Below are 56194 nucleotides of genomic sequence, written 5' to 3'. Positions count from 1 at the left end.
GGTGAAGACGCGCGGCATCGACTCCTCGGGGATGCCGCTTCCTTCGTCGCTCACGGTGACCGCGGTTCCTTCCACGATGCGGGGAGGGGTGCCCGCTTCCGGGCGCCCGTTCGTCGAACGGCCCTGTCAGGCCAGGCTGGTGAGCACCGCCGGGTCGTACGGGACGGTCCGGGAGAGGTCGCCGCGCAGCGCCCTGGCGGCCCAGTCCGGATTGGCGAGCAGGGTGCGGCCGACGGCGACGAGGTCGAACTCGTCGCGCTTGAGGCGGGCCAGCAGTTCGTCGATGCCGGTCACGCCGGCCCGGCTGGTGTAGCCCTGGGCGAACTCGCCCTCGCCGTACTGCTGGTCCAGGCCGACCGAGCCGACCGTCACGGCGGCCTTGCCGGTGAGCTTGCGCGCCCAGCCGGCCAGGTTGAGGTCGCTGCCGTCGAACTCGGGCTGCCAGTAGCGCCGGGTGGAGCCGTGGAACGCGTCGACCCCGGCGTCGGCCAGCGGGGTCAGCAGCTGCTCCAGCTCGGCCGGGCTCTGCGCGATGCGGGCCCCGTAGTTGCCGACCTTCCACTGGGAGAACCGGAAGAAGACCGGGAAGCCCGGGCTGACGACCGCGCGGACGGCCCGCACGATCTCGGCGCCGAAGCGGGCGCGGGAGGCCGGGTCGCCGCCGTAGCGGTCGGTGCGCCGGTTGGTGCCGCTCCACAGGAAGTCGTCGATCAGGTAGCCGTGCGCGCCGTGCAGTTCGACGCCGTCGAACCCGAGCCGCTCGGCGGTCGCCGCGGCCTCGGCGAAGGCGGCCACCGTGTCGTCGACGTCCCGCTGGGTCATGGCCCGCCCGGCCGGGGCGCCGTCCAGGCCGATCCCGGACGGGCCTTCGGCGGGCGGCTCCGTCCCGGTGCGCACGACCCCGGTGTGCCACAGCTGCGGGATGATCCGGCCGCCGGCCTCGTGCACCCGCCGCACCACGCGGGCCCAGCCGGCCAGCGCCTGTTCGCCGTGGAAGTGGGGCACGTGGTCGTACGCGCGGGCGGCGGCGCGGTCGACGTAGGTGCCCTCGGTGATGATCAGTCCGACCTGGTGGGCCGCCCGGCGGGCGTAGTACTCGGCCACCTCCTCACCCGGCACGCCGCCGGGGGACTGCATCCTGGTCATCGGGGCCATCACGATGCGGTTGGGGACCGTCAGATCACCCACGACGAACGGCTCGTCCAAGCTGGACATGCTTTCTCCCGAGTTCTCGGCACTCATGGTGTGAACATTCCGTGTGCGCCTTCTCCGCCGCTCCGGCGAATCGCCGCCGGGCCGTGCGGAAAATGGTGTGGTCGGCCGCACATAGGTAACACACGATTATCGGCCCTGTTGATCGCGGCGTCCAGCGGGTGCTCTTGTCCGTGCTGCATTGCCTCAGGCGATCCACGGCATCGACACAATCATGTTGACCGTGTCCGGGAGATCACGGATAGTGGTGCAGGTGGTTCCGCGTCGCCTTCTGGGTCGCAACTGGAGAATTGATTCCCTTGCCGACCAGTGCCGCGGAAAGGAATTTCCCAGGAACGAAAGGTGGCGGAACCCAGGGTGAGCGAGAGTCGCCTTACCGCGCAGATTTCCCACGACTTGGACGGCAAACGGGCCGTGGTCACCGGCGGCAGCCGGGGCATCGGCGCCGCGATCGTGCAGCACCTGCTCGACGCCGGCGCCACCGTCGTCACCTCCGCCCGCAACCCCACCGAACACACCCCGTCCGCGGCCAAGTTCATCCAGGCCGACCTCAGCTCGCCGGCCGGGGTGCGGGCGTTCGCCGACGCCGCGCTGGACTCCCTCGGCGGGGTGGACATCGTGGTCAACAACGCGGGCGGCTGCCGGGCCTTCCAGACCGCGCTGGAAATCGAGAACGACTGGCAGTACACGGTCGACATCAATTTCCTGGCCGCCGTCCGGCTCAATGCCGCACTCGTGCCGGCCATGCGCGCGGCCGGCGGCGGGGTGATCGTGCACCTCTCCTCCATCGCGACCATTTCCTCCTACCCGATGATCCTGCACTACGCCGCCGCGAAATCCGCGCTGGAGGTGTACAGCAGGGGCCTCGCGGTCGAGTTGGCGCCGGACGGAATCCGGGTCGTCGCGATCTCCCCGGGAAACGTGATGACTCCCGGGGCGGATGAGGCGCGCGAGAAGATCGTCGACTATCTCGGCATGGAATCGGAGGGGGACTGGGCCGACGAGGTCCCGCTCGGGCGGATCGGCCAGACCGAGGACATCGCCGAGGCGGTCGGCTTCCTGGTCTCCCGGCGCGCCTCGTGGATCACCGGCAGCAACCTCGTCATCGACGGCGGCAAGAGCGCGTCCCTGTGACCGCCCGCCAGGACTGGAAGGACTGACACGATGACCGCGACAGAAGAAGGGCCGCGGGCCTATCCGTTCGGTCCGGCCGAGCAGCTCGACGTGGACCCGAAGCTGGCCGAGGCCTGCGGCGAGCAGCCGGTGCTGCGGGTGAGCCTGCCCTACGGCGGCGACGCCTGGCTGGTCACCCGCCACGCCGACGTCAGGACGGTGCTGGCCGACCCCCGGTTCAGCCGGGCCGCCGCCGCGGGCGAGGACGTGCCCCGCATCGTCTCGGCCGGCCTGCCCCGCACCTCGATGCTGAGCATGGACCCGCCGGAGCACAGCCGGCTGCGGCGCAGGGTCGCCAACCCCTTCACCGTGCGCCGGGTCGAGGCGATGCGCCCGCGCGCCCAGCAGATCGTCGACGGCCTGCTCGACACCATGATCGCCACGGGCTCGCCCGCCGACCTGACCCAGATGCTCACCTGGCCGCTGCCGATCACGATGATCTGCGAACTGCTCGGCGTGCCCGTCGAGGACCGCGACCGGTTCAACGCCTGGGTGGACGGCCTGCTGATGCTCTCCGACCCGGCCCGCTCCGCACGGGACCGCGGGCACCTCAACGAGTACCTCGCCGGGCTGGTCGCCGAGCGCCGCGTCGAGCCCACCAGCGACCTGCTCGGCGAACTGGTCGCCGTGGAGGACGAGGAGAACCGGCTCACCGAGGAGGAGTTGGTCAGCCTCGGGGTCAGCCTGCTGTCCGCCGGCCAGGAGGCCACCGCCAACCAGATCGGCAACTTCGTCTACACGCTGCTGACCAGGCCCGAGCTGTGGCACGAGCTCGTCGCCGATCCCGGCCTGATCCCCGACGCGGTCGAGGAACTCTCCCGGATCATCCCGATCAGCGCCACCGCCGGCTTCACCCGGATCGCCACCGAGGACGTCGAACTGGGCGGGCAGACCGTCCGGGCCGGCGACGCGGTGGTCACCGAGTTCTCCCTGGCCAACCGGGACCCGGAGGTGTTCGACCGCCCCGAGGAGATCGACTTCCGCCGGAAGAACATCCCGCACGTCACCTTCGGACACGGCATCCACCACTGCCTCGGCGCGGCCCTGGCCAGGATGGAACTGCGCGTCGTGCTGGACACCCTGGTGCGCCGCCTGCCCGGCCTGCACCTCGCCGTGCCGGCCGACCAGGTGACCTGGCGGACGGAACGGCTCATCCGCGGAGCGGACGCGCTGCCGGTCGCCTGGTGAGACGCCGCCGGCCGGAGCGACCGCCTGACGTCAGGGAGTCGGCGGTCGCTCCGGCCGGGCCCCAGCTCGCACTTCGACATCACCCGGACACTACGGGAGGACTCAGCATGGCCGAACCACCGGAGGCGATCACCGCGGCCGTGCGTGATCCGGGCAAGGGACTCGCCGAGGTCATGGCGGCCATCATGGAGGGCTACGCCGACCGGCCCGCCCTCGGCGAACGCGCGCGGGAGCCCGTGACCGGGCGCTTGCTGCCCGGCTTCGAGACCGTCAGCTACCGCGAACTGTGGGCCCGGGTACGCGCCGTCGCCACCGAGTGGCACCACCACCCGGACCACCCGCTGAGCGCCGGCGACCGGCTCTGCATCCTGGGCTTCACCAGCACCGACTACGCCACGCTCGATCTCGCCTGCCTCCACGCGGGCGTGGTGGTCGTGCCGTTGCAGTCCAGCGCGCCGCTGTCCCAGCTGGCGCCGATCGTCGCGGAGACCGAGCCGCGCGCCCTCGCGGCGAGCATCGAGCGGCTGGACACCGCCGTCGAAGCCGTCCTCGGGGCGCCCTCGATCCGGCGCGTGATCGTGTTCGACTACCGCCCCGACATCGCCGAGCAGCGCGACGCCTTCGAATCCGCCCGGCGGCGCCTGGCCGGGGCCGGCCGCCCGGTGGCCGTCGACCCGCTGGCCGCCGTGGTCGAGGCCGGAGCCGGACTGCCGCCCGCGCCCCTGTTCGTCGCAGACCCGGGTGACGACCCGTTGGCGCTGCTCATCTACACCTCCGGCAGCACCGGCACCCCGAAGGGGGCCGTCTACCCCCAGCGGCTGGTCCGCACCGCGTGGAACGGCTTCAGCTACGGCGCGGAGGACGCACCCCCGGTCAGCGTCCACTACATGCCGCAGAGTCACCTCGCCGGCCACTGGGCGCTGATGGGCTCGCTCTCCCGGGGCGGCGTCGGCCACTTCACCGCCAGGAGCGACCTTTCCACCCTGCTCGACGACATCGCGCTGGTCCGCCCCACCGAGCTGACCATGGTCCCGCGCATCTGCGACCTGCTCTTCCAGCGGTACCGCAGCGAACTGGACCGGCGCTCCGGCGAACCCGGCGACGTCGACACGGCGGTCAAGACCGACCTGCGGGAGAACGTCCTGGGCGGGCGCGTCACCAAGGCCTTCTGCGGCACCGCCCCGCTCTCCGCCGAGGTGGCGGCCTTCGTCGAGTCCTGCCTGGGCTTCCACCTGTACACCGGCTACGGCTCCACCGAGGCCGGCGGGGTGCTGCTCGACTCGGTGGTGCAGCGCCCGCCGGTGATCGACTACAAGCTGGTCGACGTCCCGGAACTCGGCTACTTCCGGACCGACTCGCCGCACCCGCGCGGGGAACTGCTGCTCAAGACCGCCACCGCCATCCCCGGCTACTACAAGCGGCCCGAACTCACCGCCGAGATCTTCGACGCGGACGGCTACTACCGGACCGGCGACATCATGGCCGAGACCGGGCCGGACCGGCTGGTCTACGTCGGCCGCACCAAGGACGTCCTGAAGCTCTCCCAGGGCGAGTTCGTGGCCGTCTCCCGCCTGGAGACCGCCTTCGTCGCCAGCCCGCTGATCCGGCAGATCTTCGTGTACGGCAACAGCGAGCGCGCCTACCCGCTCGCCGTGGTCGTCCCCGCCCCGGAGGCGCTGGCCAGGGCCGGCGGGGACGCCGAGTCGCTCAAACCGCTGCTCATCGAGTCGCTGCAGCGGATCGCCAAGGAGGCCGAGCTCAACTCCTACGAGATCCCGCGCGACGTCCTGATCGAGACCGAACCCTTCAGCGCCGCGAACGGCCTGCTCGCCGACAGCCACAAACCGCTGCGCCCCCGGCTCCGGGAGCGCTACGGCGAGGCCCTGGAACGGCTCTACGCCGAACTCGCCGACGGGCAGGAGCGCCGGCTGCGCGAGCTGCGCCGGGCCGGGCCGGACCGGCCGGTGCTGGAGACGGTCGGCCGGGCCGCCCAGGCGCTGCTGGGCTGCGCGGGCGCCGAGCTGAGCGCCGACGCGCACTTCACCGACCTGGGCGGGGACTCGCTGTCCGCGCTGTCCTTCGCCGCCCTCATGACGGAGATCTTCCGGGTCGAGGTCCCGGTCGGGGTGGTGATCAGCCCGGCCAACGACCTGGCACGGGTTGCGGGTTACATCGAGGAGCGGCGCCGCTCCGGCGCCGCGCGGCCCACCGTCGCCTCCGTCCACGGCGAGCGCGCCGTCGAGGCCCGGGCCGGCGACCTCACCCTGGACAGGTTCCTCGACGCGGCGACGCTCGCCGCCGCCCCGACGCTGCCTCGCCCCGACGGCGCCGTCCGCACCGTGCTGCTCACCGGGGCCACCGGCTTCCTCGGCCGCTTCCTGTGCCTGGAGTGGCTGGAACGGCTGGCGCCCGCGGGCGGCAGGCTGGTCTGCGTGGTCCGTGGCGCCGACGCGGCCGTCGCGGCGAAGCGGCTGGAGGCCGCCTTCGACAGCGGTGACGCCGAACTGCTCCGGCGGTACCGGGAGTTGGCCGACGGGACGTTGGAGGTGCTGACGGGCGACATCGGCGAGCAGCGGCTGGGCCTGGCCGAGGACACCTGGCAGCGGCTGGCCGACACCGTGGACCTGATCGTCCACCCGGCCGCCCTGGTCAACCACGTGCTGCCCTACGACCAGCTGTTCGGGCCCAACGTCGTCGGCACGGCCGAACTGATCCGGCTGGCGCTCACCACCCGGCTCAAGCCCGTCACCTACGTGTCCACCGTCGCCGTGGTGGCCGGCGCCGCGGCCCTCGACGAGGACGGGGACATCCGCGTCACCAGCCCGGTGCGCCACCTCGGCCGGGGCTCCGGCGGCGGCGCCGCGCACGGATCCGAGCACGAGTACGGGCACGACGACGCGTACGGGTACGACGGGTACGCGCACGGGTACGCGACCAGCAAATGGGCCGGCGAGGTGCTGCTCCGCGAGGCCCACGACCTGTGCGGACTGCCGGTCGTCACCCTGCGCTCGGACATGATCCTCGCGCACGGCAGGTACCGGGGGCAGCTGAACGTGCCCGACGTGTTCACCCGCCTGCTGCTCAGCCTGCTCGCCACCGGCATCGCTCCGGGCTCCTTCTACCGGGGCGGCGGGCGCGCCCACTACGACGGCCTGCCGGTCGACTTCACCGCCGAGGCCGTCACCGCGCTGGGCGCGCGGGCCACCGAGGGCTACCGGACCTTCAACGCGCTGAACCCGCACGACGACGGCGTCTGCCTGGACACCTTCGTCGACTGGCTCATCGAGGCCGGCCACCCGATCCGGCGGATCGACGACTACGACGACTGGCTCGCCCGGATCACCACCGCGCTGCGTGCCCTCCCGGAGAAGCAGCGCCAGCACTCGCTGCTGCCCCTGCTGCGCGCCTTCGCGCGGCCCGGGGAAGGCGTCCCCGGGTCGGCGATCCCCGCCGCCGGGTTCCGGTCCGCCGTGCGGGCCGCCAAGGTCGGCGCCGACCAGGACATCCCGCACCTGTCGGCGGCCCTCGTCCGCAAGTACGTCACCGACCTGCGCCACCTCGGCCTGCTTCCCCACTGACCGCAGCACCGCACCACCATCCCCGCATTCGACCCGACGGACACAGGAGTTCGGCATGGCACAGAGCATCGGCGAGACGGTCATCTCGGGTCTGCGGCTGCTGGAGGCGAACGACTTCGCCGGCTTCCGGGCGCTGTGCACCGAGAAGGCCACCGTGTGGCAGAACGACGGCAAGGACGAGCAGGCGATCGACGAGCGGCTCGTGCACTTCAAGGCCTTCGCCGCCGGTGTCGAGTCGCTGCGGTTCGAGGTCCTCCGCCAGTTCGAGAAGCCGGACGAGGTGCTCCAGCAGCACGTCATCCACCTGCTGTCGGCCGAGGGGGTCGTCCAGGAGGTCCCGACCGTCGTCTACTTCCGGTTCGAGGGCGGCCTGATCGACCGGATCGAGGAGTGCCTCTACACCGTGCCGAAGGCCGGCACGGCCTGACCGCCCGCCTTCCTGAACCCGAACCGTCAGGCGGGCGCTGCGGCGCGGGAGTCCCGGAGGCTGCGGCGGGCGGCGGCGGTGACGAGCAGGACCCAGAGCAGGCTGAGGGCGCCCAGGGCGTAGACGCCGCCGTGCAGGAAGGCGAGGTCCAGGTCGGTGCCGGCCGGCGGGGCCCAGCCGTCGGGGTCGACGAGGACGGTGGTGGTGGTGTCGGCGGAGGACGACCCGGAGCAGCCCGAGCCCTGGAACTCGGGGTGCGGCAGCGGCTTCCCGTCCGCGCGGCGGATCGCGCAGGACCAGCTGGTCCGGCCGCTGCGGTCCTTCGAGCTGTGGGCCTCGGTGACGACGACCTCGGTCCGCTCCCCGCGGTGCGCGAGCACCTCCGCCCGGATGGTGGTGGGTGGCAGGGCCAGCAGCAGGACCCCCAGCAGGACGCCGGGCCAGAGCACCCAGCCGGCGGCCCGGACCACCATCAGCCCGCCCAGCGAGGTGATGAGCACCAGCACGGCGAGGATCGTGAACAGGGCGGAGTAGTCCGGGTCCACGGCGAGCGCCATCAGGCCGACGAGCAGCAGCGGGGCGAGCACCGCGACCAGGCCCGCCGCCCGGCGGATGGTGCGGGGCGCGAGCGGGTTGTCCTTCCGGGGTCTCCGCTTGGCGGTCTTCGGCCGCTGGGCGGCGGCCGCCGCGCTCAGTGGTCTCTTCTGCTTCTTCCTGCCCTGTGCCATGTGGCCCCCGTTCGGTGCTGCGTCGGACTGCTCGCGACAGTCTGACCTGCGGTGCGGAGGTGCGGAAGACCGGGGCCGCAAGCCGTCACGGCCGGCCGGGTCGGGCCGGTCAGACCCGCCCGAGTCCGGCCTGCTCCAGGTCGAGGTCGCGCTGGAGGCGGCGCAGGGTGGTGTCGCTGATGAGGTGTTCCGCGTAGAGGCGGTGCAGCCGGGCGTTCTGCACGGTGATGACCTCGTGCCGGAGTTGACGGTAGGCGGCGTCGGCGGTGGTGCCGTCGGGGGTCTCGGGGGTGCGGTCGAGGCGGGCGGCGAGGCCGCGCCGGACCCGGTCGATCGCGGTGTCGGGCATGACCTCCAGCGCCGCGAGGTGGTCGACGTGGTCGAGGGCGGCGCGGTTGAGGGCGTCGCGGGCGTCGTCCTCCTCGCGGGCGGTGTGCTCGGGCTCCAGGGCGAGCCCGGAACGGTGGACCACGGCGGCGAGGGTCAGGCCCTGCACGACCAGGGTGAGGACGACCACCGCCGTGGTCAGCACCAGGACGAGCGGGCGCCCGGGTATCCGGTCGCCGTCCGCGGTGAGCAGCGGGATGGACAGGGCCGCCGCCAGCGGCATGACGCCCCGGGTGCCGGCCCAGGTGACGACCCCGGCGACCCGCCAGGACAGCCGGCCGCGGGCGGGCTTGACCCCGCGGGTCAGCGGCAGCGTCCACAGCACCCGGACGGCGATCAGCACGGCCGCCAGCGCGAGCGCCTGGAGCGGCCACCAGCCGGTTCCGGCCGGCAGGTCGCGGACCAGGGCGGGCAGTTGCAGGCCGACGATGCTGAACACGACGCTCTCCAGCAGGAACACCACCACCGCGGAGACGGCGTGCAGCTGGAGCCGGATGCGGGCGTCGGTGAGGCGGTGGCCGGAGCGGCCGAGCAGGACGCCGGCGACCACGACCGAGGTCACCCCGGAGGTGTGCGCGGACTCCGCGAGCACGTACGCCGCGTACGGGGTGACCAGGGCTATCACGGTCTCCAGGACGGGGTCGGCGGTGCGGCGCCGGATCAGCCACACCAGGCCGGCCACGGCGGCGCCGACCAGGCTGCCGCCCCCGCCGAGCAGCAGGAGCTCGCCGCCCGCCGCAGGCAGGTCCACCGTGCCGCCCACGGCCACGGCGACGCCGACGGCGACCTTGAACAGCACCAGCGAGGTGGCGTCGTTGAACAGGCTCTCGGCCTGCACCAGCACCTGGACGCGCCCCGGCAGCGCCAGCCGGCGGCCGAGCGCGGTGACGGCCACCGGGTCGGTGCTGGACAGGACGGCCCCCAGCACGAACGCCATCGCGGGCGGGAGCCCGGCGACGGCGACGGCGACGAAGCCCACGGCGGCGGCGGAGGCGAAGACCAGGCCGAAGGAGAGGATCGTCACCGGGCGCCACACCGTGCGCAGATCGCGCAACGACAGCTCCTCGGCGGAGGAGTAGAGCAGGGGTGGGAGCACCACCAGGGCGATGGCCTGCGGCGGTACGTGCAGCGCGGGCACACCCGGGACCATCGCGACCGCGAGGCCGACCAGGACCAGCAGGGAGGGCGCGGGCACCCGCAACCGCCGGGCGAAGGTGGCCACGCTCGTGGCCAGAACCACCAGAACCAGAACGATCCCCACGGCGTGCATCTGCGGAAACGACCCATCACGACGATCGGGGTCGCCGCCGCCCGAGCGCTGCGGTCGTCCCCCGAGCCGACCAGACTTCCCGGCACACCGTCAATCATCTTATCGGGTCGTTTGCGCGGGACGGCAGGGTGCCCGGCAGGTCGTGCCCCTCAGCGGCGCCCGAGCAGCCTCGCCAGGAAGCCGCCGCTCTTGCGCTTCGTCCGGTCGCAGGCGCAGCGGCCGGACTCGGGCACCCCGGCGAGTACCTGGTCGACGTGCATGCCGCACCCCGCGTAGCTTGCCTTGCCGCACGTCCGGCAGGTGGTTCGTCGACACATCGCGCTGCTCCTCACGTCGCACCCCCGGATGGGGTGTCTGTCCTGGCCTGTCCTGGCCCGTCCTCCAAATATACCCCACTGGGTATTTTGAAGAGTGTGAGGACAGGCCGGTGCCACGGACCTGCCGTGCCCGGCCGGACAGCCCCGGCCGGGCACGGCAGGCATTCCTGGTGGTGCGCCGTACGGTCAGACGGCCTGCAGATAGAACAGGTCCGGTCGGCTGTCCTGGACGATCTGGTAGCCCAGGCCGTCGCTGTGGTTCTGGGCGGCGACCCATTTGCCGGAGTTCAGGTTCTGGAGGGCGAAGCGGTTGCCGCCCGGAACCTTCGCCATCCAGAACGCCTGGTTCTCGGGGACGATGTCGCCGCAGCCGACCGTGATGATCCAGTTGCCGTCGTCCTTTCCCCAGCGGTCGACGACCATGCACCAGCCGCGCCAGCTGTCGCGGAAGTACACCAGCTCGCGGCCGTCGGAGGCGTGCTTGCGGCAGACCTGCCACTTCTGGTTCGACTCGTCACCCCAGAAGTACTGGATGACCGAGCCGTGGTTCCCGGGGGAGAGCGCGACGGTCAGCGGCCGGTCGGCCCCGGCGGTGTTGATGCGGTAGAGGCCGGGGTCGCAGGGGTAGTCGCTCTCCGGGTCCGCAGCGAGTGCGGTGGCCGACGCGGGGGCGGCCAGGGCGGCGGGGGAGGCGGTGAACAGCAGGGCGCCGACGGCGGCCGCCGTGCCGAGGACGTTCAGCGGGCGGCGGGCGCGGTAGCGCGGACGGTGCGGGTGGGGCATCGTGGACTCGCTTTCGCAGCAGGTGGGTCGGGCCGTTTCCGTGATCCTGGGCATCAGCAGACGAGTCGCGCCCGGGCGGCCGCGCGCAGGGTGCCGGCCGGCTCCGGGTAGGCACAGGAGACGGTCCCCTGCTCCGGGACGTCGAAGGTGGTGAAGGTGCCGGGGCCGTTCGGGCTGGTGTTGATCCAGTAGCCCGTGTTCCCGCTGCGGGCGCAGATGTAGCGGACCCACTCGCCGGTGACCTTCCGGGTGCCGCGGTAGAGGCCGTAGTAGCCGGGGCTGTTGAAGTTCACGGTGTCGGTGACGGTGGTGGTGCGGGTGGTCGCCTTGGTGCTGGCCACCGAGAATCCGACCTTGACGCTCACCTTGGCGAAGATCGCCTTGAATTCGGCGCTCACCTCGGTGCTGGTGTTGATCGTGGTGCTCACCGAGTCGACCTCGCTGAGGGTCTTGGTGTAACTGCCGGTGGTGCCGGGGGTGATGGCGACCGCGAGGAAGTCGGTGACGGTCGGTTCGACCCGGGCCGAGGCGATGTCCTCCCACAGGTAGTCGCGGGCGGGGTCGCAGGTGGCGGTCGGCGGTGTGGTGTCGGCGTGTGCGGGCGCGGCGCCGAGGCCGAGTCCGGTCACCGCGACCAGTGCGGCGACTCCTGAGGTGAAGGCGGTGCGCCTGGTGCGCGAGCTCATGAGGGTGCTCCTCCGCTGGACGATGAAGGCACTGCGATGCACGTCACGTCATGTGCATGACGTGAATCCCCCGTGGGGAAATCTTCACGTTCGCGGCGGGGCCCCGGCCATCCCAGATTCCTGGGGGCGTGCGGCGGGCGCGCGCCAGGGGCGCGGGGCCACGGGTCAGCAGCGCCCCCCGCCGAGCATGATCCGCGCGATCAGTTCCTGTCGGCTGCCCACCCCGGTCTTGGTGAACACCGACTTCAGGTGGTCCTGCACCGTGTACGGCGTCATCGCGAGCAGCCGGGCCACGTCCCGGGTGTCGCTGCCGCGCACCAGCAGCAGCGCCACCTCCTGTTCGCGGGCGGTCAGCCCGTACGCGGCCAGGTAGAGCGGCATCACCTCGGCCGGCGAGGCGGGCGTGGCCACCACCGTCACCTCGTCCGCCGCCGCGTCGCCGCGCAGCGCCGATCCGTGCAGCAGGTACCAGCGATCGTCCCGGGAGCGGACCCGTACCGGCGTCTGCGGCGCGGCCAGCCCGTGCGCCGCCCGGCGGGCGTGCTCGGCGGCCATCGCCACGGAGGTCGGGATGCTGAGCGAGGTGGGGGTGGGGTCGGCCAGCCGGTCGAGCAGGTCCTCGGCCGGGCCGGACATCGCCCGCAGCCGGTTGCGCCGGTCGAGCAGCAGGACCGCAGGCCCCGCGTCCTCCTGGTCCGGCGCGCCGGCCGGAACGTGGCACGCCCGCAGCGCGTTGCCCAGGTGGCGGGCGGCGGCGCCGGCGAGCTCGCGCTGGCGTCCCAGGTAGGGGCCGCGGTCCGGGGCCCGCATGAACGCCGCGCACCCCCACATCCCGCCCGTCGCGTCGAACACCGCCCGCAGTTCGTCCCCGAACCCGGCCGGTGCTATCTGCTCCCGGAACCGCACGCTCTCCTGCGGGCGCCCCTTGGTCGCCCGGCTCAGCGTCTCCGCCTGCGCCCCGCTGTGCCGGATCTTCGGGAAGGTCGCCAGGTCGTCCTCCCAGACCTCCAGCCTGACGGCGTGCTCGTACGCCGTCAGGCTGAGGTCCTCGCTCTGCACCGAGTTCACCAGCCCGGTCGCCGGATCCGCCGTGTGCCAGCACACCGCGTCGAACTCCAGGACCGGGCGCAGCAGTTCGTCCGCCCGCCGGAACACGTCCGGCGCCGTCAACCCCTCCCCGGCGAGCTCCCGCATCCCCTCGATCGCCGACCGCGCCGCCACCCCACGAGCCCCACGTAATCCCATGGCGGGAAGCTAACACGCTGTTCGTACCCCCACCCACGCGCCGATCGGCGGGGTCCGCCTCCTCCTCGCGGTGGGCCGACGGCCCCCGGCGTCATCCTGACGTCCCGTCATGCCGACCGGGGGCGGCGTGCGTCGGGGGCTCAGCCGGGCAGCGAGTCCATGAAGGAGCTGACCGAGAAGACGGCCTTGCCGGGGCCGGCCGGGCCGTAGCCGGGCGGGGAGGAGAGGCCGAACTCCTCGAGGGTGGCGCGGTAGGCCCGGAGCAGGCGGATGTGGTACTCCAGCGGGGCGCCCTGGGGGTTGGCCTTGCCGAGCGGAGTGGTGGGTTCGGGGCACCAGGTGGTGAAGCGGGGCACCACGCCGTGGGACATGAAGAAGCGCAGGCCCTCCCGGGTGGAGGCGATGGCCTCGTCGACGGTGGTGAAGCCGAAGGGCTGCGCCATCTCGACCCCGGCGACGAAGTTGGGGATCACGTTCTCCGGGCCGAACACCTCGGTGGAGTCGAGGATGCGCCGGTGCCACTCGTCGCGGCCGACGTAGCGCTCCTTGCCGGGGCAGTACAGCTCGAACAGGCGCTTGTCCCAGACCTCGAAGTTGGGGTGGTAGATCCGCACGCCGTAGTCGTGGAAGCGCTGGACGTCCTCGCGCGGCAGGGCCTGGGCGACGACCTTGCCGATCCAGCGCCCGGGGAAGCGCTCCTCGATGGCCTTGGCGTACTGGCCGTAGAAGTCGGCCTCGTCCCGGCCGCCGACCTGCGAGGTGATGGCGCCGCCGGTGAGGGTGTACGCCTGGGAGGCGCGGGCGGTGTCGTGGCGGTCGATGAGCTCCAGTGCCTCCAGCACCTCCTCGACCGGCTTGACCCCGGTGTAGGGGCGGCCGGCGGCCTTGTGCTGGCGCCAGTTGTGGTTGATGTCGCAGTACTGGCACTCCTCCTTGGCGCCGAAGTACTGGCAGACCCGGAAGACCGTCAGGTAGATCAGGTAGCCCCACTGGATGGTCGGGGCGACCTCCATCACCGACTTCCCGTTGGCCAGGGTGTGTCGGTAGTAGTCGGGCATCGGAGGCAGGCCCACGTCGGCGATCCGCGCGCCGTCGAGGTACAGGCCGAGCGTGCCGTCCTCCCCGGCGCCGACCCGGTACGGCGAGTCCGGGTTGACCCGCACCGACACCACGGTGCGGCGCAGCCCGTACGGGCCGCCGGTGAGCACGACCTCCTCCGGCGGGCGGTTGAGCGCGGCCGCGCCGAGTTCGGGCAGGGTGCGGTGGTCGAAGGAGAAGATGAAGTACGACTTCGGCTTGACCTCGCCGCTCCCGTCGGCGCCGGTGCTGCCGCTGAGGGCGGACTCGTCGAAGGCCATGCCGCCGCGCAGCAGGTCCTCCTTGATCACGGCCTCCCGGGGCACGTCGGGGAAACGCTCCATGAGGTCCTCGACCAGTGCGGTGCGGCTGCGGCCCTGGGTCTCCATGTGCTGGTACGTCCTTCCTGGCCCCGTTCCGTCACGGGGTCGTGGCCATTCTTCTCCCCCTTACGCCGGCGGGCGCGGCGGACCGATGCATGAGGAGGTGGCGTTTCAAACGCCATACGGGCCCACGTTCACCTGATCGGGTGTAGAAGATCGTTCGGAGCGTTTCCGAACCGGTCCCCGCGCCTACGGTTGTGAACCGAGCGAGACGGGGGGCGCGTTCGAAGACCGCCCGCGCCGTCGGCCAGGTGACGAAGCGTCATGTCTCGCGATCCTTCATCAGAGTCAGAGGAGGCTCCATGCCCCTGTGCACCAGAGCGGGGACACCCTTCGAGCGCACTGCCGCCGCGGCGGTGGGGTCGTGAGCTCCTCGGCGATGGAGCGGATCCTGCGCGGGCCGAGCGGCCTGGGCACCGCGGGCCTGAACCTGGCGCAGAGTCCCCCCGCCCCGAGCGCGCCCGCACCCAACACCTCCGTGCCCGGCGTCCCCACGTCCGACAGCCCCTCGCCGGGCGGTTCCAAGCCGGGTGGTTCCAAGCCGCAGCCCGGCGACGCCATCCCGGGCCTCTACCACCACCCGGTGGCCGAGCCCGACCCGGTGCGGGTGGAGGAGCTGAGCCTCAGGATCAAGGCCTGGGCGCTGGACGAGGTCGAGCTGTACCCGCCGGACTGGGAGAAGCAGTTCGACGGCTTCTCGACCGGCCGCTACATGGTGGCCTGCCACCCGGACGCGCCCGGCGTCGACCACCTGATGCTCGCCGCCCGCCTGATGGTCGCCGAGAACGCGGTCGACGACTACTACTGCGAGGAGCACGGCGGCTCGCCGGTCGGCCTCGGCGGGCGCCTGCTGCTGGCGCACACCGCGCTCGACCCGCTGCACACCACCCCGGAGTACCACCCGGAGTGGGAGGCCTCGCTGCACGAGGACGCGCCCCGCCGGGCGTACCGCTCCGCGATGGAGTACTTCACCCGGGCCTCCACGCCCTCCCAGGCGGACCGGTTCCGGCACGACATGGCCCGGCTGCACCTCGGGTACCTCGCCGAGGCGTCGTGGGCCGAGACCGAGCACGTCCCGCAGGTGTGGGAGTACCTGGCGATGCGCCAGTTCAACAACTTCCGCCCCTGCCCGACGATCACGGACACCGTCGGCGGCTACGAGCTGCCGGCCGAACTGCACGCGCTACCCGCCATGCAGCGCGTGATCGCCCTGGCCGGCAACGCGACCACCATCGTCAACGACCTGTACTCGTACACCAAGGAGCTGTCCATCCCCGGACTGCACCTGAACCTGCCCGTGGTGATCGCCGAACGCGAGGACTGCTCGCACCGGGACGGCTACCTCAAGGCGGTCGAGGTCCACAACGACCTGATGCACGCCTTCGAGGCCGAGGCGGCCGCGCTGGCCGCGGCCTGCCCCGTCCCGACCCTCGTACGGTTCCTGCGCGGTGTGTCCGCGTGGGTCGACGGCAACCACTTCTGGCACCAGACCAACTCCTTCCGCTACACCCTGCCCGACTTCTGGTAACCACCGTTTCCGGCAGCCGTCCCCCTTCCGTTGATCACCCGCTAGGAGCTGACGCATGTCCCTGACCGACGACATCACCACCCCCGCCGACAACGCCGCCATCCCCGGGCCGGCGACCCCCTACCAGGGCGACATCGCACGTTACTGGGACCACGAGGCACGGCCGGTCAACCTTCGCCTCGGCGACGTGGACGGCCTCTACCACCACCACTACGGCATCGGCGACGTCGACCAGGCCGCCATCGGCGACCCGGCCGACAGCGAGCGCGAGAAGAAGGTGATCACCGAGCTGCACCGCCTGGAGTCCGCGCAGGCCGAGCTGCTCCTCGACCACCTGGGCGCGGTTCCGGCCGACGCCACCCTGGTGGACGCCGGCTGCGGCCGCGGCGGCTCGATGGTGATGGCCCACCAGCGCTTCGGCTGCCGGGTCCAGGGCGTCACGCTCTCCGCCAAGCAGGCCGAGTTCGGCAACAACCGGGCCCACGAGCTGGGCATCGGCGACTTCGTCCGCTCGCAGGTCTGCAACATGCTCGACATGCCGTTCGAGACCGGCCAGGTGGCGGGCTCGTGGAACAACGAGTCCAGCATGTACGTCGACCTGCACGACCTGTTCGCCGAGCACTCCCGGATCCTCGCCGTCGGCGGCCGGTACGTGACCGTCACCGGCTGCTGGAACCCCGCCTACGGGCAGCCGTCCAAGTGGGTCTCGCAGATCAACGCGCACTTCGAGTGCAACATCCACTCCCGCCGGGAGTACCTGCGGGCCATGGTTGACAACCGGCTGGTGCCGCAGGCCGTCATCGACCTGACCCCCGCCACCCTGCCCTACTGGGAGCTGCGCGCCACCTCCTCGCTGGTCACCGGCATCGAGGAGGCGTTCATCAACTCCTACAAGGACGGCTCCTTCCAGTACGTCCTGATCGCGGCCGACCGGGTCTGACAGGGTCTGACAGGTCTGACGGTCCGAGTGTGACGGTGGCCTCCCCACGGGTGCGGGGAGGCCACCGTCTTTCGGCTACCGCCGGGTGAAGGTGAGGTGGGTGACGCCGCTCGGGCTGGTCACCGCCTCGGTGCGGAAGCGCTGTTCCAGGCCTTCGAGCCCGTCCCAGAGCCGCTCGCCGCGGCCGAGGACGATCGGCACCACCACCACGTGCAGGTGGTCGATCAGGTCCGCCTCCAGGAAGGCCCGGACGGTGCTCGGGCCGCCGCCGATCCGGACGTCCTTCCCGTCGGCCGCCGCCTTGGCTTGGCGCAGTGCCTCCTCGGGCGTGGCGTCGAGGAAGTGGAAGGTCGTCCCGCCCGCCATCTCCAGCGTGGGGCGCGGGTGGTGGGTGAGGACGAAGACCGGGGTGTGGAACACCGGGTCCGGCCCCCACCAGCCCTTCCACTCGTGGTCCTGCCACGGGCCGCGCTGCGGGCCGAACTTGTTGCGCCCCATGATCTCCGCACCGATGCCGTCGCTCCAGGTGCGGGCCATCGCGTCGTCGACGCCGGTGTCGCCGCCGGTGTCGCCCTCCCGGCCGTGCATCCGCCGGAAGGTCCGGGTCTGGAAGAACCAGCCGTGCAGCCGGTCGCCGGCGTGGCCGAACGGCGAGTCGAGGCTCTGCCCCTCGCCCGTTCCGTAGCCGTCGAGCGAGATCGAGAAGTTGTGGACGCGGACCAGGGACACGGGAGTTCCTCCGGTGCTCGGTGCTCGGTGCTCAGGCGCGGACCGGGCCGCGCCTGCTGGACGGCCCACGCTAACCCGGGCGGGAGCGGTACAGCCGTCACGCTATTGTCGTGTTTTCTTCACCCGGAGCTCGCCCTGGTGGGCGATGCTTCGTCCGACCGTCCGGGAGGGGCGGCCGGAGGCACATCCGCACTTGGGGGGACAGTACCTGTGACCGTACGCCGCACCGCCGCCGCCATCCTGGCGGCCGGCCTGCTCGCCGCCGCCGCGGCCCTGATTCCGACGACCGCCGACGCGGCGCAGGACGCGGCCGCGAGCGGCCCGGGGGACCTGCCGTTCGGCTCGGCCACCACCGTCGGCCTGCACAACACCTACGACCCGGCCGCCTACCCGTACCTCGCCCAGGGGCTCGACACCGGCACCGGGATGATCGAGCTGGACATCTGGACGGACATCGTCACCAAGGAGTGGAAGGTCAGCCACTCCAACCCGCTCGGCAACTCCAACAACTGCACCGCCGCCAGCACCCCGGCGCAGCTCTACAGCGGCGGCGCCAACAAGAACCTGGAGAACTGCCTCGACGACGTCCGGGTCTGGCTCGGCGCCCACCCGGGCGCCGGCCCGCTGGTGGTCAAGCTGGAGCTCAAGGCGGGCTTCTCGGCCAACCTCGGCATGGGGCCGACGGAACTGGACGCGCTGATCGCCGCCCACCTGGGCCCGGCCGCGCTGCGCCCGGCCGACCTGCTCGCCAAGCCGGGCGGCGGCTCGTACGCCAGTGTCGACGAGGCGGTGCGGGCCGGCAACTGGCCGAGCCGCGCGGCGCTGGCCGGAAAGGTCCTGCTGTACGCGATCCCGGGGACGGTCGAGGAGAGCAACCCCTTCGACACCCTGCACACCGACGTCGAGTACGGCCGCCACCTGCGCGACCTCGCCGCCGCCGGCCGGATCGGCGACGCCCAGCTGTTCCCCGCCGTGCACGGCGCCAAGACCGGCGACCCGCGCGCCGCGTACACGGGCGCGGACGCCGGGATCCGGCCCTGGTTCGTGGTCTTCGACGGCGACGCCGCCAGCTACCTCAACGGCGTCGACACCGCGTGGTACGACCGCTCGCACTACCTGCTGGTCATGACGGACGCGCACAACGTGGCGCCCGCCATCAGCGCCACCGACCCGACGCCGGACCAGGCCCGCGCCCGCACCGAGCAGCTGGCCCGGGCGCACGCCAGCATCGTCTCCAGCGACTGGCGCAAGCTGCCGGCCGTCCAGTCCCTGGCCCTGCCCCGGGGCTGACGCCGAGACGCCGGACGCGCCACCGGGGCGGTGAACGCCCCGGTGGCGCAGGCGTGTCCGGCCTCGCCTCGGCTCGGCTCGGCTCGGCTCGGCTTCGCGCAGGGCGGGCCCGGAGCGGCTGCTGTCCATGCCAAGTCCGCTGTGGGTACGTCGAGTTGACCCGAGATGAAGAGTTGGATCAGGGCTTTCGGCGGGCCGGGGCGGTCGCCATGCTGGTTGTCATGACCCGAACTCTACGCGCGTGGAAGTCCCGCGCCGCCGCCGTCACCGCCGTTGCCCTGATGACCCTCGCGCCCGTCGCGGTCGCCACCGAGGCACACGCCGCGGTGAGCGGCTCGGTGTGCCTGTCCGCCCTGCCGTCGCAGGCGCGCACCACGCTCAACCTGATCGCCTCCGGCGGGCCGTTCCCGTACAGCCAGGACGGCGTGGTGTTCCAGAACAAGGAGCGCGTGCTGCCGAGCCAGTCCTCCGGCTACTACCACGAGTACACCGTGGTGACGCCCGGCTCGCCGACCCGCGGCACCCGCCGGATCGTCACCGGCCAGCGCACCCGCGAGGACTACTACACCGGCGACCACTACGTGACCTTCCGCCTGATCAACTTCGGCTGCTGACCCGCTGTTCACGCTCCCGGGCTCCCGGGCTCCCGGCGCAACCGGGGCCCCGGGAGTGCCGCGCCACCGCCGCGCCGCACCCCGGTGAGCGCCCTGCCCGAGGGCCGTGCGGCCGCGCGCGGTAGCGTCGCCGTACTGTCCGAGGAGCCCCGCGCGGGCTCCGTCTCCTGGGAGGTCCCCGTGCCGCAGATCCTGGTCGACCACTCCGCCGGCCTCGACCTCGACCAGGCGGGCTTCGCCGAGGAGGTCCACCGGCTGATCGCCGAGGTGATCGACACCACCGTGGCGGACTGCAAGACGCTGTTCCGCCCGGCCGGGTGCCACCTGGTCGGCGACGGGGCGGCCGGGCGCGCGGTGGTGCTGGTGGAGGTCAAGATCCTGGCCGGCCGCAGCACCGCGCAGCGTGCCGAGCTGACGGCCCGGGTGCTCGCCGCGCTGGAGGCCCGCCTCGACGTGCCCGCCGCGATCGGCGTGGAGGTCACCGAACTGGACCGCGAGACCTACCGCTTCGTCCACCACCCCGGCCGGTAACACCACCCCGGCCGGTAGCGCCGGGCCGCCGGGGGCGGCGGACCTCGCCGCGTCCGATACCGCGCCACCTCGATCGGTGCCATGCTGAGGCCATGACAGATCGGACCGGAACCACCCCGCCGCGCGAGGAGCCGCAAGCCGGCCGGCGGCGACGGGAGTTGGCCGCCGCCACGGTGGGCTCGGTGGTCGAGTCCTTCGACTGGAACATCTACGCCGTCCTCGCCCCGTACTTCGCGGCGGACCTCTTCGGGCACGGCAAGGGCGGGGTCAGTGGCCTGCTCGGGGCGTACGCGACCTTCGCGGTCGGGTTCGTCGCCCGGCCGGTCGGCTCGTACCTGATCGGGCGGCTCAGCGACACCCGGGGGCGGCGCTTCGCCCTGACCCTCGGCATGTCCGTGATCGCCGCCGCCAGCCTCGGCATCGCCGTGCTGCCGGACCAGCGGACGATCGGCGCCTGGGCGGCGGTCCTGGCCGTCGCCGCGCGGGTGGTGCAGGGGCTGGCCTTCGGTGGGGAGGCGCCCAGCGTCGCCGCGTACGTGACCGAGACGGCCCCGCCCCGGCACCGCTTCGCGTTCAGCTCGGTCTCCTACGGCGGGATCATCGTCGGCTCGCTGCTCTCCTACGGGGTGCTCGCGCTGCTGCTGCACACCCTCGGCAAGTCCGGTGTGACCGACGGCGGTTGGCGCTGGGCCTTCGTGGTCGCGGCGCTGCTCGGGCTGGCCGCCGTCTGGGTGCGCCGAGCGGCCCCGGAGAGCGCGGAGTTCCGCCGAGCCCGGGCGGAGTCGACGGGCGCCCGCCCGCCGTTCCTGCGGGTGCTGCGCGAGCACCGCTGGGCGGTGCTCACCGTCTTCCTCAACACCCTGGGCGGGACGGTCGGTTACTACTTCGCCCTGGTCTACCTGCCGCAGTACGCCGCCGCCTACGGGGTGGTCGACCGGGAGGAGGCGACCTCCTTCATGACCGTGGTGCTCGCGGTGGTGCTGGCCACCATGCTGCTCAGCGGCGCCGCCGCCGACCGCTTCGGCCTGCTGCCGGTGGCCCGGGCCGGGTTCGCGCTGCCGGTGCTGCTGGTCCCGGTGCTGCTGATCGGGCTGCGGCAGGGCTGGCTGCCGTTCCAGGTCGTCGCCGTGCTGCTGGGGATGCTGGTGGCGACGGTGCTCGGGACGCTCAACGTCTTTACCGGCCTGCTGTTCCCGACGGAGGTCCGCGCCCTCGGCCTGGGCGTGGTCAACGCGGCCACCATCGCCGTGTTCGGCGGCTCCTTCCCGCTGCTCGCCGAGTGGCTGCACGACCACCACCGCCTCGGCCTGATCCCCGGCTACGTCACCCTCTGCACGCTGGGCCCGGCGCTCGGCCTCGTCACCGCCCTGCGGGTGCCGTCCTTCGCTGCCGCCGTGGGGGCTCCGGCCATCAAGGCGCGCGGCGGGCGGGTGTCGTCCCGAAGTGGCTGACGTTCGATCATGTCCTGTGGTTGAGTGGGACGGGAACGAACGTGCGGAAGGGCAAGACATGGAGAACAGCGGTCCGGACGGCTGGCTGACCGGGGTCCGGTTCGAGGAGGCGCCGCAGGTGGACCTGCGCACCGACCGCGCGCACCCGGCCCGGGTCTACGACTACCTGCTCGGCGGCAAGACCAACTTCCCGGTGGACCGCGAGGTCGGCGACCGCATCCTCGGGGAGTGGCCCGGCTCGCGCACCGCCACCGTCGCGGCCCGCGCGGTGATGCACCGGATGGTCCGCCGGCTGGTCGAGGTGCACGGCGTCCGCCAGTTCCTGGACGTCGGCACCGGCATCCCCACCACGCCCAACCTGCACGAGGTCGTCCAGGCCGTCGACCCGTCCTGCCGGGTGGTGTACGTCGACAACGACCCGATCGTGCTCGCCCACTCGCGCGCGCTGCTCACCAGCACCCCCGAGGGCCGCACCGCCTACGTCGAGGGCGACCTGCGCGAGCCGGGGAGGTTCCTGGCCGATCCCGCGGTGGCCGCCACCCTGGACCTCGACCGGCCGATCGCGCTGACGCTGATCAACATCGTGCACTTCCTCTCCGACGAGGCCGCGCACCCGCCGGTCCGCAAGCTGGTCGACGCCCTGCCCTCCGGCAGCTTCCTCGCGCTGACCGCCGGCACCGCCGACTCGATTCCCGACCTGGTCGCGATCGGCTCCCGCCGCTACTCGGAGGCCGGCATCGAGAACCACCTGCGCCCCCGCGCGGGCGTCGAGCGCTTCTTCACCGGGCTGGAACTGGACGACCCGGGCGTGGTGCTGATCAACCGCTGGCACCCGGAGCTGGGCGAGGGCCCGGTGCTCGGCGACCACGAGGTGGCGGCCTACGCGGGGCTGGGCCGCAGGCCGTAACGGTTTCTCCGCTCTACGGCGCCAGGGCGAGTTTTGCCGCGCCCGCGTCCCGGCTGAGCACCACCGAGCGGATGTGCTCCAGGGCGCGGGCGTAGTCGGCGCGGCCGGGGTCGCGGCGGACGGCCTCGCGCAGGCCGAGCACCCGGTAGGGCGGCCCGAGGTCGGTGATCTGCGGGACGAACTCGGCCCGGCCCACCGTCCAGCGCAGCCCCGGCCCGGCGGGCGGGGGGACGGTGAAGCGGGCGAGGGAGCTCCAGTTGCCGCGCGGATCCTCGGCGCCGTCGTAGGTGAACATGTGCCCGGCGAACTGGTCGCCGAGGCCGTAGACCGTCCAGGTGTCGCCGATCTTCTCGTAGGCCTGCGGGATGTGGGCGCGGGTGCCGAGGATCAGGTCGATGTCGGGCTGTCCGGGAGCCGGTTCGACGGCCGGCTCGCGGGCGAGGGTGAGCTGCTGCTCGTCGCCCGCAGGTCACCCGGGAGGCGCGTCACCCCCTGTACGCGGACACCCCGAGTGTGGTGACATAGCCATGTCAATTTCGGGGCCGCGCTCGAAGTGCCAAGTCGCTCGGACCGCCAACGAGCTCGGAACGTCACCGCGCTCGGAACATCACCGCGCTCGGAGCGCCAACGCGCCGGCCCCGGCTCCGTGGACGATCGAAGGGGAAGCCCATGCTGCTCCGTGTACTGGCCACGACCGGAATCGCCGCAACCCTGTTCGCCTCGCCGACCCTCGGTTCCGGCGTGCTCCCGACGCCGCCGGATCGGATCGTCATCGACGTCGCGACCGTCAACGGCTCCGGCTGCCCGGCGGGGACGGCCGCCGTGGCCGTCTCCCCGGACAACACCGCCTTCACCGTGACCTACAGCAGCTACCTCGCCCAGGTGGGGGTCGGCTCGAAGCCGACCGACTTCCGGAAGAACTGTCAGCTCAACCTGCGGGTGCACGTCCCCCAGGGCTTCACCTACGCGATCGCCTCCGCCGACTACCGCGGCTTCGCCCACCTGGAGAAGGGTGCGACCGGCACCCAGCAGGCCGGCTACTACTTCCAGGGCGACCCCGCGACCGTCCAGCTGAGCCACCACTTCAGCGGCCCCAAGGACGACAACTGGCAGGCGACCGACACCGTCGACGTCGCCGCCCTGGTCTTCGCCCCCTGCGGCGAGGAGCGCAACTTCAACATCAACACCGAACTGCGGGTCGGCGCCGGCAGCTCGGACCCGAACAGCACCACCAGCTTCATGACCATGGACTCGACGGACGGCAGCATCAACACCGTCTACCACCTCGCCTGGAAGCAGTGCCCCTGATCTCCGGCGCTTGACCCCCGGGCCCTGTGCCCGACTCCCTGTGCCCGACTCCCTGCGCCCGGCCCCGGCGGAGCCCCCGACCCCTGCCGGGGCCGACGCATGCCCTCCGTCGTACCGGTGGTGACCGTCCGTCATATCGATCGTTTCCGCATGCACATGTCTGTACAGTGCTCCGGGTCGACACCCCCACTCGGCAGGCGGAGCTCCATGACGATCGCACGCAGGTCCATCCTCAAGGGCACATCCGCGGCCGGCGCCGCGCTGGTCGCGGGCGGTGCGGCCGCCCAGCCGGCCGCGGCGGCGAACCCGGAGGCAAGCCCGGACGCGGGCCGGGAGGCGGGGCCCGCCGCGAGCCCGCTGCTGCGGTCCACCCCGCACCGGACCGGGGCGCCCAGCGTGAGCGGGCTGCACCTGCAGTTCGGCACGGACCCGTCCGCCGACATGACGGTCTCCTGGATCACCCCGCAGTCCGTGCGCCGCCCGCAGGTCCGGCTCGGCTCACCGGACGGCGGCCTCGGCCGTGTCGTCGAGGCGCAGACCCGCACCTACCGGGACGCCCTCGGCAAGGAGGAGGTGTACGTCCACCACGCCCGCCTCACCGGCCTGCGCCCCGCCACCACCTACCTCTACACCGCCGGCCACGACGGCGCGAGCCCCGAGCCGGGCTCCTTCACCACCGCCCCGCGCGGCCGGGCGCCCTTCACCTTCACCAGCTTCGGGGACCAGGCCACCCCCAACCTCCGCCGCCAGGTGGTCTTCCCCGACGGCATGCCGTCACCGCTCGGCAAGTACCCGGTGTTCACCAGCAGCCAGGTCGGCACCCCGCACTCCGCCGACATCGTCGCCGCCGTCGAACGCGTCGGCCCGCTGTTCAACCTGGTCAACGGCGACCTCTGCTACGCCTCCTACAGCGGCCGGCACGGCCAGAGCCGCACGCTGACCTGGGCCGACTGGTTCATCAACAACAGCCGCTCGGCCCGGCTGCGCCCCTGGATGCCCTGCGCCGGCAACGGCGAGAACGAGGCCGGCAACGGCCCGATCGGCGCCCTCGGCTACCAGACCTACTTCGAACTGCCCGACTCCGCGGCCGCCGACGACGCGGAGACCCGGGGCATGTGGTACGCCTTCACGGTCGGCTCGGTGCGCTTCATCAGCCTGGCCAACGACGACGTGGCCATCCAGGACAGCGGCGACCACTATCTGCGCGGCTACTCCGGCGGGGCCCAGCAGCGCTGGCTGGAGCGCGAGTTGCGGTCGGCGCGGAGCAGCCGGGCGATCGACTGGATCGTGGTCTGCATGCACCACCCGATGATCTCCAGCTCGCAGCACGGCGCCGGCAGCGACCTCGGCATCCGCGAGGCCTGGGGCCCGCTGTTCGACGCCTACGGGGTCGACCTGGTGGTCAGCGGCCACGAGCACTACTACGAGCGCTCCCACCCCGTCCGCGGGACCCTTCCCAACGACACCCGCACCCCGGTGCCGTCCGACACCGACCTCCACACGGTCGACACCGGCCGCGGCACCGTCCACATGGTCATCGGCGCCGGTGGCAACGCCGCCACCACCCAGGACGACCTGTTCGGGGAGCCCAAGGGCCGGGTGGTCGTCGCCCTGGAGGACGCGCCGCGCCCGCCGGCCCCGTACCGGCAGTCCGTGTGGCTGACCGAGGACGCCCCGTGGGCCGCCGTCCAGGACCGGCAGCACACCCACGGCTTCGCGGCCTTCGACGTCGACCCCGGCGACCGGCGCGGCGGTCTGACCAGGATGCGGGTGACGTACTACACCTTCGACGGCCCGCACGGGGACCTCACCCCGGTCGACACCTTCACCCTGCAGCGGCCCCGCAGCGACCGTCGTTAGGGACGGGCCGTCAGCGCCGGAACAGGCCGGTCAACGCCCGCCACCAGCCGCGGCGCTGCGCCGGGATCCGTACGGCGGCCGGTGCCTCCGCCTCCTCCACCGCCGGCGACTCCGCCGGCGCGGGTTCGGGTGCGGCGACGGCCGCCGGCTCCGGGGCGTCGACCGGCTTGGAGTCGGGGTGCGGCTCGATCTCGCGCGGGGTGAACTCCACCGGCAGCTCCACCAGGTGCCGGGAGATCCAGGCGGAGGTCCAGGTCAGCTCCTCCTCCGGCACGGCGAGCCGAAGGTCCGGCAGGAGGGTCAGCAGGATGTCGATCCCGGCCTCGGCGACGGAGCGCCCGATGTCCTGGCCGGGGCACTCGTGCGGGCCGGCGCCGAAGGAGAGGTGGGAGCGGTTGCCGTACAGCGGGGTGGCCAGGTCGGGCCGGACGACCGGGTCGACGTTGCCGGCCGCGAGTCCGAGCAGCAGCAGGTCACCGGCCCTGATCTGCTGCCCGCCCAGCTCGGTGTCGACGGTCGCCCAGCGGCCGGCCACCAGCGACATCGGCGGGGAGTCCCACAACACCTGGTCCAGCGCCTCGCCCAGGGTCATCTGACCGCCGGACAGGTGGGCGCGGAACCGGGGGTCGGTGAGCACCATCTTCAGGGTGTCCGCGATCAGGTTGACGGTGGTCTCGTTCGCGGCGAGCAGCACCACCCGCAGGTGCTCCATCACCTCGTCGTCGGTCAGCCCGGCCGGGTGCTCCATCAGCCAGGTGACCAGGTCACCGCCCGGGTCCTCGCGCTTGGCGGCCATCGTCCGGCGCAGGCTCGCCACCACGTACTCGTTGCTGGCGATGGCCGTCTCGGTGCCCTTCATGAGGTCCCGGGCGGCGTTCACCAGCTGTGGTCCGTACTCGTCGGGCATGCCGAGCAGCTGGGTCATGACGAGCATCGGCAGGTGCTCGGCGAACTGGGTGACCAGCTCGGCCCGGCCGGTCTGCCCGACCACCTGGACCAGCTCGGTGGTGAACCGCCGGACGTGGCGGCGCACGCCGCGCCGGTCGAAGCGGTTCAGGCCGTCCAGCACGGCGCCGCGCAGCCGCCGGTGCTCCTCGCCGTCCGCGAACACGCACAGCGGCTGCCAGGCGATCACCGGCATCAGCGGCGAGTCCATCGGGACGTCACCGTCGCGGAACGCCGACCAGAGGCGGGAGTCGCGGGAGAACAGGGACGGCGAGCGCATCGCGGTGATGTTCGCGCCGTGGCCGAGGATCAGCCAGGCCGGGAGGTCCCCGTGCAGCAGGACCGGGGCCACCTCGCCGTGTTCGGCGCGCAGCTTCTCGTACAGGCCCGCCGGGTCGGCCTCGGCCTCCGGCCCGTACAGGCGCCGGACGCCGCCGGGGCCGAACGGTTCGAGGGCGCGCCCGTGGGCCGGGCAGCCGGGCGGCGGGGTGGGGGCGGCGTCATCGGGGAACGGGGTGCTCACGGGCTCTCCGGGGTCGGGTGGGGTCGGCGGGGCGGACGGGGGGTTCGGCTGGCGGGGTGCGCGGGCGGCCCCGGGCGGGCGGTCGTCAGCGGGTGGGCGGGACCGCGAGCTCGTACAGGTACCGCATCAGGGTCATCAGGGTGTCCCGGCTGGACTCGCGGCTGCGCGCGTCGCAGGCCACGATCGGCACCTCGGGCGGCAGGTCGAGGGCGGCCCGCAGCTCGTCGACCGGGTGCGCCGGCGCCTCCGGGAAGCCGTTGACGGCCACCACGAAGGGCACGCCGCGGTCCTCCAGCCTCCCGATCACCTCGAAGCTGACCTCCAGCCGGCGGGTGTCCACCAGCACCACCGCGCCCAGGGCGCCCTCGAACAGGCCGTTCCAGAGGAACCAGAACCGCTCCTGCCCGGGGGTGCCGAACACGTACAGCACGAGCTGGTCGCTGATGCTGATCCGGCCGAAGTCCATCGCCACCGTGGTGGAGGTCTTGCGTTCGACCCCGGTGGGATCGTCCACGCCGACCCCGGCCTGGGTCATGGTCTCCTCGGTGGTCAGCGGGCGGATCTCGCTGACCGAGCCGACCAGCGTCGTCTTGCCGACGCCGAAGCCGCCCACGATCACCACCTTGACCGCCATCGCGACGGAGTCCGGCAGCAGGTCCGAGGCGGCCGGCCCGACCACCGTGTCAGAGCCTTTGAAGTCCATGGATCACCGCCTCCAACAGGGCACGGTCGGGAAGTTCCGCCTTGGGGACGGCGGCGCGGGCCTCGATCCGCCCGTCGTCGAGCAGGTCCGCCAGCAGCACGGTGACGACGCTGGTGGGCAGTTCGAGGTAGGCGGAGACCTCCGCCACCGAGAGCGGCGAGCGGCACAGCCGCAGGATGGCCGCGTGCTCGGGCTGCATGGTGGGCGTCGGCTCCGCGCGGGAGACGATCAGGGTGACCAGGTCGAAGACGCCCGGTCCGGCCGGGCCGCTGCGGCCGCGGGTGATCACGTACAGGCGGGCGGGGTCGGGACCGTCCCACCCGTCCTGGTCGGCCGTCGTCATGTGCCCGCCTCGCTGTGCTCGTTCATGTGCGCACTCCGCGGTGCCGGGTCAGGCGGTCGCGGTCCCGGTCCCTGTCGCGGTCGGGACCGGGACGGCGCACCGGCCGCCGCTGCGTCCGACGCTGCGGCCGGTTCACGCGACCACCTCGGGGTTGCGCGGGGGAGTGGCCAGGTGCTCGCCGATCCGGGCGACCAGGTCGCGCATCTGCTGGCCCACCAGCCCGGCGTCGACTCCCTCGTCGGCGAGCACCGCGAGGTACGCGCGGGAGGCAGCCGCCATCAGGTAGAAGAAGCCGCCGTCCACCTCGATCACCACCAGCCGCATCGAGCCGTCGCCGTGCGGGAACTCCTGCCCCACCGCCGCGGCCAGGCTCTGCAGCCCGGCACAGGCGGCGGCGAGCCGGTCGGCGGTGTCCGGATCGGTGCCGTGCTGGGCGATCCGGAGGCCGTCGCCGGAGAGCACGACGATGTGGCGGATGTACGGCACGCTGTCTGCGAGGTCCTTGAGGATCCAGTCCATGTTGCTGCGGTGCGGAATCACTGCTCGCCTTTCCCTGCCGTCTCTTCATTGGTCTGACCGGCCGAACTCGCGGCCGGTCCATGGCCGTTGATCCCCTCGGTGAACGCCTCCAGCCAGAGGCCGGGCTGTACCGGCTCCTTGGCGTGACGCCCTCCCGTCCCCGGGGCGGGGCCCGCGGCGGGCCCCGAGGCCGGGTTGCCGTACTGTCCGGCGGTCCGGGCCGATCCGGGGTAGCCCGCCCGGGGGGTGGGCGGGCGGCGCCGCCGTTGCGGCAGGCCGTTCGCGGTGCGCTCGGTCACCACCACCTCGTCGTCCCCCGGGCCCGGCCCGCTCGGCGCCCACGGGCCAGGCGCCCCGAAGGACGGCCCGATGGACGGTCCGACGGACGGCCCCGTCACGCCGGTCGCCGCCGCCCGCGCCCCCCACGGGGCCGCCGACTTGGGCGGGTTCGCCGGGAGCGGCCGGGGGCCGGAGAACGCGCCGATCCCGTGCGCCCGCCCGGTCGGGGGCGCGGTGGTGACCAACTCCTGCGGCACCACCAGCACGACCCGGACGCCGCCGTAGGCGGAGCGGCGCAGCGAGATCTGGAAGCCGTACGCCTGGCACAGACGGCCGACCACCGCGAAGCCCAGCCGGGGCGACTCGGTGAGGTCGTCCAGGTCCTTCGAGACCTGGGCCTCGCGCAGGCTGCGCTCGGCGCGGATCCGGGCCTCGTCGGTCAGGCCGAGGCCGCCGTCCTCGATCTCGATCGCTATGCCGCTCTGCACCTCGGCGGCGCTCAGGTGCACGTGGGTGTGCGGCGGCGAGTAGCGGGTGGCGTTGTCGAGCAGTTCGGAGACGGCGTGGATCAGCGGCTCGACGGCCGGTCCGATCACCGACACCTGGGCCACCGGGTGCAGGTCCACCCGCTGGTACTCCAGGATGCGCGACATGCCGCCGCGCAGCACGCTGTAGAGCGCCACCGGCCTGGTCCACTGACGGCCGGGGCGGGCGCCGGACAGGACGGCGATGCTGTCGGCGAGGCGGCCGGTCAGCGCGTTGCCGTGGTCCAGGCGCAGCAGGTCGTCGAAGACCGCCGGATCGTTGCCGTGCCGGTCCTCCATCTCGCGCAGGTCCTTGGCCTGCCGGTGGATGATCGCCTGCACCCGGCGGGCGATGTTGACGAAGGCCCGCTCGGCGGAGTCGCGCCGGTTCACCTCGTCGTCGACGGCGACGATGATCCCGCGCACCACCGACTCCAGCGCGCCCCGGAACTTCGGCGCGGCCAGCGGATCGCGCACCTGGTACGACCGGGCCAGGCTGTCCATCGACGCGCCGTACCGGGCCCGGGCCACCAGCCTCGGCAGCTCCTCCTTCGCGAGCCGCACGGCCTCGGCCTCCTGGCCGGCCAGCCGCCGCTGCAACTCGCCCACCTGCCGGGCGTGCTGCTCCCGCAACGCGGCCAGCGCACGCCCCCGGCGGGCCGACTCGGCGGCCACCACGGCCACCAGCACCGTGCCCGTCGCCCCGCACCAGAGCACCTCCGCACGGACCCCGGCGGACACCACCGCCGCGGCGGCCGCCACGGCCGCCGCCATCACGGCGGTGGGCAGCAGCCACCCGAGCAGGGGCGCGGACGGCCGTCTGGCGGGTGATGATCCAGCTCGAAGCATTCTCGGCATCCTCAAACGATCGGAACAGTACGGGGACGGGCGACGGCCGGCGCCGGAGGCATGGTGATGCAGCATAGCCAAGTTCAGGACAATCCTGACGGAAGTTCAAGAATCCAGCTGTACAGCCGACTTGTCCTGCCGTGCCGGACATGCCGGACATCTCGCACACCAGTCTCAGCCCCGGCCGGCCGCCGTCCCGCCACCAGGCTTCTCGCCCCGCCCCGCCCGCACCGCCAACCCGCCCCGGATTCGCTCATGCGAAGGGTTTCTTCGCCAATTCCCCACCCCGAAAGACGAGTTCGTGCTACAGCGGCGCCTCCTGCGCTGGCCCCGACCGGACCACCCCCCTCCCGGGGACCGCCACCACCGGGGCGCCCAAGGGAAATTCCGGCGGGAGACCGCATCCGTCTGCGCACCCGCCGTGGCGCCTCCTAAGGTCAGCGCATGAACGATCACGGCCGAACGGCGGACCCCCTGGGTCAGACCCTGCGCCGACTCATGGGCGAAGCGAGCTGGAACAGCATGCTGGCGGAGGCCTTCGAGCGCCGGCATCCGATCGGCGCCACCCTGCTGCGCCAGGCGGAGCCCGGAACGCACGTGCTCGCCCTGCTGAGCGGGGTGGCGAAGGTGACCCGGCGGGAGCGCACCGGAGACGTCAGACTGCTGGCGTTCCGCGGCCCCGGTGAACTGCTCGGCGAGGTGGCCGTGCTGGACGACGGGGTCCGTTCGGCGAGCGTCCAGGCGATCTCGGACTGTACGGTCGCGGTCCTCGCCAAGGCCGCGTTCCTGCGGTTCGTCACGGACCGGGACCTGTTCCCGGTGATGGTCCGCTACGCCATCGGCAGGCTGCGGGAGTCGGACCTCGCCCGCAGCGGCGGCGACATCGTGGCCCGGCTGGCGGGCGCCCTGGCCACCCTGGCCGACGTCTCCGCGGACCCGGCGGGGCCGCCGGGGCGGCGCACGGAACTCGCCCTGACCCGCGACGAACTGGCCCAGCACCTCGGGGTGTCCCGGAACACCGTCACCGCGGGCCTGGCCGAACTCGGCTCCGACCAGGTCCACGCCGGACGGAAGTCCATCGTCATCGGCGACCTGTCCGCGCTCCGGCGGGTGGCCCACGGGGCGCGTGACTGACGCGGCGCCGGTCCGTTCGGAAGGTCCGCCGCACGACTGATGCCACGTCAGTTCGTGTGACGGGCGTCACCAGGTTTCCGCACTGAGCGAGCACACCGCACGGCGCGCGCTCGCGAAGCTTGGGGCACACGGTCCGCACCGGAACCACAAGGAGCACAGATGTCGCAGTCCGACCAGCCGATGCCCGAGGCCAGCGCCCTGCCCTACAGCCGGAGCCGCCAGCTGCCGCCGTACCGGGGCATCGTGGCCGTCGACGCCAAGGACTTCACCGGCTACCCGGCCATCGAGCACGGCATGATCAGCCAGGCCGTCCTGCAGGTCCTCCAGTGGTCCTTCGAGCGCGCCGGGCTCGCCGAGGTCTGGCACGGTCGCCGGTTCCCCGCCTCCACCGGCGACGGCTACGTCTTCGGCTTCGACCCGGCATGGATGCCGTTCCTGATCCACCCGTGGCTGCACACCCTCCAGGAGGTGCTCACCGAGTTCAACGTGAACTCGGTCGGGACGGTGCGGATCCGGCTGCGGGTCAGCCTCCACATCGGGCCGCTGCCCGACTCCGGCGGCGAGTTCGACGGCAACGGCACGCCCCGCAACGACACCCACCGCCTGCTCGACTCCCGCCCGGTGAAGGCCATGCTGGCCGCCTCCAACGAGAGCATCACCCAGGTCGCCGCCATCCTGTCCGACCGCTGCTACGACGACGCGGTGGCGGGCGGATTCACCGGCCGCCACCCCGACCACTTCATCGAGGTGCCGGCCACCGTCGAGGGCAAGCGGTTCGACCAGCGGGCCTGGCTGTACGTACCCGCGCCCTCGGGCAACCTCTACGACCGCCGCATCCTGGGCGACGCCGTGGTCGGGGAGCACGAGCGGGCGCAGGCCGCGGCGGAGCCGGCGGCCGGGCAGGCGGACGGTGGCCGCGTGGGGAGCGGGCCGGTGAGCTACCGGGCCGACCGCGGAAACGTCAACGGCGGCGGCACGGTGCACGGCGGCCAGCACGTCACCAACGTGGAGGGCGGCCAGCAGGTCACCAAGGTGCGCGGCGACTACGCCGGGCGCGACTTCGTGCGTGGCGACTCCTTCGGGGGCGACTACGTGGCGGGCCACAAGGCCGGTACGGTCCACGGCAACCAGGGCGACACCTTCCACGGTGACAAGAAGGAGCGCCGCCGGTGAGCGCCGAGGACCGGGCCTCCGCCGATGGCGCGTCCGGCGGCGGCCCGTCCGGCGACCGCCCCGGCGACCCGACGCCCGACCGGGACGAGACCGCGTCCGGATATCCGGACCCGGACGACACCGACGACTTGGCCGACCTCGACCGGGACTTCCCCGACCGGCGCTATGTCATCTACGCCCCGAACGGCAACATCAACACCGGCGCGGTGCACGGGGACCAGCGCGTCGAGAACGCCGGCGCGACGTCCGCCCCGGGGGGCCCGCACGTGGAGGCGCACGAAGGTCCGATCTCCGCACTGGAGATCCTGGACGCGCGGGCCGGCTTCGCCCGGCCCGAGTGGTTCCCGTCGGCACTGCGGCAGTTGGACACCGGCCTGCTGTTCCTGGCGGGCGAGCCCGGTACCGGGCGCCGCACCGCGGCCCTCAACCTGCTGTTCCAGCACAGCGGGCACAGCACGAAGCTGCGCGCGCTCGACAGCGACGAGGACCTGTCCACCTGGCGCCCCCGCGACGCCGAGGCCCGCGGGTACCTGGTGCACGGCCTGCTGCCCACCCTCCAGCTCGGCCCGGCGGTGGTCGCGAACCTCCGCCGCCTGCTGGCGGACGCGAACGCGCGCATGGTGGTCATGCTGCCGCACGACCCGGACCTGCTCCGCAGCCTCGCCCGCGACCTGGACCTCACCCCGGTGCGCTGCGTGCCCCCGCCGCCCGGCGCGGTCTTCGAGGCCCGTCTGGAGGCCGCCGTCCCCGACCCCGACCGGCGCCGACACCTGCTGGAGCGGCTGCGGCCGGGGCTGGACGACCTCCTGGCGTCGGAACTGGTCCCCGCCCAGGTCGCCGAACTGGTCGCCGAGGTGGCCAGGGCCGGCGACGAGGGCCCCGACCTCGCCGATCTCCGCAGGCGGCTCAGCTTCCTCGCCGAGAAGGAAGTCCCCGACCTGCTGAAGAAGTTGCGCGACGACCCGGACGGACTCGCCTTTCTGCTGGCGACCAGCGTCTTCGAAGGACTCGACCACCGGATCGTCCGGGACGAGGCCGACCGCCTGCTCAAGCTGGCCGACGGCCGTCTCGACGCCGTCCTGCCGACGGGCGGCGACGACGGCCAGACCGGTGGGGTGAGCCGGGAGGCCCCCCGCCCGAACCCGCGGTTCGTCTTCCGGCGGTCACTGGACGAACTCCTGGCGACCGTCCGCGCCGAGTGCGCGCCCGGCGAGATCCGGGCGACCTCCCGCTACACCTACACGGTGGAACCGGTGCGCTTCACCCGGCACCGCCAGGCCGAGACGGTGCTGCGGCACGTCTGGCGGCAGTACGGCGAGCTGTCCGGGCTGCTGACCGAGTGGATGGACGCCGTCCCGGGTACGGACCCCGAACTGGCCGCGCCCCTGGGCCGGGTGATGGGACTGGCCGCCGGCTGGGGCGGCGGCCGGCGCGCCCTGCGCGACATCGTCAAGCTGGCCCGGTCCGACCGTCAACGCAGCCGCCGCACCGCCGCGTTCGCGCTGGGCATCGCGGCGCTGGACCCGGTGCTGGCCGGAGAGGTCAAGTACCGCCTGAGGAACTGGAGCCACGAGGTCGGCTGGCAGGCGCGGTCCACGGTCGCCTACGCCTGCGGCGAGGAATTCGGGACGTCCCGCCCGGAGCTCGCGCTGTCGCTGCTGCGGGGGTGCTACCGGGGGCGGGAGGGGGACGAGAGGGCGGTCGCCACAGCCGTCGACGCGGCGTTGTGGGAGCTCTTCGCCTCAGGTAACCAGCCGGTCGTCCTGCGCGAATTGATGGACTGGACGGACCGCCCGGGGCGCGGGGCCGAACTCGCGCTCCGGACCTTCCCCCGACTGCTGTGGGACCGCGCCTGGTTCCAGGCCCAGTTGATCACCGTCGGCGAGTTCACCGACACCGTGATCACCTTCATCCGGCTCTCGCTCAACGACGACGACCTCTTCGGCGAGACCCGCAGCGCACTGCTCTCCTGGTGCGCTTCGGCGGTCTGGAACGAACCTCTGCGCGCCGCCGTGGAAACGCTGCTGACCGCGCTCGCCCAGGAGATGAGCCTCGGTGAAATGCGCCTGTTCGTCGAGATCGACGGCGACGACAACCCCGACCTGGCCGGACGGCACATCGCCCAGCACGCCCTGGACGCCTGGCGCCGGGGCGAACCGCAGCCGTACCGGCCCGCCCCTGCCGATGGAGGAGCCCGATGACCGCCGACAGCGACCCGCCCGTCTACGCCCGCGCGACCCAGGCGCCGTGGCGGGAGATCCTGCGCCACCGCTGGTCCGGGCGGCGCGACCGCGCGCTCGTCCTGCTGGACCGGGACGGGCTCTACCACCAGGTGGGCCACCGCCGCCGCGCCCGCGCCGACGAGGACCCGGACCTGGAGGGCCCGGTGGCCGTCCGGGCGGGCCTGCGCGGATTCGACGAGGCGTACCTGGTCGAGCTGGACGAGCGGTCCGGGACCCGGGCGGTCGGCCTGTCGACCCCGTACGGCACGAAGTCGGTGGACGTCCACGTCCTGTGGTGGGTGCACGACGCCGTGAACGTCGTGCGGGCGCGGACCGTGCGGGGCTGGCTGCCGGTCCGCAAGGATCTGGAACAGCGTCTGCGCCAGCTCAAGGAGCAGTTCGCCACCGCCGGGCACGGGCTGACCGAGGCCGAGCTGATGCACTACCTCGCGACGCCCCACCTCCTGCCGCACTGCGGCCTCGGCTACCGCGTCACGGACGTGTCCGCCCGGGAGCACGACGCCGAACTGCGGCTCGGGGAACCGGACGGGGCCGACGTGCCCTACAACTGGATGGACAAGAGCGAGGACGAGTACGCGTTCTGCCGCCGGGCCGTTCAGGAGGGCCCGGTGTCGCTCGCGGCACTCTGGCTGGCCAGACACCCGGACCAGGTCCGGGAGGTCCTGGACTGGGCGGTCGGCCATGCCGAACTGCTCCGGGGTGAGACCACCTGGCAGGACCAACTGGCTCTCATGCTCGGCAAGTTGAGCGAGCAGGAGAGGCAGGAGCTGTCCCGGATGCTGCGCGACCGCCTCATCGCGCTCGGACGGCGGGTGCCGGGCCCCGGGCCGCAGGGCACCGGGCCGGAGTTCGTCAAGATCCGCTCGCAGGCCAACGGCTGGGCGGGCGGCGTGGCGAACGGGAGCCCGGTGTGACCGCCGCCGGCATACCCGGCGGCCGGGCGCCGACCGCACCGACCGCCGCCTCTACCGCCGCCTCGGACGCCGCCCCGAGCCCGTCGGCGGTGGCGGCGATCGAGCGCCTGGTGGCCGCCAACAGCATGGAGCTCACCCGGGCCGACGCCAAGGCCGCCGTGTTCCTGGCGTTCACCGGCGCGGTCCTCGGGGTGTTCATCCCGCTGGGCGGGGGCGGGGGCGGGAGCGGCGGCGGATCCGGGCCCCGGGACTGGGCGGTGCCGTTCCTGTGGTGGAGCGCGGTGGCGAGCGCGCTGCTGGCCGTCGCCTGCTTCGTGGCCGCCCTCGTTCCCCGGTACCGGAAGGGCGAGCGGCAGGCCCCGGCCAGCCCGGCCTACTTCGGGCACATCGCGCCGGGTGCCGGGGTGGACCGGCTGCGCCGTGTCTTCGAGCTCGGGGGCCGTGATCCGGTGGGGGCGCTGTTGTCCTCGCTGGCCGGGACCAGTGCGATCATCCGGGCGAAGTACCGCTGGATCGAGGCCGGTACCGCCGTGCTGCTCCTCGCGCTGCCCCAGTTCGCACTGACCCTCCGGCCGGTCTGAGGCCGGTCTGAGGCGCGGTCCCGTCCACGGCCCGTCCCAGGGCTCCTGGGGCGGGCGGCCGTCAGGATTCGACGAGGGCTGCGCGGTAGGCGGTGATCACCAGGTGCACGCGATCCCGGGCGGCGAGCTTGGCCAGCAGGTGGCCGACGTGCGTCTTGACCGTGCCGGTGCTGACGGACAGCTGCTCGGCGATCTCGGCGTTGGTCAACCCGCGACCGATCAGCGTCAGCACCTCCAACTCCCGCCCGGTGACGGCGCGCAGGACCCGCTCCCGCTCGCCGCCGCCGGGCGCGGCGCTCGCCGGCTCGGCGGCGGCCACGATCCCGGCCAGACCCGCCCGCACCAGGGTCTGGTCGTCGGCCACCACGACCCGGATCGGCGGGCCGACGGGCGCCCCGGTCACGACGTCTCCCGTCATGAGGTCTCCCGCCCGCCCGGGTCGGCCAGCGGCAGCACGGCACGCACCCGGAACCCGCCGCCCGGCAGCGGCCCGACCTCCAACCGGCCCTCGTACAGCCCGACCCGCTCGGCCATCCCCGCCAGTCCGTGCCCGCCGACCCCGACCGGCCCGCCGCGCCCGGCGTCGCTCACCTCCAGCACCAGCGCCTCCTCCTCGAACTCCACGGCGACCCGCGCCTCGGCCGTGTGCGCGTGCTTCACCACGTTGGTCAGCGCCTCCTGGACGATCCGGAACGCGGACAGCTCGACCCCGTCGGACAGCTCCCGGACCACGCCGCCGACCCGTAGTTCCACCCGCACCCGGGCCTCGGCGCTGCTCGCCACCAGCCGGTCCAGATCGGCCAGCCGGGGCGCGGGCGCGAGCCCGGCCCCGTCGGCGCCGCGCAGGACGGTCAGCAGGCCGCGCATCTCGACCATCGCGTCCCGGCTCACCGCCTGGATCGCGGCCAGCGCCTGCTCGGCCTGCGCCGGATCCCGCCCGATCACGAAACGACCGTACCCGGCCTGGACGTTGACCACGCTCATGCTGTGCGCGATCACGTCGTGCAGCTCCCGGGCCAGCCGAATCCGCTCCTCGGCCAGCTCCGCCGTGGCCAGGTCGACCTGGTGTCGGCGCAACTCGGCGCCGTACGCCCGGTAGCGGGCCACCGCGCAGCCGAGCGCCCACGCGGTGACGACCCCCAGCGCGGACAGCACGAGGTTGTTCCACAGCTCCCGCGACCCGAACCGGCTCAGCCCGGCCCCGACCAGGCCGAACGCCAGGACGGTGAGACCCAGCCGCATCGGCCCGGCGGCCGCGACCAGGTAGACGACCATCGCCGCCGCGACCACCACCAGGAACCCGGCCAGGTTGGCGATCGTCAGCTGCCCGGCCACCGCGACCACCACTGCCCAGGCGGCGAACACCACCCCGACCGCAGCCGTCGGCGCGAGCCGGCGCAGCCCGGCGGTCGCGCCCACCGCCACCACACACACCAGCACCGTCACCAGCTCCGCCGACGTCGGCTTCGGGTAGCCGCGGTGGTGCGGGTCGAACACCCGGTAGGCGTCCAGCACCCGGAACCAGGTGAGCACGGTCAGGGCCAGCGAGACCGTCAGGTCGACCGCGACCCAGTGGCCCGGGCGCAGCCTCCTGGTCACCGGCGGATGCGGAGCACTGGGCATTTCCCCAGGCTAGCGGCGGCCCCCGCGCCCGGCATCGCCCCGTGGGCCTACGACCACGGGCAGAGGCCGGCCCCCGCCGAACGCCGTGATTTCCGCCCACGGCGGGACGCCCCGCCCCGGGCCCGGGGCGGGAGCGTGGAGCCCGCGTCGGCCCCCTCGGCCGACCAGGAGACCCGGAAAGGCACCACGATGATCGAGGTACGCGACCTCACCAAGCGCTACGGCGGCGCCGTCGCCGTGGACGGGCTGACCTTCACGGTCCGGCCGGGACAGGTCACCGGCTTCCTCGGGCCGAACGGCTCGGGCAAGTCCACCACGCTGCGGATGATCCTCGGCCTGGACGCCCCGACCAGCGGGCGAGCGACCGTCAACGGCCGGCCGTACGCGCCCTGCGCCACCCGCTGCGGGAAGTCGGGGCGCTGCTCGACGCCGGCGCCGTCCACCCTGCCCGCTCCGCCTACCACCACCTGCTCGGCATCGCCGTCACCAACGGCATCGGGCCGGCCCGGGTCCGCGAGGTGCTGGCCCGCACCGGCCTGGAACAGGCGGCCCGCCGCAAGGCCGGGCGGTTCTCCCTCGGCATGAAGCAACGCCTCGGCATCGCCGCCGCCCTGCTCGGCGACCCGCCCGTCCTGCTGCTCGACGAACCGGTCAACGGGCTCGACCCGGAGGGCGTGCACTGGATCCGCACCCTGCTGCGCGGCCTGGCCGCCGAGGGCCGGACCGTCCTGCTCTCCTCGCACCTGATGAGCGAGACGGCCGCCACCGCCGACCACCTGGTGATCATCGGGCGCGGCCGGCTCGTCGCGGACCGCCCCACCGCCGACTTCCTCGCCGAGAACGCGCGCACCGACGTCCTGGTCCGCTGCGCCCGGCCGGCCGAACTGGCCCGACTGCTGCGCGCCCCCGGAGCCGCCCCGGTCACCGAGGAGTCCGGCGGGGCACTGGCCGTCGGCGGCCTGGAACCGGCGGCGATCGGCGAGCTGGCCGCCGCGCACGGCCTCGGCGTCCACGAACTCACCGTCCGGCAGGCCTCGTTGGAGCAGGCGTTCCTGGACGCCACCGGGGAGGCCGTCGACTACCGCGCCACCACCGGTACGTCCGGAAGGCGGACCGCATGACGGCCACCACCACTACGTCCGGAAAGAGGACCACATGACCGCCCCCGCCAGTACGTCCGGAAAGAGGACCGCATGACCGCCCCCACCACCCGAGGCGCGCTGGCCGGAGAGTGGGTCAAGCTGCGCAGCGTCCGCGCGACCCCGCTCACCGCCGTCGTCGCGCTCGCCGCCGCCCTGTTCATCGGCCTGATCGACTACGGCAGCGCCGCCGACAACTGGGACGTCTGGACGGCCGTCCAGCGCGAGCGCTTCGACCCCGTCCGCTACGGCTTCTCCGGCGGCTTCTACGTCGCCGTCCTGGCGATCGGCACGCTGGGCACCCTGGCCGCCTCCAGCGAGTACACCACCGGCCAGATCCGCAGCACCCTGGCCGCCGTGCCCCGGCGGGGCCAGGTGCTCGCGGCCAAGGCGCTGGTGGTCGGCGGGGCGTCGGCGCTGCTCGGGCAGTTGCTGGCGTTCCTGACCTTCCTGCTCGGCCGACGGGCCCTGGCCGGGAAGCACCTGGCGGTGTCGCTCGGCGACCCGGGCGTGGCGCGCGCGGTCGTCGGCTGCGGCGTGTTCCTGTCCGTCTTCGCCCTGCTCGGCCTGGCGCTCGGCTTCCTGGTGCGCCACACCGCGGGCGCCGTCGCCGTGCTGTTCGGCCTGTTCTTCCTCTCGCCGATGCTGCTGGCGCCGCTCGGTGACGGCGCCACCCGGTTCGGCCTGCAGAGCGTCTTCGAGGGCCTGGGCAGCACCGTCGCCTCCGTGGGCGGCACCGACCGGCTCGGCGCGGCCGGCTGCCTGGCCACCCTCGCCGGCTACCTCGCCGTCGCCCTCACCCTGGCCGCCCTCAGCCTGACCCGCCGGGACGCCTGACCCTCCCGCCGGGACGCCTGACCCTCCCGCCGGGACGCCTGACCCGCCGGGAGGCCTGAGCACTGCGGGACGCCCGAGCGCTGTCGGTGGCGGCTGCGATGATCCGCCCATGGACATTGCCCGCGCCCTCGACGGACTCGACGCCCACCCCTGGGCGTCCGTCTCGCACGCCTACGGACCCGCCGAAGACCTGCCCGGCCTGCTGCGCGCGCTCGTCGCCGGCGGCGAGCAGGCCGACGAGGCGCTCGCCGAGCTCTACTCGTGCATCCTCCACCAGGGCTCGGTGTACACCGCCAGCGCGGACGCCGTCCCCTATCTGGCCCGGATCGCGGCGGCCGGCTGCGGGACGGTCGAAGTCCTGGGCCTGCTCGGCGGGTTGGCCGAGAGCGAGGGCGAGTGGGGCGGAGCGCGGGACGGGGAGCGGGAGGGCGGCGGGGAGGGCCCGCCCGCTCCCGTCCGGGCCGCCGTCGTCGGCCAGCTCCCGCTGCTGCTGCCGCTGCTGGCGGACGGGAGCGCCGCCGTCCGGCAGGCCACAGCCTGGGCCGTCGGCCAGACCAGGGCCGTCGAGCCCGCCCTGCCCGCGCTGCGCCGCCGCTGGGCGAGCGAGACCGACCCCGTCGTCCGCGGTGAACTGCTCACCGCCCTCGGCCGGTTGGACCGGTCCGCAGCCGCCGCCGAGGCCGGGCCGCTGCTGGGCGAGGACACGCCGGCGCCGCTGCGCCTGGCCGCCGTCCTCGCCGGGTTGGACGCGGGCGAGCCGTGGACCGGCGCCCACCACGCCGCCGTCCTCGCCCTGCTGCCCGCCGACCCGGTCGCCGCCGACCGGTACGACCTGGACCGCCGGGAGCCGTTGCGCGCGATCACCGAGGAACTGCTGCTGCGCGAGACGCCCGCCGACCGCGACGCCGCCTACGCCCTGCTCGACCGGGCCCTGCGCGACGAGCGCCCGGAGGTGCGGGCCGAGGCCGTCTGGGCGGCCGACCACGCCTGCCAGCTGTCCGGCAGCGCGCCCCGGCGGCTGCTCCCGGCGCTCGCCCGGCTCGTCGCCGTCCCCGACGTGGTGCACCTGCTCGGCAACCTCGGCCCGGCCGCCGCCGAGGCCGCCCCGGCGCTGGCCGCCCGGGCCGCGCAGGCCGAGGACGGGCCCGCCGACCAGGCCCTGGCCGCGCTCGTCCTGATCGCGCCCCGGACGGCGGCCCCGCTGCTCGCCCGTGCGCTGGGCCGGCGCCCGCGCGCGCTGGAGGCCGCCGCCGGCCAACGGGCCCCTGCCGACGCGCCGTTCCCCTTCGACCCCGAGCTGCTCGCCGCCGTCCGCGTCCGGCTGACGGCCGAGCAGCTCGGCGGAAACGAGCACCACCAGCTGTTCCGCCTGGTGCGCCAGTGGGGTCGCGCGGCTGCCCCGGCCCTGCCCGAGCTGTGCGCGGCGCTGCCGCACCGCCCGGAGGCGGCGGACGCCGTCGCGGCCGTCGCGGTGGACGGCCCGGCGGCGGAGCGTGACCGCGCTGCCGCCGCGCTGCGGGAGGTGCCCGGTTCCGTCGCGGCGGCCCGGGCGCTGTACGACCTCACCGGTGATCCCGAGACGCTGCTCGGGGCACTCGCCGACCGGCTCGCGGCCGGCCCGTACGCGGTCGCCGAGGCCGCCCGGGCCGCCGCAGGCCTGGGCGCCGAGGCCCTCTCGCTGGCCCCCGCCCTGCGCGCCGCGCTCAGCGCCGGAGGCGCGCCCGACACTTCCCCGGTGCCCGACACTTCCCCGGTGCCCGACACTTCCCCGGTGCCCGACACCTCTCCGGTGCCCGACACTTCCCCGGTGCTGGAGGCCGACCTGGCGGTGGCCGACGCGCTGTGGCGGATCACCGGGGACGCGGCCGAGGTCCTCCCGATCCTGGACGGCGTCCTGCGGCGCGCCGATGACGGGGCGTGGTTCGATCGGACGGCCGTCCGCGCGGCCCGCGTCGCCGCCCTCCTCGGGCCGGCCGCCCGCCCGCTCACCGCCAGGCTCGACGGGCTGCTCGCCGACCGGGTGAAGGCCCCGGCCGCCGTGCTGGCCCTCCTCGCGGTGGCCGACGGCGCCGCCCTCGACCGCGGCCGTCTGGCCGAGGCCGCCCTGTGTGCGGCCGAGACCGAGTCGGACCTCCGGGGCGCGGGCGAGGCCCTGGCGGCCCTGGGCACCACCGCCCTGGACGACGGTCAGCGCCGCCGCCTCGCGGGCCTCGCCGGGCGCGACCGCCGGATCGTCGGGGGCTGCTCCGCGGGCGCCGGCATCCGTGACGACGAGGCCCTGCGCGCCCTGCTGGCCGCCGTGGCCGGAGGCTGAACGGCGAACGCGGTGCCGGCCTCCCCGTCCGGCGGGAGGCCGGCACCGCGCCGGTGTCGTGCGTCAGGGCAGCGGGATCCGCACGACCTGCGGGTCGTGGTCGCTCAGCTGGGTGCTGAACTCGCTGTTGATGTGCACGATGTCGTAGCTGTACGGCTTCGCCGCCAGCGCGCCGGAGATGAGGATGTGGTCCAGCACCTGGGAGTTGCCCTCGTACACGTAGGTGTAGCGCTCGGGCAGCGGCAGGGTGCGCGGCAGGTCGGTCAGCGAGCCGCCGGCGGTGAGGATGTCGGCGGTCTGCGAGAACTCGAAGTCGTTGAGGTCGCCGAGCACGATGACCGCCGCGTTCGGGTCCACCGCCAGGATCTGGTCGGTGAAGTTCTTCACCGCCGTCGCCTGGTTGTGGCGCTGGGTCTCGGACGGGTGCGCGGGCGGCTGGTAGCGGCCGAACAGGGGCTGGTCGCCGCCCTTGGAGTTGAAGTGGTTGGCGATCACGAAGACCGGCTTGCCGTTCCAGCGGAACTCGCCGGCGAGCGGCTTGCGGCTGGAGTTGAACGCCGTGTTGGTCGGGTCGATCCGGCCGGGGGAGTAGGCGAGTTGGGGCGTGCCGCCGTTGTTGACCACCGAGTCGGCGGTGGTGGAGCCGGCGCCGGGGCGGTCGGTGAAGCTCAGGCCGCGGTCGGTGCGGAACAGGAACACCTGGCGGATGTTGCCGCCGGGCTGGCCGCCGTCCTGGCCGTCCACCGGGTCGATCTGGCGGTAGGAGTAGGCCGGGCCGCCGGCCGCCGAGATGGCGGCGGTGAGCTTGGCGAGGGTCTGGTCGGGGGCGGTGGTGCCGTCGTCGGTGGGGCCGCTGTTGTCCTGGATCTCCTCCAGGGCGACGAGGTCGGGCGAGCGCAGGTTGGTGACGATGCCCGCCGCGAGGCCGTCGAACTTACTCTGCGGGTCGGCGGGGGAGAGGTTCTCCACGTTGAAGGTGGCGGCGGCGAGCTGGCCGGCCGTCGGGGCGGCGGTGACCTCGGGGGCGAGGTTGCCGGAGGTGACCGCCGGGGTCGCGGTGACCTGGAGCTTGAAGTTGCCGAAGGAGTAGTCGAGCACGCCGACGGTCGCGCCGGTCAGGGTGTCGCCGACGTTGGCGGCGGGGGTGGGCGCGAGCGCGTTCGCCAGGGTCACCCGCTCCGGGTTGCCGTCGCCCGCCTGGAGCAGGATGCCGCCCCGGTTGGTGCGGGTGGTGCTGCCCTGGGGCACGACGGGGAGTTCGCCGTACTTGTTGCTGGGACCGACCACGGCCGCGTTGTCGATCTCGACCCGCATGCCCTCCAGCGAGGCCCAGAAGTCGATGCCGTCGGTGGCGGGTTGGTAGTTCCCGGCGGTCTCGACGTCCCCGCCGGTGACGCTGGAGGTCACCGCTGCCGGGGGCACCCGCCCGCCGGGGCCGACCAGGGTGGGCGCGGGCAGCGGCGCGTTGTGGGCGAGCACCGTGACGCTGGGCGCGGTGAGTTCGGTGATCGACAGGTTGGTGGTGCCGCCGCTGCCGCCGGGGCGGTACTGGCTGACGGTGGCGCTCACGGTGACGGAGTCGCCGACCGCGACGGTGGGCGCGCCGGCGGTGTAGACGTAGACGCCCTCGCTGGTGCCGGGGTCGTTGTCGGGCTGCGGGTCCTGGTACCAGAAGCCGTTGGGCCCGACGGCGGTGACCACGCCGGGCACCGCGCTCACGGCGCTGCCGGCGAGCGGGGAGGTGCGGGCCGCGCCCTGGATGTCGTGTATTCGGGCGCCGGTGGTGGTGCCGCCGCCGGTGGACGCGGAGTTGCGCGGCGTCGGGGCGCCGATGGTGAAGTCCGCCGCGTTGTTGTCGGTGTCGGTGGCGCCGCCGCCGACGCGCAGGGCGGCGGTGGCGTTGGACAGGTTGCCGGTCGGCGAGCCCTCGGCGGAGCTGGCGCCCGACCCGTAGCCGACCAGGTCCTTCACCCCGGGCTGCGTCGCGCAGCCCGAACCGCAGGTCAGCGCCGTGCCGTTGGTGACCAGCGCGACCTTGCCGGAGGTCGCGGCCAGGTTGAGGGTCCCGGTCGCGTCCGGCGTCGGCAGCGCGGCTCCCGTCCCGGCCCCGGCGGCCTCCTGCACCAGGAGGAAACGCCCCGGCGCGATCGTGCCGGACAGCGTGGTCCGCCCCCAGGACGTGCCGCCCGCCGAGGCGTACTGCACCGTCCAGCCGGTCACGGACACCGGCGCGGTGCCGCGGTTGTACAGCTCGATGAAGTCGTTGGCGTACGGGGCGCCGGAGTTGCCACCCCCGCCGTACACCTGGCTGATCACCACGTCGGGTGACGCCGCCTGGGCGACGCCGCCGGGCAGCGCCAGCAGCGCCCCCACCACGGCTGCGGCGGACGCCCCCGCCATCGCTCTGCGCCGGACTCGCTGGGTACTCCGCATGAGCTTCCTCCTGACGGCCGCTCGGGCTGGTGGGCCCGGCGGTCTGAGCACGGACAAGAAAGTTCGGGCGCTGCGGTTCTAGCAACGCCACCCGATCCCTACCGTGCGCGGCGGGCGACGGCCAGATGTACGGCGGAAGAATGGTTCGTGAGGCGACAAGTGGGAGGCGGGGTTCCGGGCAGCCCGGCGGGACGCGTTGTCAGTGCCGGGCCTTAGGTTGGGGGTTGTCGGCGAGCGGGGCCGCGAACAGGCCCCGCCCCGCCTCCCGTCTCCGTTGCCCGAGAACCCGAAAGGGGACTTCGTCGTGTCCGTCGCCGTGGAAGAGCAGGTCACCTACCTCGAACTGTCCGAGGAGGAGGGGAGCGCGCACAAGTTCTACGAGGTGCGGCTCGCCGGCAGTACGGTGACGGTCCGCTACGGGCGGATCGGCGAGGAGGGGCAGGCCAAGTCCACCGGCTTCCCGAGCGCCGAGAAGGCCGCCGCGTCGGCGGCCAAGAAGATCGGCGAGAAGGTCCGCAAGGGCTACGCGCCGGCCGTCCAGGGCGTGCGCCAGCACCGGGCGGTGACCAGGCGGCAGCTCGTCAGCACCCGTTCGACGGCGAACCAGGCGCCGCTGCTGTGGCGGTTCCGCTCCGGCTCGCCGGCCTTCGGCGTCTTCGTCGGCGAGGAGCACGCCTGGGTCGGCAACGAGCGCGGCGACGTCTACACCCTCACCCACGACGGCGAGGTCACCGCCCGGTTCGGCCTGCCGGACGGCGTCAAGTGCATCGTCGCCGACGACTGGTGGATCTACGCGGGCTGCGACGACGGCAAGGTGTACGACCTGGGCGGCAAGGTCCCCCGGGTGGCGTACGAGATAGCCGAGGACGTGGACATCTTCTGGCTCGACATCCACGACGGCGTCCTGGGCGTCGCCGACGAACGCGGCGGGCTGACCACCGTCGACCACGAGGACGAGTTCCAGTGGCGCCGCAAGGCCGAGGGCCGCTCCGGCTGGATGGTGCGCTGCGACGCGGACGGCGTCTACCACGGCCACTCGCGCGGCGTCGCCCGCTACGCGGCGCGCGGCGGCGACCAGGTGTGGCACACCGCGACGAAGGGCGAGGTGCTGTTCGGCTGGCAGGAGGCCGACGAGGTGTTCGCCGGCACCGGGCGCGGCTGGGTGCACCGGCTGCGCAAGTCGGACGGCTCCGAGGTCGCCGCCTACCGCTGCGACGCCGCCGTGTTCTCCTGCGCGGCCTCCCCGGACGGCGAGTACGTCTTCGCCGGGGACAACCACTCCTCGGTGTACTGCTTCGCCGCCGACGGCACCCGGCTGTGGAAGCTTGCCACCGGCTGCGGCTCCGCGTACAGCATGCAGTACCGGGACGGCCGGCTCTACCTGGTGACCACCGACGGCTCGCTCGCCTGCCTGGACGCGAGCGAGCAGGCCGTCCGGGCGGCCGAGGCCGGGACGCTGCCGGCCACCGCCGAGGTGCTCGACGCGGGCTGGGAGGCGGTGCGGCCGGGCACGGCCCTGGAGACGGTGGTCGTCGGCACCGGCGGCCTGCCCGGCGGCGGGATCGAGGTCGAGTGCGTGCAGGACGGGGCCCGGCTGCGGGTGCGGGTGGTGTCGGCGGGCTTCGACCCGGGCCGACGGGTGCAGTTCCCGAAGGACATCCGGGTCGCCGGGGCGCGGTACCTGGTCGCCGAGGTGCGGGAGTCCGCCTCGGGCGGCTTCTACCGGGCGCGCGGCGAGATCAAGCGCCTGCTCTGAACGCCCCCGGTGCGGCGGCGGCGGACGTCCCGTCGCCGCCGCACCGGGCCCGGCTCAGGCCGGAGTTCAGCTCAGCCGCAGCACCAGCTTGCCGGTGTTCTCCCCGCGGAAGAGCATCCCGAGGACCGCCGGGAAGTCGTCCACCGTCCCCTCCACCACGTGCTCCTTGACCTTGATCCGGCCGTCCGCGATCCAGCCCGCGAGCTCCCGGGCCGCCTCCGGGTAGCGGGGTGCGTAGTCGAACACCACGAAGCCCTCCATCCGGGCCCGCCGCACCAGCAGTGACAGGTAGTTGGACGGGCCCTGCACGGCGGTCTCGTTGTTGTACTGGCTGATCGCTCCGCAGAGCACCACCCGGGCGTGCATCGCGAGCCGGGTGAGCGCGGCGTCCAGGACGTCCCCGCCGACGTTGTCGAAGTACACGTCGATGCCGTCGGGCGCGTGGTCGCGCAGCGCCTTGCGGACGTCCTCGGAGTGGTAGTCGATCGCCGCGTCGAAGCCCAGTTCCCCGGTGAGCAGCGCGCACTTCTCGGGGCCGCCCGCGATGCCGACCACCCGGCAGCCCTTGATCCTGGCGATCTGCCCGACCAGGCTGCCGACGGCCCCGGCGGCGCCGGAGACCACCACGGTCTCGCCCTCCTTGAGCGCCCCGACGTCCAGCAGCCCGAAGTAGGCGGTCATCCCGGGCATGCCGAGCGCGCCGAGGTACGTCGACAGCGGCGCGAGCGCGGGGTCGACCTTCAGCGCGCCCTTGCCGTCCGAGACCACGTACTCCTGGACGCCGAAGCTGCCGACCACGTGGTCGCCGACGCGGAACTTCGGGTGGTCGGACTCGACGACCTCGACCACGGACCCGGCCCGCATCACCTCGCCCAGCCCGACCGGCGGCAGGTAGGACGGCCGGTCGTCCAGCCACCCGCGCATCGCCGGGTCCAGCGACACGTACCGCGTCCGCCCCACGAACTGCCCGGGCCCGGCCGCCGGCACCGGCTCCGACCCGTGTGCCCAGTCCTCCGCCCGCACCTCCCCGACCGGACGGCGGGCGAGGCGGATCTGACGGTTGGTCGCGGTCATGGCGTCTCCTGGGGGCGCGCGGGCCTGCACTGGACGCCCGAGTCTAAGCAAGCGCTTAGTCATCTGACCAGTGCCCGCCCGGCGCGTCGACGTCAGCGGCCTGGCCGGTAGTAGGCGTCGAGGGGTGCGCGCGCCTCGTCGAACAGGGCCGGGCCGTCCTGGGCCACCGTCGGCCAGGCGCCCGACTGCGGGTTGAGTTCGACGAGTTGCTCGGTGGAGAGCGCGAAGACCACCCGGCCGAGGCCGGAGCGGACGATGCCGCCGGCGCACATGCCGCAGGGCTGGCAGCTGGTGTAGAGGGTGGTGCGGGCGGCCAGGTCCGGGTCGAGTTCGCGGGCCGCCCAGCGGGCGAGCTTCAGCTCCGGGTGGGCCGTGATGTCGTCGTCGCGCCGCACCGTGTTGTGTGCCTCGGCGAGGATCGCGCCGTCCGGGCCGGCCAGCAGGGAGCCGTACGGTGCGTCGCCCAGGGCGACCGCCCGGGCCGCGAGGGCGACGGCGCGCCGCAGGAGGGTTTCGTCGGCCAGGGTGATCACGGGCGGGCCTTCCATTGGGTGGCCACGGTGGTGAGCGCCCGCCAGGCCGCGCGGGGCCGACGGGTCTCCTCCGGATCGCCGTGGTAGGGGTCGAGGACGACGGTGTCCGCGCCGAGCAGCCGCAGCTGGTCGAGGTCGTCGAGGACCTGCTCGACGGTGCCGACCCCGGCGGGCCGCTCGGGATCGTCGACCGGCGCCTCGGTGATCCGCAGGGCGATGCGGGGGGAGAACCCCGGTAGCGAGTGCTCCGCCAGGATCGAGCGCATCAGGGGCAGGGGCAGCCGCAGCGGGTGCCAGGCGTCGCCGAACCTGACCGCGCGTCGGATCGCCGCCCCGCTGTGGCCGCCGACCCAGACGGGCGTCGGGGCGGCGTGGCTCCCGGTCCCCGTCCCCGTCCCCGTCCCCGGAGTCTCCGGACGCCAGGCGTCCCGCAGCACGCCCAGGTACTCGTCGGTCAGCCGGCCGCGCGCGGCGAACGGCACGCCGAGCGCGTCGAACTCCTGCCGCGCCCAGCCGACGCCCACCCCGAGGACGAACCGGCCGCCGCTGAGCCGGCTGAGGTTGGCGGCCAGCCGGGCCGTCAGCAGCGGGTGCCGGTAGGGCAGGATCAGCACGCTCGTGCCCAGCCGCAGGTCCGTGGTGAGGCCGGCCAGCCAGGACAGCGTGGTGAACGGCTCGTAGAACGGCTCCGGGTACCGCACGGACACGTCCGGGGTGATGGTCACGTGGTCCGACAGCATGAGGAGGTCGAAGCCGAGCCCCTCCGCGGTCCGCGCCCATTCACGCAGCACGCCGGGGTCCGTCCCGGGCCCGAAGTTCGGTACGTTGACGCCAAGTTGCATGGACCGAGGCTATCCCGGTGATCATGGCCGGCGGAACCGAACCATCCCGGTGATCACTGCCCTGTGCCGTGGTTCTGCCGGTAGAATCGCGGAATGGCCGTGAATCTCGACGACGTCGACTGGCAGATCATCGGACAGCTGCAACGGGAGGCCCGGATCTCCCTCAGCGAGCTGGGGCGGCGGGTGAACCTCAGCTCGTCCGCCACCACGGAACGGGTGCGGAACCTGGAGGCGCTGGGCGTCATCACCGGCTACCACGCCGCGGTCGACCTGGCCAAGGTCGGCTATCCCGTGCTCGCCGTCGTCCGGCTGAAGTACCCGGGCAACCGGCACGAGCCGCTGCGCCGGCTGCTCGCCGAGCGCCGGGAGCTCCTGGAGTGCCTGCGCACCACCGGCGACGACTGCTACACCCTCAAGGTCGCCGCGACCTCCATGGAGCATCTGGAGACGCTCGTGGACGAGCTGGCCGGCTTCGGCAGCACGACCACGAGCGTCGTCTACAGCCAGACGCTGCCCACCCGCGGCCCCGCCCGGCCCTGAGTCGCCGTGCCCCGCTGCGCGCGAGGCCGCCGGGTCAGCCGCGCCCGGTCGAGGGCTGCCAGCCGAGGGCGGGGCCGAGGCGGGTGGCGAGGTCGGTGAGGATCTGCACGTAGTCCTGGTGGTCGAAGGTGAAGGGCAGGGCGAAGGCGACCTCGTCGACCTCCTGGTAGCCGGCGTGGGCGTGCAGCCGCTCGGCGATCTCCTCGGACGGGCCGACCAGGTCGGGCGCGAACACCATCCGGGCCGGGCCCTGCGGGGCGAGGGTGCGCGGGGTGCGGGCGAGGGCGTACGCCTGGTACTTGGCGCGCTGTTCGGGGGTGGCGCCGTCGGTGGGGATGACGACGAGGCCCTGGGAGACGCGGGCGCGCTCGCCGTCGGGGTGCTGGGCGCGGAAGGCGCGGATCTGGGTGCGCTGGATCTCGGCGAAGTCCTCGGACTCCCCGGGCTCCCCGGCCTTGACGATGCTGCTGGTGAGCAGGTTGAGCCCGTGCTCGCCGGCCCAGCGGGCGGAGCGCAGGCTGCCGGCGCCGTACCAGAGCCGGGAGGCGAGGCCGGGGGAGTGCGGCTGGACCCGGCGGGAGTACACCTCGATGCCCTCGGTGCCGGCGAAGTCGGAGGCGGGTTCGCCGCGGACGAGGCCGAGGAGGCGCTCGGCGCGGCCGGTCCCGAAGTCCTCGTGCTCGCCGGTGTCGGGGTAGAGCGTGCCGCGGACCCGGTCGTAGTGGGTGGGCGGGCCGACGCTGAAGCCGGGGTTGAGGCGGCCACCGGACAGGATGTCGACGGTGGCGAGGTCCTCGGCGAGGCGCAGCGGGTTCTCCCAGCCGAGCGGGGTGACGGCGGTGCCGAGGTGGATGCGGCTGGTGCGCTGGGAGGCGGCGGCGAGCACGGCGACGGGGGAGGAGATCCCGTACTGGAGGTGGCGGTGGCGCAGCCAGGCGCTGTCGAAGCCGAGCTGCTCGCCGAGGGTGATGAGGTCGAGGGTGGACTCGTGGCCCCGGCGCGGGTCGGCTTCGTCGAACAGTCCGATGGTCAGGAAGCCGAGTTTCCGCAGCGGTCGTGGGGTCGGCGGCATGGTGGGTGGCTCCGGGTGGTGTGAGGCGGCCCCGGGAGGGCCGGGCGGGTGGTGCCCGTCGAACGTACGCAGGCGGCTCGCGTCCCCACAAGATCGGCGCGGGATCGGACATCGGCGCGCAACACGGCGCAATCCCGTCTCCACATCGACCCGGTACGGGGCGCGGCGAGCCCCCTCCCCCGACGGGGCCCGCCGCGCGTCCGGGAGGGTCAGCAGCTGCGCAGCTCCGGGCTCTGGTTGCGGATCTGGTTGTGCAGCGAGGTGAACTCGCGGTAGGCGTCGCCGTCCTCGGTGCCGGGGCGGAAGGCGCCGACGCGGTGGCAGTTGACGAAGGCGAGCTTGACGCCGAAGTGGTCCTCCAGGCTGCCGCGGATGGCGTTGCTGGCGAGCGCGCGCAGCAGCTGGGCGCGCTCCTCGTCGGTGGGCGTGGTGTTGTCGGTGGTGAACTCGTCCTCGGTGGCGCTGAGTTCGGTGCTGAGCCCGGCGACGACCTGGTAGGCGTAGGGGAGGGAGGCGCGGACGGTGTCGAGGAAGTCGGCCTGGTTGACCCGGCCGTGCTCGGCCTGGGCGAGGAGGGCGGGGGAGACGTCGAGCGACATGGGTGTCCTCTTTCGCGGAGTCTGGTTATCGAAGATGAAAACCATTGCAAGATGGACTGTCGGCGATGTCCGGAGGCCCTGTCAAGTGCCGTCCCCCGAAGGGCTGACGGGTGGCGCCTCCCGGTCGGTCCTGATGACGAACAGGGCGATCAGCGCCGCGAGCACGGCGAAGGCCAGGCCCATGTCGAACGCCCTGGAGATGCCGTGCGCCAGCACCTCGGAGGAGTACGGCGCCGGCAGCTTTCCGGTGGCCCGGAACTGGGCCGCCTGCTGCGGGGTGGCCTGCCGCAGGAACGTGCCGACCTGTCGGCCGGCCTCGTTGCGGCCGGCCGCGCCGTAGACCGTGACCAGGATCGACAGCCCCAGCGAGCCGCCCACCTGCTGGGTGGTGTTGAGCATGCCGGTGGCCGCGCCGGTCTCGTGCGGGGCGACCCGGGAGACCACCGTCAGCGTGGCCGGGACGAAGATCGAGCCCATCCCGAGGCCGAACAGCAGGGTCGGGCCGAGGACCCCGGTCAGGTAGCCGCTGTGGGCGTCGAGCCGGGTGGACCAGAACGTCCCGCCCGCCACCAGCAGCGAGCCCACCACCAGGAACGGTCGGCGCCCGTACCGCAGCTGGGTGCGGGCGGCGAACTGGGCGGCGGCGACGCTCGCGGCGCTGATCGGCAGGAAGGCGAGGCCGGCCCGCAGCGGGCTGAACCCGAGGACGTCCTGCACGAACAGGGTCATGAAGAAGAAGATGCTGAACATGGTCGCGGCCACGCAGAGCAGCAGCCCGTAGGCGCCGGAGCGGTTGCGGTCGCGGAACAGGTGCAGCGGGGTGATCGGCTGCGGCGCCCGCCGTTCGTGGAACAGGAAGGCCGCCAGCAGCAGCGCGGCGAGGCCGAACGAGGTGAGCGTCACGGGGTCGGTCCAGCCGTGGTCGGAGGCCCGGATGAAGCCGAAGACCAGCGAGACCATGCCCGCGGTGGCGGCGAACGCGCCGGTCAGGTCGAAGCGTCCGGGGTGCCGTTCGGACTCGTTGATGTAGAGCGGCGCCAGCAGCGCGATCGCGATGCCGATCGGCACGTTGACGAACAGCACCCACCGCCAGGACAGCCAGGAGGTCAGGATCCCGCCGGCGAGCAGGCCGACGGCGCCACCCGCCCCGGCGACGGCCGAGTACACGCCGAAGGCGCGGTTGCGGGCCGGGCCCTCCGGGAAGTTGGTCGCGATCAGGGCGAGCGCGGTCGGCGAGGCGATCGCCGCGCCCAGGCCCTGGAGTGCGCGCGCGGCCAGCAGCCAGCCGGAGGACTGTGCGACGCCGCCGAGCAGTGAGGCGAGACTGAAGATCAGGACCCCGGCGACGAACACGCGCCGGCGCCCGAGGATGTCGCCCATCCGCCCGCCCAGCAGCAGGAGCCCGCCGAAGGCGAGGGTGTAGGCGTTGACGACCCAGGACAGGTCGGTGGTGTTGAACCTCAGCGCCTGCTGGATGTGCGGCAGGGCGATGTTCACGATCGTGACGTCGAGGACCACCATGAGCTGGGTGGCCGCGATGACGGTGAGGGCTGTCCCCGGGTGCTGGCCGCGTCGCGCGGGTGCGGGCGGCGCCGGGGCCAGGGCGCGCGAGGTGACCATGGCAGGTCCCCCAATGACTCGGGAGCGAATGACGGTGAGGGGGCGGGTCCGTCGAATGACACCGGCAGTATCCCCGGGGTATAGGGAACACAATCGTTCATTACCGACAACCGGCTGATTCCGGACCCGCACCACTCCGCCGGGCGTGGTGCGGCGGCGGAAAACCCGGGGCACGGCCCGCCGCGGTCGTGTCAGGATGCTCGGCATGTCTGCTCGTGCACTGAGCTTCGGCGCGGTCGCCGAAGCCTACGAACGTTTCCGGCCGGGGTATCCCGACGAACTCTTCGACACGGTGACGGCGTACGCGGGCCGGCCGGTGCGGACCGCCCTGGAGATCGGTGCGGGCACCGGAAAGGCGACCCGGCTGTTCGCCGGGCACGGGGTCGACGTCACGGCGACGGAGCCCGACGCGGCCATGCTCGCCGAACTGCGCAGGACGGCGCCCCCCAACGTGCGGACCGTCCGGGCCGCGTTCGAGGACCTGCGGCCGGGCGGGACGTACGGGCTGGTCTACGCGGCGGCGGCCCTGCACTGGACGCGCCCGGAGGGCCGGTGGTCGCGGGTGGCCGAACTGCTGGAGCCGGACGGCGTGTTCGCCAACTTCGGCGGTCCGTTCCAGCCGGCCGACCCGGCCGTCGAGGAGGCCGTGCGGGCGGCCCGGGCGCCGTTCCTGGAGAGCGACGACGTCCCGTCCCCGGACGGGACCGCCCCCGAGGAGGAACTACAGTGGCCAGGAACGGAGTTGGAGCGGTCCCGGCTGTTCCGTGACGTCCGGCAGTCCGTCATCCGGCGGCGCCTGCTCGTGAGCGCCCCGTACTACCTCGGCCACCTGTCGACCATCTCGGCGTACCTCCAACTGCCGCCGCCGAGGCGGCGGCAGGCCTTCGACGCGATCGCGCGAGTGCTGCCCGAGACGGTCGAGGTCGCGGCCGACCTCACCGTCCATCTCGCGCGCCGGTGATCCGGGCGGCCGGGGCACCGGCTGTGACGTCGAACAGCGGCGCCCGGCCCGCCGCTGTCGCGGCCGGCCGGGCGCCGTGGGGGAGAAGCGGGGATCAGCCCTCCTGGGCGAGGCTCTTCATGTCCTCGTAGCCCATACCGAGCTTGCTGAACACCTGCTGCTGCTCCAGGGGCAGGCCGAGGCCCTTCAGCTCCTCGGCCTGGGCCGGGGTCAGGGGCTTGCCGGGGGTGAGCGCCGGGGTGGTCGGGGCGGTGCCGCCCTTGCCCCCGCTGGTGGCGCCGGAGGTGAGGAGGCTGAGCATCGCGCTCTGGATGTCGTCGCTGGTCAGCGCGACGGCGTCGGCGGGGGCCTCGACGGTCGGGGCGTTCTGGTTGAAGGCGAGCTTCACCGGGAAGTTGACGCCCGGTCCGGCCTTCGCCTCCAGCTGGGCGAGGTCGAAGGTGGCGGCGGAGAGCTTGCCGTCCTTCAGGTAGAGGTCGGCGCCGACCTTGTCCTCGCGCACGGTGCTCGGGACGGAGGTGGGGAGCTTCCCGAACTGCTGGGGGAGCTTGGTGGCCAGCGGCTTGAGGGCCTTCAGCAGTTCGTCGGCCAGCTGGCGGCCCGGGGCGCTCATCCAGATGTGCTCGGCGCCGTCCTTCTTGCCCTTGTCCTCGAAGGTGACGGTGCGGGACAGCACGTCCTTGAGGGAGTTGGTCAGCTGCTTGGCGGACTCCGGGTCCAGCGAGGGCTGTGCGCTCGGGGTGGCCTTGGCGCCGTCGAACTTCTTGGCGTCGTCGGCGAGCTTCTGGAGGTCGAAGGAGACCCACTTGCCGGCCAGCACGTCCTTGACCGGCTTCAGTTCTGCGGGCAGGCCGCTGCTGATGGCGTCGACCTGCGACGGGTCCTCGCCGACCAGCTTCACCAGGCCCTTGGCGTCGGCCCGCAGGAACGCCTTGGCGTCGACCTGGCGGTACTCCAGCAGCGCGGTGCCCTTCCGGTCGGAGAGCACGTAGGACAGGCGCACCGACTTGTCGAGCGTCAGGTCCTTGTCGGCACCGCTGCTTTGCGCGTTCTTGAAGGTGTCGAGGTCCTTCAGCGGCTTGTCGGCGGATATCGCGACGGAGAAGTTCAGCCCGGACACGGCGTCGGCGCTCTTCGGATCGACCTTGTCGCCGGTGGCCGCGCCGAAGGCGGTGATCTGCTCGGGGGTGGCGTCCACGGAGAACGTGAGGCCGGCGGCCTTGCCCTCGCCGACCTTGGTGAAGGCCTTGGACACCTTCTGCGCGGCGGACAGCTGCTCGACGGTGCCGCAGGCGGCCAGGCCGGCGGCGAGCACGGATGCGGTGACGGCGACGGGAACGGTTCCGCGCGCGGCCCGGCGAATGGCGGTGTTGATGGTACGTCTCCTGTGTAACGGGGCCTGACCACATGGTCAGACCAGTCCCTCCCCGGTGGCGTCGAGCGCCACAGTGCTTACACATTTGATCACATCATCGGCAAGGGGGTGGCCGATTAATTTCGGACCGGCTCAGCCCCGGCCGAGGCGCAGCGCGGTGTCGATCAATGGCACATGGCTGAAGGCCTGCGGGAAGTTGCCGACCTGGCGCTTGAGCCGCGGGTCCCACTCCTCCGCCAGGAGCCCGAGGTCGTTGCGGATGGACAGCAGCTTGTCGAACAGCTGGTGCGCCTCGTCCGTCCGGCCGATCATCGCCAGGGCGTCGGCCAGCCAGAACGAGCAGGCCAGGAAGGCGCCTTCGTCGCCCGGCAGGCCGTCCACCCCGCCGCTGGTGGGGTAGCGCAGCACGAAGCCGTCCTCGGTGGACAGTTCGCGCTGGATCGCCTCGACGGTGCCGATGACGCGCTTGTCGTCCGGCGGCAGGAAGCCGACCTGGGGGATGAGCAGCAGGGAGGCGTCGAGTTCCTGAGAGCCGTAGGACTGGGTGAAGGTGTTGCGCTCCGGGTCGTAGCCGTGGGTGCAGACGTCCTCGTGGATGGTGTCGCGCAGGGCGCGCCAGCGCTCCAGCGGCCCCTCGCAGTCGGTCTGCTCCAGCAGTTGGACCGTCCGGTCGACGGCGACCCAGGCCATCACCTTGGAGTGGACGAAGTGCCGGCGCGGGCCGCGGACCTCCCAGATGCCCTCGTCCGGCTCCTGCCAGTGCTCCTCCAGCCAGGAGATCAGCCGCAGTTGCAGCAGGTGGGCGTGGTCGTTGCGGGCCAGGCCGGTGTGCTGGGCGAGGTGCAGGGCCTCGACGACCTCGCCGTAGACGTCGAGTTGGAGCTGCCCGGCGGCGCCGTTGCCGATCCGGACGGGGCGGGAGCCCTCGTAGCCGGGCAGCCAATCGAGTTCGGTCTCCACCAGCTCCCGTTCACCGGCGATGCCGTACATGATCTGGAGGTTCTCCGGGTCGCCGGCGACGGCGCGCAGCAGCCACTCGCGCCAGGCCTTGGCCTCGTCGCGGTAGCCGGTGCGCAGCAGCGAGGAGAGGGTGATCGCGGCGTCGCGCAGCCAGGTGTAGCGGTAGTCCCAGTT

General features: G+C 73.3%; 46 protein-coding genes and 3 pseudogenes. 24 read left to right on the top strand and 25 right to left on the bottom strand.

From position 1 onward, the window contains the following. Positions 1–126: 126 nt before the first annotated feature. Complete coding sequence (locus tag AB0P03_RS34350) at positions 127–1215, bottom strand: NADH:flavin oxidoreductase (protein ID WP_363587134.1); 1089 nt, start codon at positions 1213–1215, stop codon at positions 127–129. A 354-nt stretch (positions 1216–1569) separates the two neighbouring features. On the opposite strand from AB0P03_RS34350, the gene AB0P03_RS34345 reads away from it, so the two are divergent. From AB0P03_RS34345 to AB0P03_RS34330, 4 genes are all read left to right on the top strand, one after another. Continuing rightward, positions 1570–2346 carry an SDR family oxidoreductase gene (locus AB0P03_RS34345; RefSeq protein ID WP_363587135.1) on the top strand — a complete coding sequence of 259 codons (777 nt, stop codon included), beginning with the start codon at positions 1570–1572 and terminating at the stop codon, positions 2344–2346. Positions 2347–2376: 30 nt separating this feature from the next. After that, positions 2377–3573 (top strand): cytochrome P450, encoded by a 1197-nt coding sequence (locus AB0P03_RS34340; RefSeq protein ID WP_363587136.1) that lies wholly within the window; start codon positions 2377–2379, stop codon positions 3571–3573. A gap of 107 nt (positions 3574–3680) precedes the next feature. Continuing rightward, the gene (gene car, locus AB0P03_RS34335; protein WP_363632510.1) at positions 3681–7151 is read left to right on the top strand and encodes a carboxylic acid reductase; all 3471 of its coding nucleotides are present in this window, start codon (positions 3681–3683) and stop codon (positions 7149–7151) included. 55 nt (positions 7152–7206) lie between these two features. Beyond that, complete coding sequence (locus AB0P03_RS34330) at positions 7207–7578, top strand: nuclear transport factor 2 family protein (RefSeq protein WP_363587138.1); 372 nt, start codon at positions 7207–7209, stop codon at positions 7576–7578. 26 nt (positions 7579–7604) lie between these two features. Here AB0P03_RS34330 and AB0P03_RS34325 read toward each other — a convergent pair whose 3' ends face one another. The 6 genes from AB0P03_RS34325 to AB0P03_RS34300 all read right to left on the bottom strand — a co-directional run bounded on the left by AB0P03_RS34325 (position 7605) and on the right by AB0P03_RS34300 (position 14460). Further along, the gene (locus tag AB0P03_RS34325) at positions 7605–8306 is read right to left on the bottom strand and encodes a hypothetical protein (RefSeq protein ID WP_363632508.1); all 702 of its coding nucleotides are present in this window, start codon (positions 8304–8306) and stop codon (positions 7605–7607) included. A 109-nt stretch (positions 8307–8415) separates the two neighbouring features. Further along, a complete protein-coding gene (locus AB0P03_RS34320) occupies positions 8416–9963 on the bottom strand; it encodes a Na+/H+ antiporter (RefSeq protein WP_363632507.1) in 1548 nt (515 codons plus the stop codon). A gap of 503 nt (positions 9964–10466) precedes the next feature. Beyond that, positions 10467–11063, bottom strand: a complete 597-nt coding sequence (locus AB0P03_RS34315) for a hypothetical protein (protein WP_363622785.1) — start codon at positions 11061–11063, stop codon at positions 10467–10469. Positions 11064–11116: 53 nt separating this feature from the next. Beyond that, positions 11117–11749: a hypothetical protein gene (locus AB0P03_RS34310; protein WP_363587143.1), complete on the bottom strand. Its 633-nt coding sequence runs from the start codon at positions 11747–11749 to the stop codon at positions 11117–11119. Between the two features lie 165 nt (positions 11750–11914). Continuing rightward, positions 11915–12994, bottom strand: coding sequence for a helix-turn-helix transcriptional regulator (locus tag AB0P03_RS34305; RefSeq protein ID WP_363587144.1), 1080 nt, complete (start codon positions 12992–12994; stop codon positions 11915–11917). A gap of 140 nt (positions 12995–13134) precedes the next feature. After that, positions 13135–14460: a radical SAM protein gene (locus AB0P03_RS34300; protein ID WP_363622791.1), complete on the bottom strand. Its 1326-nt coding sequence runs from the start codon at positions 14458–14460 to the stop codon at positions 13135–13137. A 367-nt stretch (positions 14461–14827) separates the two neighbouring features. On the opposite strand from AB0P03_RS34300, the pseudogene AB0P03_RS34295 reads away from it, so the two are divergent. Together AB0P03_RS34295 and AB0P03_RS34290 are read left to right on the top strand one after the other, a co-directional pair. Continuing rightward, positions 14828–15982, top strand: a pseudogene (locus AB0P03_RS34295) (family 2 encapsulin nanocompartment cargo protein terpene cyclase); the annotation flags it as partial. A gap of 55 nt (positions 15983–16037) precedes the next feature. Continuing rightward, entirely contained in the window at positions 16038–16922 is an 885-nt protein-coding gene (locus AB0P03_RS34290; protein WP_363632505.1) for a geranyl diphosphate 2-C-methyltransferase, read from the top strand. A gap of 75 nt (positions 16923–16997) precedes the next feature. Here the strand turns inward: AB0P03_RS34290 and AB0P03_RS34285 are convergent, their stop codons facing one another. Beyond that, positions 16998–17651 (bottom strand): dihydrofolate reductase family protein, encoded by a 654-nt coding sequence (locus tag AB0P03_RS34285; protein ID WP_363632503.1) that lies wholly within the window; start codon positions 17649–17651, stop codon positions 16998–17000. A gap of 210 nt (positions 17652–17861) precedes the next feature. Between AB0P03_RS34285 and AB0P03_RS34280 the strand changes: the two genes are divergently transcribed. The 5 genes from AB0P03_RS34280 to AB0P03_RS34260 all read left to right on the top strand — a co-directional run bounded on the left by AB0P03_RS34280 (position 17862) and on the right by AB0P03_RS34260 (position 22444). Continuing rightward, positions 17862–18941, top strand: coding sequence for a phosphatidylinositol-specific phospholipase C domain-containing protein (locus AB0P03_RS34280; protein WP_363632502.1), 1080 nt, complete (start codon positions 17862–17864; stop codon positions 18939–18941). Between the two features lie 281 nt (positions 18942–19222). After that, positions 19223–19555 carry a ribonuclease domain-containing protein gene (locus AB0P03_RS34275; RefSeq protein WP_363587179.1) on the top strand — a complete coding sequence of 111 codons (333 nt, stop codon included), beginning with the start codon at positions 19223–19225 and terminating at the stop codon, positions 19553–19555. A 180-nt stretch (positions 19556–19735) separates the two neighbouring features. Then, complete coding sequence (locus AB0P03_RS34270) at positions 19736–20086, top strand: isomerase (RefSeq protein WP_363632501.1); 351 nt, start codon at positions 19736–19738, stop codon at positions 20084–20086. A gap of 92 nt (positions 20087–20178) precedes the next feature. After that, entirely contained in the window at positions 20179–21537 is a 1359-nt protein-coding gene (locus AB0P03_RS34265) for an MFS transporter (protein ID WP_363632499.1), read from the top strand. A 58-nt stretch (positions 21538–21595) separates the two neighbouring features. Next, positions 21596–22444 carry an SAM-dependent methyltransferase gene (locus tag AB0P03_RS34260; RefSeq protein WP_363587151.1) on the top strand — a complete coding sequence of 283 codons (849 nt, stop codon included), beginning with the start codon at positions 21596–21598 and terminating at the stop codon, positions 22442–22444. A 13-nt stretch (positions 22445–22457) separates the two neighbouring features. Here AB0P03_RS34260 and AB0P03_RS34255 read toward each other — a convergent pair whose 3' ends face one another. Next, positions 22458–22739, bottom strand: a complete 282-nt coding sequence (locus AB0P03_RS34255; RefSeq protein ID WP_363632497.1) for a hypothetical protein — start codon at positions 22737–22739, stop codon at positions 22458–22460. Positions 22740–23113: 374 nt separating this feature from the next. Here AB0P03_RS34255 and AB0P03_RS34250 point away from each other — a divergent pair, with 374 nt between their 5' ends. Together AB0P03_RS34250 and AB0P03_RS34245 are read left to right on the top strand one after the other, a co-directional pair. Beyond that, entirely contained in the window at positions 23114–23752 is a 639-nt protein-coding gene (locus AB0P03_RS34250; RefSeq protein ID WP_363632496.1) for a DUF4360 domain-containing protein, read from the top strand. 207 nt (positions 23753–23959) lie between these two features. Beyond that, a complete protein-coding gene (locus AB0P03_RS34245) occupies positions 23960–25612 on the top strand; it encodes a metallophosphoesterase family protein (protein ID WP_363632494.1) in 1653 nt (550 codons plus the stop codon). A 10-nt stretch (positions 25613–25622) separates the two neighbouring features. Here AB0P03_RS34245 and AB0P03_RS34240 read toward each other — a convergent pair whose 3' ends face one another. The 5 genes from AB0P03_RS34240 to AB0P03_RS34220 form a co-directional block, all read right to left on the bottom strand. Next, on the bottom strand, positions 25623–27080 hold the full coding sequence (locus tag AB0P03_RS34240; RefSeq protein WP_363632493.1) for a cytochrome P450: 1458 nt from the start codon (positions 27078–27080) through the stop codon (positions 25623–25625). Between the two features lie 85 nt (positions 27081–27165). Next, on the bottom strand, positions 27166–27783 hold the full coding sequence (locus tag AB0P03_RS34235) for an ATP/GTP-binding protein (RefSeq protein WP_363587156.1): 618 nt from the start codon (positions 27781–27783) through the stop codon (positions 27166–27168). Continuing rightward, entirely contained in the window at positions 27764–28126 is a 363-nt protein-coding gene (locus AB0P03_RS34230) for a DUF742 domain-containing protein (RefSeq protein ID WP_063345928.1), read from the bottom strand. Before AB0P03_RS34230 ends, AB0P03_RS34235 begins: the two co-directional genes overlap by 20 nt. Before the next feature lie 132 nt (positions 28127–28258). Beyond that, complete coding sequence (locus tag AB0P03_RS34225; protein WP_208869028.1) at positions 28259–28645, bottom strand: roadblock/LC7 domain-containing protein; 387 nt, start codon at positions 28643–28645, stop codon at positions 28259–28261. A gap of 17 nt (positions 28646–28662) precedes the next feature. Beyond that, complete coding sequence (locus AB0P03_RS34220) at positions 28663–30297, bottom strand: ATP-binding protein (protein WP_363587157.1); 1635 nt, start codon at positions 30295–30297, stop codon at positions 28663–28665. A 444-nt stretch (positions 30298–30741) separates the two neighbouring features. Here AB0P03_RS34220 and AB0P03_RS34215 point away from each other — a divergent pair, with 444 nt between their 5' ends. The 5 genes from AB0P03_RS34215 to AB0P03_RS34195 all read left to right on the top strand — a co-directional run bounded on the left by AB0P03_RS34215 (position 30742) and on the right by AB0P03_RS34195 (position 36342). After that, entirely contained in the window at positions 30742–31431 is a 690-nt protein-coding gene (locus AB0P03_RS34215; protein ID WP_363632491.1) for a Crp/Fnr family transcriptional regulator, read from the top strand. A gap of 159 nt (positions 31432–31590) precedes the next feature. Beyond that, positions 31591–32604, top strand: coding sequence for a hypothetical protein (locus AB0P03_RS34210; RefSeq protein ID WP_363632490.1), 1014 nt, complete (start codon positions 31591–31593; stop codon positions 32602–32604). Beyond that, the gene (locus tag AB0P03_RS34205; protein ID WP_363632488.1) at positions 32601–34805 is read left to right on the top strand and encodes a hypothetical protein; all 2205 of its coding nucleotides are present in this window, start codon (positions 32601–32603) and stop codon (positions 34803–34805) included. Before AB0P03_RS34210 ends, AB0P03_RS34205 begins: the two co-directional genes overlap by 4 nt. Then, entirely contained in the window at positions 34802–35761 is a 960-nt protein-coding gene (locus AB0P03_RS34200) for a hypothetical protein (protein WP_363587161.1), read from the top strand. The genes AB0P03_RS34205 and AB0P03_RS34200 overlap by 4 nt, the downstream gene beginning before the upstream one ends. Further along, positions 35758–36342 (top strand): Pycsar system effector family protein, encoded by a 585-nt coding sequence (locus tag AB0P03_RS34195; RefSeq protein ID WP_363632486.1) that lies wholly within the window; start codon positions 35758–35760, stop codon positions 36340–36342. Before AB0P03_RS34200 ends, AB0P03_RS34195 begins: the two co-directional genes overlap by 4 nt. A 61-nt stretch (positions 36343–36403) precedes the next feature. Here AB0P03_RS34195 and AB0P03_RS34190 read toward each other — a convergent pair. Continuing rightward, positions 36404–36595: pseudogene (locus AB0P03_RS34190) on the bottom strand (helix-turn-helix transcriptional regulator); the annotation flags it as partial. Positions 36596–36756: 161 nt separating this feature from the next. Further along, positions 36757–37965: a histidine kinase gene (locus tag AB0P03_RS34185; RefSeq protein WP_363632484.1), complete on the bottom strand. Its 1209-nt coding sequence runs from the start codon at positions 37963–37965 to the stop codon at positions 36757–36759. Positions 37966–38154: 189 nt separating this feature from the next. Here AB0P03_RS34185 and AB0P03_RS34180 point away from each other — a divergent pair. From AB0P03_RS34180 to AB0P03_RS34170, 3 genes and pseudogenes are all read left to right on the top strand, one after another. After that, positions 38155–39086, top strand: a pseudogene (locus AB0P03_RS34180) (ATP-binding cassette domain-containing protein). Between the two features lie 72 nt (positions 39087–39158). After that, a complete protein-coding gene (locus AB0P03_RS34175) occupies positions 39159–39941 on the top strand; it encodes a hypothetical protein (protein WP_363632482.1) in 783 nt (260 codons plus the stop codon). Positions 39942–40050: 109 nt separating this feature from the next. Beyond that, positions 40051–42255, top strand: coding sequence for a HEAT repeat domain-containing protein (locus AB0P03_RS34170; RefSeq protein WP_363632480.1), 2205 nt, complete (start codon positions 40051–40053; stop codon positions 42253–42255). A 63-nt stretch (positions 42256–42318) separates the two neighbouring features. Here AB0P03_RS34170 and AB0P03_RS34165 read toward each other — a convergent pair whose 3' ends face one another. Beyond that, entirely contained in the window at positions 42319–44688 is a 2370-nt protein-coding gene (locus tag AB0P03_RS34165; RefSeq protein ID WP_363632478.1) for a lamin tail domain-containing protein, read from the bottom strand. Between the two features lie 304 nt (positions 44689–44992). On the opposite strand from AB0P03_RS34165, the gene AB0P03_RS34160 reads away from it, so the two are divergent. Next, on the top strand, positions 44993–46444 hold the full coding sequence (locus tag AB0P03_RS34160; protein ID WP_363632476.1) for a WGR domain-containing protein: 1452 nt from the start codon (positions 44993–44995) through the stop codon (positions 46442–46444). Between the two features lie 66 nt (positions 46445–46510). Here AB0P03_RS34160 and AB0P03_RS34155 read toward each other — a convergent pair whose 3' ends face one another. The 3 genes from AB0P03_RS34155 to AB0P03_RS34145 form a co-directional block, all read right to left on the bottom strand. Next, positions 46511–47518 (bottom strand): NADP-dependent oxidoreductase, encoded by a 1008-nt coding sequence (locus tag AB0P03_RS34155; protein ID WP_363632474.1) that lies wholly within the window; start codon positions 47516–47518, stop codon positions 46511–46513. 92 nt (positions 47519–47610) lie between these two features. After that, positions 47611–48051: a nucleoside deaminase gene (locus AB0P03_RS34150; RefSeq protein WP_363632473.1), complete on the bottom strand. Its 441-nt coding sequence runs from the start codon at positions 48049–48051 to the stop codon at positions 47611–47613. After that, entirely contained in the window at positions 48048–48893 is an 846-nt protein-coding gene (locus AB0P03_RS34145; RefSeq protein WP_363587172.1) for a TIGR03619 family F420-dependent LLM class oxidoreductase, read from the bottom strand. Before AB0P03_RS34145 ends, AB0P03_RS34150 begins: the two co-directional genes overlap by 4 nt. Positions 48894–48986: 93 nt before the next feature. Here AB0P03_RS34145 and AB0P03_RS34140 point away from each other — a divergent pair, with 93 nt between their 5' ends. Beyond that, complete coding sequence (locus AB0P03_RS34140; RefSeq protein WP_363587173.1) at positions 48987–49433, top strand: Lrp/AsnC family transcriptional regulator; 447 nt, start codon at positions 48987–48989, stop codon at positions 49431–49433. Positions 49434–49467: 34 nt separating this feature from the next. Here the strand turns inward: AB0P03_RS34140 and AB0P03_RS34135 are convergent, their stop codons facing one another. From AB0P03_RS34135 to AB0P03_RS34125, 3 genes are all read right to left on the bottom strand, one after another. Then, complete coding sequence (locus AB0P03_RS34135; protein WP_363587174.1) at positions 49468–50505, bottom strand: LLM class flavin-dependent oxidoreductase; 1038 nt, start codon at positions 50503–50505, stop codon at positions 49468–49470. Positions 50506–50714: 209 nt separating this feature from the next. Beyond that, on the bottom strand, positions 50715–51104 hold the full coding sequence (locus AB0P03_RS34130; RefSeq protein ID WP_063345914.1) for an SCO5389 family protein: 390 nt from the start codon (positions 51102–51104) through the stop codon (positions 50715–50717). A gap of 81 nt (positions 51105–51185) precedes the next feature. Beyond that, positions 51186–52724 (bottom strand): MFS transporter, encoded by a 1539-nt coding sequence (locus AB0P03_RS34125; protein WP_363587175.1) that lies wholly within the window; start codon positions 52722–52724, stop codon positions 51186–51188. Positions 52725–52929: 205 nt separating this feature from the next. On the opposite strand from AB0P03_RS34125, the gene AB0P03_RS34120 reads away from it, so the two are divergent. Beyond that, positions 52930–53685 carry a class I SAM-dependent methyltransferase gene (locus AB0P03_RS34120; RefSeq protein ID WP_363632471.1) on the top strand — a complete coding sequence of 252 codons (756 nt, stop codon included), beginning with the start codon at positions 52930–52932 and terminating at the stop codon, positions 53683–53685. A 94-nt stretch (positions 53686–53779) separates the two neighbouring features. Here the strand turns inward: AB0P03_RS34120 and AB0P03_RS34115 are convergent, their stop codons facing one another. Beyond that, a complete protein-coding gene (locus AB0P03_RS34115) occupies positions 53780–55000 on the bottom strand; it encodes a hypothetical protein (RefSeq protein ID WP_363587177.1) in 1221 nt (406 codons plus the stop codon). Positions 55001–55192: 192 nt separating this feature from the next. Further along, positions 55193–56194, bottom strand: a 1002-nt coding sequence (locus AB0P03_RS34110; RefSeq protein WP_363632469.1) for a glycoside hydrolase family 15 protein, incomplete at its 5' end; no start/stop codon positions are given.

Source organism: Kitasatospora sp. NPDC088779 (assembly GCF_040685395.1).
Taxonomy (GTDB): Bacteria; Actinomycetota; Actinomycetes; order Streptomycetales; family Streptomycetaceae; genus Kitasatospora.
The sequence above is the reverse complement of the archived record's forward strand: the minus strand, read 5'-3'. Positions and strand labels throughout refer to the sequence as shown.

Coding starts and splice junctions, on each gene's coding strand:
- AB0P03_RS34220 (WP_363587157.1), bottom strand. CDS start 30,297: ATGCTTCGAGCTGGATCATCACCCGCCAGACGGCCGTCCGCGCCCCTG.
- AB0P03_RS34170 (WP_363632480.1), top strand. CDS start 40,051: ATGGACATTGCCCGCGCCCTCGACGGACTCGACGCCCACCCCTGGGCG.
- AB0P03_RS34315 (WP_363622785.1), bottom strand. CDS start 11,063: ATGCCCCACCCGCACCGTCCGCGCTACCGCGCCCGCCGCCCGCTGAAC.
- AB0P03_RS34185 (WP_363632484.1), bottom strand. CDS start 37,965: ATGCCCAGTGCTCCGCATCCGCCGGTGACCAGGAGGCTGCGCCCGGGC.
- AB0P03_RS34260 (WP_363587151.1), top strand. CDS start 21,596: ATGGAGAACAGCGGTCCGGACGGCTGGCTGACCGGGGTCCGGTTCGAG.
- AB0P03_RS34265 (WP_363632499.1), top strand. CDS start 20,179: ATGACAGATCGGACCGGAACCACCCCGCCGCGCGAGGAGCCGCAAGCC.
- AB0P03_RS34125 (WP_363587175.1), bottom strand. CDS start 52,724: ATGGTCACCTCGCGCGCCCTGGCCCCGGCGCCGCCCGCACCCGCGCGA.
- AB0P03_RS34130 (WP_063345914.1), bottom strand. CDS start 51,104: ATGTCGCTCGACGTCTCCCCCGCCCTCCTCGCCCAGGCCGAGCACGGC.
- AB0P03_RS34310 (WP_363587143.1), bottom strand. CDS start 11,749: ATGAGCTCGCGCACCAGGCGCACCGCCTTCACCTCAGGAGTCGCCGCA.
- AB0P03_RS34145 (WP_363587172.1), bottom strand. CDS start 48,893: ATGCAACTTGGCGTCAACGTACCGAACTTCGGGCCCGGGACGGACCCC.
- AB0P03_RS34235 (WP_363587156.1), bottom strand. CDS start 27,783: ATGGACTTCAAAGGCTCTGACACGGTGGTCGGGCCGGCCGCCTCGGAC.
- AB0P03_RS34215 (WP_363632491.1), top strand. CDS start 30,742: ATGAACGATCACGGCCGAACGGCGGACCCCCTGGGTCAGACCCTGCGC.
- AB0P03_RS34255 (WP_363632497.1), bottom strand. CDS start 22,739: ATGTTCACCTACGACGGCGCCGAGGATCCGCGCGGCAACTGGAGCTCC.
- AB0P03_RS34350 (WP_363587134.1), bottom strand. CDS start 1,215: ATGTCCAGCTTGGACGAGCCGTTCGTCGTGGGTGATCTGACGGTCCCC.
- AB0P03_RS34230 (WP_063345928.1), bottom strand. CDS start 28,126: ATGACGACGGCCGACCAGGACGGGTGGGACGGTCCCGACCCCGCCCGC.
- AB0P03_RS34120 (WP_363632471.1), top strand. CDS start 52,930: ATGTCTGCTCGTGCACTGAGCTTCGGCGCGGTCGCCGAAGCCTACGAA.
- AB0P03_RS34210 (WP_363632490.1), top strand. CDS start 31,591: ATGTCGCAGTCCGACCAGCCGATGCCCGAGGCCAGCGCCCTGCCCTAC.
- AB0P03_RS34320 (WP_363632507.1), bottom strand. CDS start 9,963: ATGCACGCCGTGGGGATCGTTCTGGTTCTGGTGGTTCTGGCCACGAGC.
- car (WP_363632510.1), top strand. CDS start 3,681: ATGGCCGAACCACCGGAGGCGATCACCGCGGCCGTGCGTGATCCGGGC.
- AB0P03_RS34300 (WP_363622791.1), bottom strand. CDS start 14,460: ATGGAGACCCAGGGCCGCAGCCGCACCGCACTGGTCGAGGACCTCATG.
- AB0P03_RS34155 (WP_363632474.1), bottom strand. CDS start 47,518: ATGACCGCGACCAACCGTCAGATCCGCCTCGCCCGCCGTCCGGTCGGG.
- AB0P03_RS34245 (WP_363632494.1), top strand. CDS start 23,960: ATGACGATCGCACGCAGGTCCATCCTCAAGGGCACATCCGCGGCCGGC.
- AB0P03_RS34250 (WP_363632496.1), top strand. CDS start 23,114: ATGCTGCTCCGTGTACTGGCCACGACCGGAATCGCCGCAACCCTGTTC.
- AB0P03_RS34175 (WP_363632482.1), top strand. CDS start 39,159: ATGACCGCCCCCACCACCCGAGGCGCGCTGGCCGGAGAGTGGGTCAAG.
- AB0P03_RS34140 (WP_363587173.1), top strand. CDS start 48,987: ATGGCCGTGAATCTCGACGACGTCGACTGGCAGATCATCGGACAGCTG.
- AB0P03_RS34200 (WP_363587161.1), top strand. CDS start 34,802: ATGACCGCCGACAGCGACCCGCCCGTCTACGCCCGCGCGACCCAGGCG.
- AB0P03_RS34135 (WP_363587174.1), bottom strand. CDS start 50,505: ATGCCGCCGACCCCACGACCGCTGCGGAAACTCGGCTTCCTGACCATC.
- AB0P03_RS34165 (WP_363632478.1), bottom strand. CDS start 44,688: ATGCGGAGTACCCAGCGAGTCCGGCGCAGAGCGATGGCGGGGGCGTCC.
- AB0P03_RS34340 (WP_363587136.1), top strand. CDS start 2,377: ATGACCGCGACAGAAGAAGGGCCGCGGGCCTATCCGTTCGGTCCGGCC.
- AB0P03_RS34275 (WP_363587179.1), top strand. CDS start 19,223: ATGACCCTCGCGCCCGTCGCGGTCGCCACCGAGGCACACGCCGCGGTG.
- AB0P03_RS34290 (WP_363632505.1), top strand. CDS start 16,038: ATGTCCCTGACCGACGACATCACCACCCCCGCCGACAACGCCGCCATC.
- AB0P03_RS34330 (WP_363587138.1), top strand. CDS start 7,207: ATGGCACAGAGCATCGGCGAGACGGTCATCTCGGGTCTGCGGCTGCTG.
- AB0P03_RS34225 (WP_208869028.1), bottom strand. CDS start 28,645: ATGGACTGGATCCTCAAGGACCTCGCAGACAGCGTGCCGTACATCCGC.
- AB0P03_RS34325 (WP_363632508.1), bottom strand. CDS start 8,306: ATGGCACAGGGCAGGAAGAAGCAGAAGAGACCACTGAGCGCGGCGGCC.
- AB0P03_RS34305 (WP_363587144.1), bottom strand. CDS start 12,994: ATGGGATTACGTGGGGCTCGTGGGGTGGCGGCGCGGTCGGCGATCGAG.